Source organism: Armatimonadia bacterium, assembly GCA_039679385.1.
GTDB lineage: Bacteria > Armatimonadota > Zipacnadia > Zipacnadales > JABUFB01 > JAJFTQ01.
In genome coordinates this window covers 1-57,671 of record JBDKVB010000031.1, presented here as the reverse complement: position 1 = coordinate 57,671, position 57,671 = coordinate 1, and the positions used below count along the sequence as shown (strand labels likewise).

At 65.4% G+C, this 57,671-nt stretch carries 49 protein-coding genes (1 of these 49 running past the window's edge); 12 read left to right on the top strand and 37 right to left on the bottom strand.

All coding sequences use genetic code 11. The features are described 5' to 3' along the window. Positions 1-491, bottom strand: the 5' portion of a protein-coding gene (locus ABFE16_03105; protein ID MEN6344262.1) for an RsmG family class I SAM-dependent methyltransferase. Its footprint begins 112 nt before the window's first position; only the first 491 of its 603 coding nucleotides appear in the window; it begins with the start codon at positions 489-491; the stop codon falls past the left edge of the window. Then, a complete protein-coding gene (gene mnmG, locus ABFE16_03100; protein ID MEN6344261.1) occupies positions 488-2,248 on the bottom strand; it encodes a tRNA uridine-5-carboxymethylaminomethyl(34) synthesis enzyme MnmG in 1,761 nt (586 codons plus the stop codon). The genes ABFE16_03105 and mnmG overlap by 4 nt, the downstream gene beginning before the upstream one ends. Before the next feature lie 123 nt (positions 2,249-2,371). Between mnmG and ABFE16_03095 the strand changes: the two genes are divergently transcribed. Next, the gene (locus ABFE16_03095) at positions 2,372-2,728 is read left to right on the top strand and encodes a cupin domain-containing protein (GenBank protein MEN6344260.1); all 357 of its coding nucleotides are present in this window, start codon (positions 2,372-2,374) and stop codon (positions 2,726-2,728) included. A gap of 92 nt (positions 2,729-2,820) precedes the next feature. Next, entirely contained in the window at positions 2,821-3,867 is a 1,047-nt protein-coding gene (locus tag ABFE16_03090; GenBank protein ID MEN6344259.1) for a Gfo/Idh/MocA family oxidoreductase, read from the top strand. A 135-nt stretch (positions 3,868-4,002) separates the two neighbouring features. Here the strand turns inward: ABFE16_03090 and ABFE16_03085 are convergent, their stop codons facing one another. From ABFE16_03085 to ABFE16_03075, 3 genes are all read right to left on the bottom strand, one after another. Continuing rightward, a complete protein-coding gene (locus ABFE16_03085) occupies positions 4,003-4,314 on the bottom strand; it encodes a hypothetical protein (protein MEN6344258.1) in 312 nt (103 codons plus the stop codon). Between the two features lie 145 nt (positions 4,315-4,459). Further along, entirely contained in the window at positions 4,460-5,476 is a 1,017-nt protein-coding gene (gene thiL, locus ABFE16_03080) for a thiamine-phosphate kinase (GenBank protein MEN6344257.1), read from the bottom strand. Between the two features lie 180 nt (positions 5,477-5,656). Then, positions 5,657-6,424: a hypothetical protein gene (locus tag ABFE16_03075; GenBank protein ID MEN6344256.1), complete on the bottom strand. Its 768-nt coding sequence runs from the start codon at positions 6,422-6,424 to the stop codon at positions 5,657-5,659. A 300-nt stretch (positions 6,425-6,724) separates the two neighbouring features. Here ABFE16_03075 and ABFE16_03070 point away from each other — a divergent pair, with 300 nt between their 5' ends. Continuing rightward, on the top strand, positions 6,725-7,657 hold the full coding sequence (locus tag ABFE16_03070; protein MEN6344255.1) for an NAD-dependent epimerase/dehydratase family protein: 933 nt from the start codon (positions 6,725-6,727) through the stop codon (positions 7,655-7,657). Between the two features lie 133 nt (positions 7,658-7,790). On the opposite strand, the gene ABFE16_03065 is transcribed toward ABFE16_03070, so the two are convergent. The 3 genes from ABFE16_03065 to cdaA form a co-directional block, all read right to left on the bottom strand. Further along, positions 7,791-8,915: a hypothetical protein gene (locus ABFE16_03065; protein MEN6344254.1), complete on the bottom strand. Its 1,125-nt coding sequence runs from the start codon at positions 8,913-8,915 to the stop codon at positions 7,791-7,793. Between the two features lie 139 nt (positions 8,916-9,054). Then, positions 9,055-10,257: a CdaR family protein gene (locus ABFE16_03060; protein ID MEN6344253.1), complete on the bottom strand. Its 1,203-nt coding sequence runs from the start codon at positions 10,255-10,257 to the stop codon at positions 9,055-9,057. 48 nt (positions 10,258-10,305) lie between these two features. Further along, complete coding sequence (gene cdaA / locus ABFE16_03055) at positions 10,306-11,124, bottom strand: diadenylate cyclase CdaA (GenBank protein MEN6344252.1); 819 nt, start codon at positions 11,122-11,124, stop codon at positions 10,306-10,308. Positions 11,125-11,362: 238 nt separating this feature from the next. On the opposite strand from cdaA, the gene ABFE16_03050 reads away from it, so the two are divergent. The 4 genes from ABFE16_03050 to ABFE16_03035 all read left to right on the top strand — a co-directional run bounded on the left by ABFE16_03050 (position 11,363) and on the right by ABFE16_03035 (position 16,553). After that, on the top strand, positions 11,363-12,313 hold the full coding sequence (locus ABFE16_03050) for a MoxR family ATPase (protein ID MEN6344251.1): 951 nt from the start codon (positions 11,363-11,365) through the stop codon (positions 12,311-12,313). Between the two features lie 49 nt (positions 12,314-12,362). After that, positions 12,363-13,646 (top strand): DUF58 domain-containing protein, encoded by a 1,284-nt coding sequence (locus ABFE16_03045; GenBank protein ID MEN6344250.1) that lies wholly within the window; start codon positions 12,363-12,365, stop codon positions 13,644-13,646. A gap of 31 nt (positions 13,647-13,677) precedes the next feature. Continuing rightward, positions 13,678-15,621, top strand: a complete 1,944-nt coding sequence (locus ABFE16_03040; protein ID MEN6344249.1) for a DUF4129 domain-containing protein — start codon at positions 13,678-13,680, stop codon at positions 15,619-15,621. A 62-nt stretch (positions 15,622-15,683) separates the two neighbouring features. After that, positions 15,684-16,553 (top strand): hypothetical protein, encoded by an 870-nt coding sequence (locus ABFE16_03035; GenBank protein MEN6344248.1) that lies wholly within the window; start codon positions 15,684-15,686, stop codon positions 16,551-16,553. Positions 16,554-16,667: 114 nt separating this feature from the next. Here ABFE16_03035 and ABFE16_03030 read toward each other — a convergent pair whose 3' ends face one another. Then, positions 16,668-16,868 (bottom strand): hypothetical protein, encoded by a 201-nt coding sequence (locus ABFE16_03030; protein MEN6344247.1) that lies wholly within the window; start codon positions 16,866-16,868, stop codon positions 16,668-16,670. 274 nt (positions 16,869-17,142) lie between these two features. Here ABFE16_03030 and ABFE16_03025 point away from each other — a divergent pair, with 274 nt between their 5' ends. Both ABFE16_03025 and ABFE16_03020 read left to right on the top strand, forming a co-directional pair. Continuing rightward, positions 17,143-17,967 (top strand): ABC transporter permease, encoded by an 825-nt coding sequence (locus ABFE16_03025; protein ID MEN6344246.1) that lies wholly within the window; start codon positions 17,143-17,145, stop codon positions 17,965-17,967. After that, complete coding sequence (locus tag ABFE16_03020; protein ID MEN6344245.1) at positions 17,967-18,704, top strand: ABC transporter ATP-binding protein; 738 nt, start codon at positions 17,967-17,969, stop codon at positions 18,702-18,704. The genes ABFE16_03025 and ABFE16_03020 overlap by 1 nt, the downstream gene beginning before the upstream one ends. Before the next feature lie 3 nt (positions 18,705-18,707). On the opposite strand, the gene ABFE16_03015 is transcribed toward ABFE16_03020, so the two are convergent. The 17 genes from ABFE16_03015 to ABFE16_02935 all read right to left on the bottom strand — a co-directional run bounded on the left by ABFE16_03015 (position 18,708) and on the right by ABFE16_02935 (position 40,282). Further along, complete coding sequence (locus ABFE16_03015) at positions 18,708-19,553, bottom strand: sugar nucleotide-binding protein (GenBank protein ID MEN6344244.1); 846 nt, start codon at positions 19,551-19,553, stop codon at positions 18,708-18,710. Positions 19,554-19,640: 87 nt separating this feature from the next. Beyond that, on the bottom strand, positions 19,641-20,600 hold the full coding sequence (locus ABFE16_03010; protein ID MEN6344243.1) for an FkbM family methyltransferase: 960 nt from the start codon (positions 20,598-20,600) through the stop codon (positions 19,641-19,643). After that, positions 20,593-21,282: a class I SAM-dependent methyltransferase gene (locus ABFE16_03005; protein MEN6344242.1), complete on the bottom strand. Its 690-nt coding sequence runs from the start codon at positions 21,280-21,282 to the stop codon at positions 20,593-20,595. Before ABFE16_03005 ends, ABFE16_03010 begins: the two co-directional genes overlap by 8 nt. 11 nt (positions 21,283-21,293) lie before the next feature. Beyond that, positions 21,294-21,956, bottom strand: a complete 663-nt coding sequence (locus ABFE16_03000; GenBank protein MEN6344241.1) for a class I SAM-dependent methyltransferase — start codon at positions 21,954-21,956, stop codon at positions 21,294-21,296. 44 nt (positions 21,957-22,000) lie between these two features. After that, positions 22,001-23,002: a GDP-mannose 4,6-dehydratase gene (locus tag ABFE16_02995; GenBank protein MEN6344240.1), complete on the bottom strand. Its 1,002-nt coding sequence runs from the start codon at positions 23,000-23,002 to the stop codon at positions 22,001-22,003. 37 nt (positions 23,003-23,039) lie between these two features. Further along, a complete protein-coding gene (locus ABFE16_02990; protein ID MEN6344239.1) occupies positions 23,040-24,086 on the bottom strand; it encodes an aminoglycoside phosphotransferase family protein in 1,047 nt (348 codons plus the stop codon). Then, the gene (locus ABFE16_02985) at positions 24,083-24,688 is read right to left on the bottom strand and encodes a haloacid dehalogenase-like hydrolase (GenBank protein MEN6344238.1); all 606 of its coding nucleotides are present in this window, start codon (positions 24,686-24,688) and stop codon (positions 24,083-24,085) included. The genes ABFE16_02990 and ABFE16_02985 overlap by 4 nt, the downstream gene beginning before the upstream one ends. Before the next feature lie 13 nt (positions 24,689-24,701). Then, the gene (locus tag ABFE16_02980; protein ID MEN6344237.1) at positions 24,702-25,754 is read right to left on the bottom strand and encodes a zinc-binding dehydrogenase; all 1,053 of its coding nucleotides are present in this window, start codon (positions 25,752-25,754) and stop codon (positions 24,702-24,704) included. A gap of 64 nt (positions 25,755-25,818) precedes the next feature. Further along, positions 25,819-26,742 carry a transketolase C-terminal domain-containing protein gene (locus tag ABFE16_02975; GenBank protein ID MEN6344236.1) on the bottom strand — a complete coding sequence of 308 codons (924 nt, stop codon included), beginning with the start codon at positions 26,740-26,742 and terminating at the stop codon, positions 25,819-25,821. Beyond that, positions 26,739-27,557 (bottom strand): transketolase, encoded by an 819-nt coding sequence (locus ABFE16_02970; GenBank protein MEN6344235.1) that lies wholly within the window; start codon positions 27,555-27,557, stop codon positions 26,739-26,741. The genes ABFE16_02975 and ABFE16_02970 overlap by 4 nt, the downstream gene beginning before the upstream one ends. A 54-nt stretch (positions 27,558-27,611) precedes the next feature. Beyond that, on the bottom strand, positions 27,612-28,634 hold the full coding sequence (locus ABFE16_02965; protein MEN6344234.1) for an NAD-dependent epimerase/dehydratase family protein: 1,023 nt from the start codon (positions 28,632-28,634) through the stop codon (positions 27,612-27,614). Further along, positions 28,631-30,148 (bottom strand): PfkB family carbohydrate kinase, encoded by a 1,518-nt coding sequence (locus ABFE16_02960; GenBank protein ID MEN6344233.1) that lies wholly within the window; start codon positions 30,146-30,148, stop codon positions 28,631-28,633. Before ABFE16_02960 ends, ABFE16_02965 begins: the two co-directional genes overlap by 4 nt. A gap of 110 nt (positions 30,149-30,258) precedes the next feature. Then, positions 30,259-31,398, bottom strand: a complete 1,140-nt coding sequence (locus tag ABFE16_02955) for a glycosyltransferase family 4 protein (GenBank protein MEN6344232.1) — start codon at positions 31,396-31,398, stop codon at positions 30,259-30,261. An 81-nt stretch (positions 31,399-31,479) separates the two neighbouring features. Beyond that, on the bottom strand, positions 31,480-32,661 hold the full coding sequence (locus ABFE16_02950) for a carboxypeptidase regulatory-like domain-containing protein (protein MEN6344231.1): 1,182 nt from the start codon (positions 32,659-32,661) through the stop codon (positions 31,480-31,482). A gap of 59 nt (positions 32,662-32,720) precedes the next feature. After that, on the bottom strand, positions 32,721-35,711 hold the full coding sequence (locus ABFE16_02945) for a hypothetical protein (protein ID MEN6344230.1): 2,991 nt from the start codon (positions 35,709-35,711) through the stop codon (positions 32,721-32,723). Between the two features lie 95 nt (positions 35,712-35,806). Continuing rightward, complete coding sequence (locus ABFE16_02940; protein ID MEN6344229.1) at positions 35,807-39,307, bottom strand: hypothetical protein; 3,501 nt, start codon at positions 39,305-39,307, stop codon at positions 35,807-35,809. Positions 39,308-39,436: 129 nt separating this feature from the next. Then, positions 39,437-40,282 (bottom strand): MBL fold metallo-hydrolase, encoded by an 846-nt coding sequence (locus ABFE16_02935; GenBank protein ID MEN6344228.1) that lies wholly within the window; start codon positions 40,280-40,282, stop codon positions 39,437-39,439. An 80-nt stretch (positions 40,283-40,362) separates the two neighbouring features. Between ABFE16_02935 and ABFE16_02930 the strand changes: the two genes are divergently transcribed. Continuing rightward, positions 40,363-40,971: a methyltransferase gene (locus tag ABFE16_02930; protein MEN6344227.1), complete on the top strand. Its 609-nt coding sequence runs from the start codon at positions 40,363-40,365 to the stop codon at positions 40,969-40,971. 8 nt (positions 40,972-40,979) lie between these two features. Here ABFE16_02930 and ABFE16_02925 read toward each other — a convergent pair whose 3' ends face one another. From ABFE16_02925 to folP, 10 genes are all read right to left on the bottom strand, one after another. Continuing rightward, complete coding sequence (locus ABFE16_02925; protein ID MEN6344226.1) at positions 40,980-42,026, bottom strand: substrate-binding domain-containing protein; 1,047 nt, start codon at positions 42,024-42,026, stop codon at positions 40,980-40,982. A gap of 110 nt (positions 42,027-42,136) precedes the next feature. After that, positions 42,137-43,192 (bottom strand): ABC transporter permease, encoded by a 1,056-nt coding sequence (locus ABFE16_02920; protein ID MEN6344225.1) that lies wholly within the window; start codon positions 43,190-43,192, stop codon positions 42,137-42,139. After that, a complete protein-coding gene (locus ABFE16_02915; protein ID MEN6344224.1) occupies positions 43,185-44,729 on the bottom strand; it encodes a sugar ABC transporter ATP-binding protein in 1,545 nt (514 codons plus the stop codon). The genes ABFE16_02920 and ABFE16_02915 overlap by 8 nt, the downstream gene beginning before the upstream one ends. A gap of 78 nt (positions 44,730-44,807) precedes the next feature. Then, the gene (locus tag ABFE16_02910) at positions 44,808-45,758 is read right to left on the bottom strand and encodes a 2-dehydropantoate 2-reductase (protein MEN6344223.1); all 951 of its coding nucleotides are present in this window, start codon (positions 45,756-45,758) and stop codon (positions 44,808-44,810) included. A gap of 207 nt (positions 45,759-45,965) precedes the next feature. Further along, positions 45,966-47,264, bottom strand: a complete 1,299-nt coding sequence (gene hxlA / locus ABFE16_02905) for a 3-hexulose-6-phosphate synthase (GenBank protein ID MEN6344222.1) — start codon at positions 47,262-47,264, stop codon at positions 45,966-45,968. 120 nt (positions 47,265-47,384) lie between these two features. Next, positions 47,385-48,026, bottom strand: a complete 642-nt coding sequence (locus ABFE16_02900) for a cyclodeaminase/cyclohydrolase family protein (protein MEN6344221.1) — start codon at positions 48,024-48,026, stop codon at positions 47,385-47,387. A 23-nt stretch (positions 48,027-48,049) separates the two neighbouring features. Beyond that, positions 48,050-49,189: an oligogalacturonate lyase family protein gene (locus tag ABFE16_02895; protein ID MEN6344220.1), complete on the bottom strand. Its 1,140-nt coding sequence runs from the start codon at positions 49,187-49,189 to the stop codon at positions 48,050-48,052. Positions 49,190-49,298: 109 nt separating this feature from the next. Beyond that, positions 49,299-49,670, bottom strand: coding sequence for a dihydroneopterin aldolase (folB, locus tag ABFE16_02890; GenBank protein ID MEN6344219.1), 372 nt, complete (start codon positions 49,668-49,670; stop codon positions 49,299-49,301). Positions 49,671-49,707: 37 nt separating this feature from the next. Next, positions 49,708-50,304 carry a 5-formyltetrahydrofolate cyclo-ligase gene (locus ABFE16_02885; protein ID MEN6344218.1) on the bottom strand — a complete coding sequence of 199 codons (597 nt, stop codon included), beginning with the start codon at positions 50,302-50,304 and terminating at the stop codon, positions 49,708-49,710. Next, positions 50,301-51,221 carry a dihydropteroate synthase gene (folP, locus tag ABFE16_02880; GenBank protein ID MEN6344217.1) on the bottom strand — a complete coding sequence of 307 codons (921 nt, stop codon included), beginning with the start codon at positions 51,219-51,221 and terminating at the stop codon, positions 50,301-50,303. The genes ABFE16_02885 and folP overlap by 4 nt, the downstream gene beginning before the upstream one ends. A 181-nt stretch (positions 51,222-51,402) precedes the next feature. Between folP and ABFE16_02875 the strand changes: the two genes are divergently transcribed. Then, positions 51,403-54,825 (top strand): hypothetical protein, encoded by a 3,423-nt coding sequence (locus ABFE16_02875; protein ID MEN6344216.1) that lies wholly within the window; start codon positions 51,403-51,405, stop codon positions 54,823-54,825. A 113-nt stretch (positions 54,826-54,938) separates the two neighbouring features. On the opposite strand, the gene ABFE16_02870 is transcribed toward ABFE16_02875, so the two are convergent. After that, positions 54,939-56,486 (bottom strand): AAC(3) family N-acetyltransferase, encoded by a 1,548-nt coding sequence (locus ABFE16_02870; protein MEN6344215.1) that lies wholly within the window; start codon positions 56,484-56,486, stop codon positions 54,939-54,941. Between the two features lie 188 nt (positions 56,487-56,674). On the opposite strand from ABFE16_02870, the gene ABFE16_02865 reads away from it, so the two are divergent. Further along, on the top strand, positions 56,675-57,556 hold the full coding sequence (locus ABFE16_02865) for a phosphatase PAP2 family protein (protein ID MEN6344214.1): 882 nt from the start codon (positions 56,675-56,677) through the stop codon (positions 57,554-57,556). The last annotated feature ends 115 nt before the right edge of the window (positions 57,557-57,671 follow it).

The following is a 57,671-nucleotide window of genomic DNA, read 5'->3' as shown; positions in this document are numbered from 1 at the left end:
CAGGCAGACACCCACGAGCGGGACAATGACGCCGCCAACGCAAGGGTCGTGGCGGGCGGTCCGAAGGCGCGGAAGGCGACTCCGTCCCAAGTGCCGGGCACGGGCTTGCGCACGGAGAGGTCGGTCTGGCGTGCGCGGGCATTGGAGATGCCCAGATGCGCCAGGGACAGGTCCAGGTAGGCGATGACCCGCTCGCGACGATCGAGCAGATCGACCGTGATCCCCGGCTCGAGCAGTGCGAGAGTGAGGCCGATGGCACCCGAACCTGGGCCGAGGTCGGCCCAGGAACCCGTGAGTGGGGTCGGAAGCAGCGGAAGGAGGGCCACAGTCGGGAGAATGGCCTCCTGAAGGACCGTTTCGGCGTCCCCATAGTTGGTCAGGCCCAGCGGATAGGCCATCCGGGCAATCCAGGCCGCCAGGTCGCGGAGGCGCGACATCGCTGCGGGGTCGAGGGGAAGGCCGGCGTCGATTGTTTCACGTGAAACACTCATGAAGCGTCCCTCAGGTCCGGGTCGGCGGGTACGGAAGGAACTGGTCTGGCGGCCGCGGCGAAGACGGTGGCAACATCGGCGGGCGTTAGGCCGGGAATCAGGGCCAACTGGGCGATGTTGTCGGGCTTGGCCGCAAAGAGCCGGTCGATCGCCTCTCCGCGGAGAGGTAAGGAAGCATAATCGAAGTTCTCCGGAATGGGAAGGCCCCGCATTGCATCCAAACGCCGGGCGCGAGAGGATTCCCGGGCAAGATACGGCTCACAGGTCTCGCGGGAATGGGAATAGGCGAGTAGATGCGGCTCAACAGGCAGGCGGGACGGCCCAGGAACGGCGGTCTCGGGGTGGTTGCCGCGCCATTGGCGAAGGCGGTCCTGCGGCACGAGGCCGATGCGCTCGGAAAGAGGGGCCAGGCGGTACCAGGCGGTGTCCTGGCCAAAGAGTAGACGGTGCTCGGCGCGTGAAGTGAGCATACGGTAGGGCTCATCACACCCCTGGGATGTCAGGTCCTCAACGAGCACGCCGATATAGCCGTCTGCGCGGGTGAGGCAAAGGGGTTCGCGAGCGAGAACGAAGGCCGCTGCATTGATTCCTGCCACAAGCCCTTGCGCTGCCGCTTCCTCGTAGCCGGAGGAGCCGTTGATCTGACCGGCGAGATAGAGCCCCGGCAGTCCGGGAAAGCCAAGGGTCCGGTCCAACACACGGGCGTCGATGCAGTCGTACTCGATCGCGTACCCGGGGCGGGTCATGCGGCACCGACGAAGCCCGGGAATCGTATGGAGCATGGCGAGCTGCACGTCGGCGGGCATGCTGTTCGACAGCCCCTGGACGTACACCTCCTGCGTATCCCAGCCCTCCTGCTCGAGGAACACCAGATGAGAGCGCCGGTCGGGGAAACGAAGCAGTTTCGCTTCGATCGAGGGGCAGTAGCGGGGCCCGGTGCCGACGATTCGGCCGCTCCAGAGCGCTGAGCGGTGGGCGTTGTCACGGAGAACCGCATGGGTCTGCTCATTTGTGGAGGTAATGTGGCAGGCGAGCAGCGGTCGCGTCGGACGGGCTACGCGCTCCCACGCAAAGCGTAGAGGGCGTACGTCGCTCGGGTGAAGGCGCGTCTCAGAGAGATCCAGACTGGAGAGAAGCACCCGGGGCACAGTGCCGGTCTTGAACCGGCGCAAGGCAAAGCCCAAGCGGGCGAGACTGTCCGCCAGGTGGGTGGTTGCCGCCTCACCTGCACGGCCCGAGGCGTAACGGACCTCTCCGAGGTGTATCTCGCCATGAAGGAAGGTCCCCGTGGCGATGACGACCGCCTGAGCGGCATAGGTCATGCCGGAACGTCCGAGAACGCCCGTGATGCGACCGCCCTCGGTGAGGAGATCGACCGCCGTGTCCTGAACAACGCCCAGATGCGCTTGATTTTCCAAGACCGACTTCATGCTCGTACGGTAGAGAGCTTTGTCGGCCTGAACGCGGAGCGCCTGGACAGCAGGGCCCTTCGTGGTGTTCAGAACGCGCAGGTGGGTGAAGGTCCGATCCGCATTTCGGGCCATCTCGCCGCCGAGGGCGTCGATCTCGCGCACCAGGTGGGCCTTTGCCGGTCCGCCAAGGCTGCAGTTGCAGGGCATGGCGGCGATGGCATCGAGGGTGGGAGTCACGAGTACAGTCGCAGCCCCCAGCCGTGCCGCCGCGAGCGCAGCCTCGCAGCCGGCGTGACCGGCGCCGATCACAACGACCTGACCGTCGAGTTCCGAGGGGGTGGGCATTGTCGGGGTCAACCGTAGGGATTGTACTACAGTATCGGGGGACCGGCAAGACCGCGGCTCCAACAGAAGGTCCTCCGCGGCAGGAAGTCGAAGGACCAGCAAAGCAAGCAGGGAGGCGCCGAAATGGAGAAACGGATTTCGATTGTGCGTCACGTGAGCGAGGTAGCGCCGGTCCCGTGTCCTTGTGGGGAGAGCCGAAGGATCATTACGGCGGCAGATGAGGCGATCCTCGGCCTGCACGTGACCGATCTTGGCGGAGCCAGGAAGCACTACCACCAGGTCACGACCGAGGTGTACCATATACTAGAGGGCGAGGGGCAGATCGAGCTCGATGGCGCACTGCACGAGGTGCGCCCGGGCACGACGATCTATATCCCGGCCGGCGTGGCGCACCGCGCGATCGGAAGCCTAAAGGCCGTCATCGCAACCGTGCCGCCCTTCGATGCGTCTGACGAGTATCTGTGCGACGAAGAACCTTAGGAGACAAGAAGGAGTTCCTGCGTGCGGTGGGGAAGTGGGGCCCAACCAGCCTGAGAAGGTTGGATGAGGTCGTGAATAGGGAGGAAACGGTTATGGCAAAGAAGTTCCGGGTCGGTTTCGTGGGCTCAGGCGGCATCGCGCAGAACGCCCATTTCCCCGGCTGGATGGCCCTGCCGGACGCCGAGATCGTCGCGGTAGCCGACATCAATGAGGCAACCGCGAAGGCCGCAGCGGCGAAGGCCGGCATCTCCGACGATATGGTCTTCACCGACTACAACGAGATGCTCAAGAAGGTCGAGCTGGACATCGTCGACGTCTGCACGCCGAACTGCTACCACCGGGATCCCGTGATCGCCGGGTTCAAGGCGGGCTGCAACGTCATCGTCGAGAAGCCGATCGCGATCTCCGCCAAGCAGGCCGAGGAAATGACCGACGCCGGGAACAAGGCCGGCAAGATGTTCATGGTCGCGCAGAGCATGCGGTTCTCGGAGCCCGCCCTGCTGATGAAAAACTGGGTAGACGCCGGGTACCTGGGCGAGATCTACTGGGCTCGGGCGAGCATGCTTCGACCGCGTGGCGTGCCTGCGTGGGGCGCCTTCATCGTCAAGGACATGTCGGCCGGTGGCCCGTGCTATGACATCGGCGTGCACGTTCTCGACCTGTGCCTGCACCTGATGGGGCACCCGAAGCCGGTCTCCGTCTCGGCGGGCACCTGGCTAGAGATCTCGGACAAGCCGTCAGTCATGAAGCACGACCCGAAGCGCTACACGGTGCCCGAGGACTTCGCAGCCGGGTTCATCCGGTTCGAGAACGGCGCGGCGATTTCGCTCGAGGCCAGTTGGGCCCTGAACATCGCTGAGGGCACGAACAACGTATGCCTCGCGGGGACCAAGGGGGGCATGCAGAGCAATCCGCTAACACTCGTGCGCGAAGACGCCGGTGCACTGATGAACGCCACGCCGCAGGTCAACCCTTACCGCGGGATTGCGCAGCACGCCGAGGAGATCCGACAGTTCGTCGAGGCACTCAAGAAGGGCGAGCCCTCACCGGTCCCCGGCGAGCAGGCCGTCGACACCCAGAAGATCCTCGACGCGATCTACAAGTCGGGCGAGAAGGGCAAAGAGATCACCCTCAAGTAGGGAGAAACCGATCGGGCTGTTCTGGGTCGACCAGACCAGAGCCAGGACCAGCTATGAAACGCCGGAGCCCCGATGTCCCAGGGGTTCCGGCGTTTTCGTGTCAGGGCAAGAAGGGGGAGAGAAGGGAAGGGAGGCCTACCTGCGGCGTGCTCCGCGGATTGACTGCACGAGCCCAAGGAGCACGCCGGCGGTGAGGGGGAGATTGATGGTCAGCAGCCGCCAGGTGTGCGTGGCCGGTGCGTGGACGGACTTGGCGGCTGCAGCCGCATGCTCGCGGAGGGACTGCCAGTAGAGGCCGGAAAAGTGGTATCCGATGAGCTCCAGCGCCAAGATCAGAAGCACGACGAAGACGACCATGCGGAACGCACGCATCGAGAGCTTACCGAGGATTCCACCCGCCAGGTAGCCGAGGATGGCCATTCCGATTGTCGGACCGAGTGATGACATGATTGCGAATCCGCAAGAGAAGGCAATCCAACAACTACCGGGTAGGAGCTCCCATAGGAGTTATTGAGTAACGCAAGACAACCCCGGCTGAGGCGGGGGAGAGGACGGCAGGTCCGGGCCCCGATGCGGCCCCTGAATAGCTGCCTCAGGTCGTCGGAGGCCGGAAATGGTCCCAGCCGCCGCGCTCCATCTCCACCTCGCTGCCATCTTCCCGCACGATAGACACGCCCTCGCCCTGGCGGACGGTCCCTATCTCCGTAAGGGGAGCCAGCCCACCCTCTTGCAGCAGGGAGGTCAGAAGCGCCACACAATCGGGGTCGACGGCCAGCAGCAGCTCGTACTCCTCGCCGCTCGTGGCCGGCCACCAGGGGGCACGAGGAGGAAGCAACTCACCCGCGACCAGCGCAGCCTCGGGGACCGGGAGTCTCGCCGCCTCAAGGGACAGGTGGACGTCACTTTCGCGAGCGATGTGTCCCGCGTCCTGGTACAGCCCGTCGCTGATGTCGATGGCAGCATGGACGAAGCCGGTGCGGGCGAGGACCGCTGCCTCGGCCAGGCGGGGAGTGGGGTCAACCAAGCGGCGCCGGAGCTCGGAAAAGCGGGCTTCCTTGAGCCTGGCAGGCTCGTTCAGGGCCAGACTTACCGCAGTCGCGGCCCCGCCGAGAGACCCGGTGACGAGAAGCCGGTCACCGGGATGGGCTCCCGAACGCAGCCAGGGCCGTTCCGCCCAACCAAGAACGACGAGATCGATCAGGTAGTGGTTGATGCCCGAGATCGTGTCACCGCCGACGAGCGGAGCACCGTAACGTCTGGTCGTCTCGGCAACGCCACGCAGGAACTCCAGGGCCTCCCGCGCCTCGCCGGACTGTGGAAGCATAGCAGTGCACAGCGAGATGAAGGGCCGGCCGCCCATCGCCGCGATGTCACTGAGGGCCCCCGCGACGGATCGTTGGGCCGCCTCAAAGGGCGTCATCCACGCCAGGTCAAAGTGGCGGGTCTCCAGAGCGGCGTCCGTGGTTGCCAGCAGCTTCTCCGGACCGCCGAGGTCAAGGACGACGCAGTCGTCGCCGATTCCCTGGGAGACGGCTTCCGGAGGAGCGCCTGCCATCTGCGCGACGCGCGCGATGACTCCGAATTCACCAAGATCACGTAGTGTTTCCATTATCGCGAGTTTCCTGCAGTTATCGCTGCGCGAAGCTGCCGTCGGCGGCTCTGCGCATGGCGAACGCGCCGACACTCACGGGGAATGTCGGCGCGGGACAAAGCACCAGAGAGGCCCAGAAGGGGCCGTTGGCAGCAGACGGTCGGGGCCACAGCAGAGAAGCAGCGGCCGCGGCTGATCCTAGTTGGTTGCCGGAGTGGCGGCCAGAGCCCGAAGGTTGGCGACCCACTGATTCGCCAGCGCCTGAAGGGTAGTCCCAGCAGCCTTGGCGTCGGCCGGTGTCACGGTGACGACCGCATAGCCCATGTAGGTGATAACCAGGCTGTCAACGTTGGGCGTGATCGCTACCTGGGCCGGGTCCAGGTTCGTGCGGATCTCAGCCAACTTCGCGTAGACGGCTCCTGCACGGGCGCTGACAGTCGGATAATCGGCAGGGCCGGCGAGGTTGAAGAGGGTCTTGCCGCCAAGCTTCACTGGGCAAGGACCGTTCCCGACACACCAGGAAGGGGCAGTGACCTGGAGGCCCTTGCGGACCCCGTCAGCCCACTTGCCGGCGAGCGCGTAGGCAGAGGGCGCACCAGCAGCAGCGACATCGGCCGGGTAGACCGTAACCAGTCGGTAGCGGCCAACGTAGACGGTCGGACGGTTACGAAGGCTGTCGACGTAGACCGGCGCGATGGTGCCGCTGGCCATGGCCTCAACGATGCGGCGCAGGACAATGGCCTCGCGCTGGGCGATTGTGTAGCCGGCAGCCGGTGTGTGGATGCGGAAGAAGAGACTGGCGTCGAGCTGGATCGGCGCGACGCCGGGGGCGAAACCCTCAACGTCGGCGGGCGGCTTCTCGCGGTCGTCGCCCCAGAACACGATCTCGTTGGGGACGGCGCAAGAGGCGGCAACGCAGGACAGCATGGCAACGAGGACGGCAATCAAGGTCACGGCATGTTTCATGTGAACGCCTCCAAAGCGTTGGCTCAGGGGCTTCCGACCACGAGTCCGGACCCACCGCATCGTCTATCCTAACGCCTAGGGCGCGGTTTCGTCAACCCGAAAAGGTCACCGCCACGCAATGCCCTTTGTCGTATGCCCCGTAATGTGCTACCCTAAACTGGCTGAGAGCCTGGGCGATGACCTTGCCGAAGGTTGGGAAGGCATCGCCTGCGAAGGCCGCAGGAGGTCGGAGGACCACGGGCTCAGACAGGCTTGAGGCAGCAGCCGGGCGCACTGGGCGCCCCTGAAGGAGCTAGTGTCATGAAGATTCTGGTGACTGGCGGAGCCGGATTCATCGGCTCCAATATCGTGGATCGGTATCTGGCCGAGGGCCATGACGTCGCGATCCTGGACAACCTGTCGACGGGGCGCAGGGAGAACATCGATCCCCGGGCGCGGCTGTATGAAGTGGATATCCGCGACTGGGACCGCGTGCTCGACGTCTTTGCGACGGAGCGGCCACAGATCCTGAACCATCACGCGGCGCAGATGGATGTGCGCAGGGGCGTGGAAGACCCGGCCTTCGATGCGGCAACCAATATCGTGGGGAGCATCTACCTGCTTGAGGCCGCGTTGCGCAACGGTATCGAGAAGGTCATCTACGCCTCCAGCGGCGGCGCGTGCTACGGTGAGCCGGATATCATGCCTGCGCCGGAGACGGCGGGCATCCACCCGATCTCCCAGTATGGGATCTCCAAGCACACGGTCGAGCACTACCTGTGGCTGTACAACTACAATGACGGGCTGCGCTACACGGTGCTGCGCTACGCCAACGTCTATGGGCCCCGCCAGAACCCCCACGGTGAGGCCGGGGTAACGGCCATCTTCTCTGGGATGATGCTGCGCGGCGAGCAGCCGCGTATCTTCGGCAAGGGCGACAAGACGCGAGACTACGTATACGTGGGCGATGTAGTGCAGGCGAACGTGCTGGCCCTGACCCGTGGCGACAACGACATCTTCAACATCGGCACGGGCGTCGAGACCGCCGATCAGGAAGTCTACGATGCGATCGCGGCCGCGACGGGCTACGCGAAGCCCGCTGTGTACGCCGAGGAGCGCAAGGGTGAGATCCGCCGGACGGCGCTGGACGCCCGCAAGGCGAAGGAGGTCCTGGGCTGGGAGCCGAGCGTGAACTTCCGGCAGGGCTGCCAGCTTGCGGTCGACTACGTGCGGTCTGGGCAGGCGGCGAAGTAACACCGTCGTAGATCGTGGTGAAAGCTGAAGGGCAGGGGACCTGTGGTGCTGCAGAGGCTCTCAAGGGAGAGCGCAGCACCACGGGTCCCCTGTTTGGTCTAGGGTACGTGGCTGACGGCGCCCCGGGTTCCGCTCATCCAGCGGCGCCGGCGCACTGGGCCTCCGCGAAGAGACCGTCGAGCTCCAGGTTGAGCTCGGCCGAGATCGGCACAATTCCACGGCACTTGAGCCACTCATACACCCACTGCCGGTAGTCCTCGCGCAGGCAGTACTGACCGTTGAAGCTCTCGATCACGCTGTCCTTGTCGAGGATTTGCTCGCGCTTTGACAGGCCGCTGCGTGCACCGCCGATGGTCTTGGCGGAGAAGGCCTGCCGTGCATCGAGTCCCGGGATCGACGGCGCCAGAACCCTCATGCGACGCAGCAGTTCGGTCGCCGCCATCTGGTCCTGGGAAGTGGCCAGGGCCAGGAGCATGGCGAGCTGGTTTGGCTGACACTCGTCGAGGAACTCCCGCAACTCAGAGCGCCGCCAGTGGCGGGTCGGCTCGGCAGGGGCGTCCTCTTCGGGAGTGTGCCAGGAGACTCCGGCCACGCCCTGGATGATGTCGACGAGGCTGCCGACGTTGACGCTCTCCAGGGGCATCAGGAGGTCCTGGAGGACCTGGTAGATGCGCTCCATGGGCATCTGTCGGGCGAGAGTGTTGCGCAGGGAGTATAGACGGAGAAGATCGTGGAAGGAAATGACCTTGAGACGGTTTCGGTAGTCGCTGCCCTTGATCTGGTCGATGAGGCCGGAGAAGTCCCCGGTGCCGATGGCGTAGATGCCGAGCACCTGTGGATGCTGCGGAGGGCAACCGCGGCGGTACTCCTCCATGTAGCTGCCCAACTGGTTTGTGCAACCGAGCGGCCAGGGCGAGCTCTTGACCTCCACGACGATGTCCTCGCCGGTAATCGCGCGCCAGCGTCCGTCGTAAGGAATGGGCCACCCCGGATCGGTGCTTGTATATGCGCCAAACTCCACCTCGAATCCGAGGTGGATGCCGATGCTGACGATGAGGTCTTGGAGCGCGAAGTAGTACTCGGAATGCGCCCGGCAGGCGAGTTCCATGCACTCGTCGATCCATACACGCAAGTCCTCGGGAGACCACTTAGGCTGGCACAGAAACGTCCTGAAGCGCCCCCGCGCATCAGAAGTGACGTCTTCCAGGCCCGGCCCCCCGAGCAATGCCAGAACGTCGGCGATTGAGGTGTTTGCCACCAAACGACCCCCCTTTGTTGGCGGCGACCCTCTGCATTGCAGGGCCCGTGCTGTGAGTTGTAGTGCGAAGCTGCACCTTCAGCAGGTCGGGCGGAAAGACCGCCCCCTCCGAGAACCTGAGACGGTGCGTACTGCGAAGTCACAATGCCGCGGGGTGCGGGCGGCGACTCACCTCCTGGCGCTCAGCGGAAGCTCTATCGGCCGGCTTCTCGGAAGGCTTCGGCTGTGGCTTGGTACTCGGCGCCGGCTCGGGATGGGCAGGAGGCTTGGTCCCCTGCTCCTGCGGCTCCCCCGTGTTCGACGGGGGTTCAGTCGAGGGACGAGTGCCCCCCGGCTTTGAGGGCTCCGGGGTCGTCGGAGTTCCCGGCTCGGCCTCGGACGGGGCTTGCCCTCCAACGCCCTGCGGCTTCGGCCGAACCGTGATCTGCACCTTCACCTCGGCCACGTCGCCCTCGACTGTGACCCCTGATGGCAGTGTCAGCTTTGCCTGGGCTAAGCGGCTGCCGCGCAGGTCACTGATATCCTGGCGGGTGGTGCTCACGGAAGTGATGCCCTCGATCGCTGCCGCAGGGCCGTGCACCGTCACCTCCGCCGGATCGCAGTGTACTTCACCCACAACGTAGCCGTTGGGTGGCGCAGTGAGGCTCACATGCACGGGCACACGGCGGGACTGCGTGGCCATCTCGTGCAGGATGACCTCGACGAACTCCGGTCGCGCTGCCAGGGCGGGGAGAGGCTGGCGCTCGTCGTCCACCGCGACGACCTGAACGCGAACCCTCTCGCCGGGACGCGCCTTGCTGACGTCGACGCGGGCCACAGCTCCCCAGGCCTTGCTGAGGGTCTGCGCCGGACCGGTGAGCTCCACTTCCTCCGGCTCAACAGAAGGCGTTTCCGAGAACCGCATTCCGTCGCGCGGTCGCCCTGAGAGAATGGGCCGAACCGGGACCTTGCGGGTGTCCAGGTTGTCCAGCCAGATCTGAGCGGTGCGTCGGTCAATGCCGCCCAGAACGAGGCGCTCAGGCATACCCATGAGCGTCAACTGGACCTGGTTGCGGCCGAGTTTGCAGTTGGTCAGGTCGGCGGTTACGTGGATCGTCGCCGCCTGGCCCTTGTGCAACTCGGAGAGGCGGCCCTTGACGGTGAACCGCACCCTCTCCGGAAGTGTCTGGGTAACCACAAGGCCCGCCGGCACGTTGACGGCACTGATCTGGGTCTCGTAGCTCTCAGTGCGCACCGGGTCCTGGGTGTTCATGACATACAGCCACAGGGAGACGGCCGCAAGCACGGAGACCAGCTTGAGGCCGAACTCATGACGGATGGCTGAGTAGATTGCGCGTAGCATATTCAGGACCGTATGGTATCCCGGGCGTAAAAGGGCGGCCCGGAGGCGTTACTTTCTCCAGAAGAATAGCTTGGTGGAGCGCTTGTCGGACTCGAAGAGCTCAAGCAGGCGCTCGGTGAGCTGGATTCGTTCCAGGCTAGGCGTCAGCGTGCCCTCGAAGGCGAGAGTCATGCCGCCGGTCTCCTCGGAGACGACGACGCAGACGGCATCGGTGCGTTCAGACAGCCCCAGGGCAGCGCGATGTCGCATGCCGGTGGTTACGGACAGCCCGGGGTTCTCAGAGTGCGGCAGCACACAGCCCGCGGCGATCAGTTGGTCGTCCCGAATGACGATGGCGCCGTCGTGCAGAGGGCTGTGGTGCGAGAAGATCGTGGCAATCAGCTCGGAGGAAACCGTGCCGTTGATGGTCTTGCCGGTGCGGGTGATGTCGATGAGGCTGGCCTCGCGCTCGAAGACGATCAGTGCGCCGATGCGACGAGCCGAGAACTCCTCGCAGGCGTCCATGACCTCACTGACGACGCGTTCGACGAGCTCGCCGTGCATCTCAAAGATGCCGAAGCCCAGATGCAGGAAGCGACCGCGTCCCAGGCGCTCGAGGGCCATGCGCAGTTCGGGCTGGAAGATGATGATGAGAGCGATGACGCCGGTGGGGAGGACGCGACGAAGGATCCAGTTGAAGGTGGGAAGGCCGGTACTGAGCCACAGTAGGGCGGCCACGACGAGAATCCCGCGAATCAGGGAGACGACGCGTGTCCCGCGGAGGGCGAGGGCGAGACGGTAGGTGATGTAGGCAATGAGGCTTACATCAACCACGTCAACCCAGGTGACGTGTCGAAGGGTGTCGAGAATTGTCTGCCAGAGTACCATCTAGGGTCCCACAAAGGGCCGCCGTGTCGCAGACGCGAACTGCGTCTCGCACTATAGCACAGGGCCTCCGGGAGCGTCAAACCACGGACCTGTGAGGCCCGGGACGCTTGAAGGCGCCTTATGCCGTCGACGCAGGTGGAGAGGGAGCGGCGGGTGAAATAGGCAGAATCTGCTGGATTGTGGTCGGGCCGCAGGATTGCTTCCCTCAGATCGGCGGCCGTCCGGGAGGTCTTGGTCCATGGATGTAGCTGCTTTTGCGCGCAAGGTGATCGAGAACGTAGAGCAGGTGGTGGTGGGCAAGCGCGACCAGATTCGCCTGGCGCTGGTGGCCCTGCTGTGCGAAGGTCATGTCCTGATGGAGGACGTGCCCGGCGTCGCCAAGACCATGCTGGCTCGCGCCCTGGCTCGTTCTCTCGGCTGCAGCTTCGCCCGGGTGCAGTGCACGCCGGACCTGCTGCCCTCAGACGTGACCGGCGTATCGGTGTTCAACCAAAAGCTCACGGAGTTCGAGTTCCGCGCCGGCCCGGTGTTCCACCAGATCCTGCTCGCCGACGAGATCAACCGCGCTACTCCTCGGGCGCAGTCGGCACTGCTGGAGGCCATGGGAGAGCGCCAGGTCTCCGCCGACGGTGAGACCTACCCGCTGCCACGACCCTTCATGGTCCTCGCGACCCAGAACCCCATTGAGCATGAGGGAACCTTCCCCTTGCCCGAAGCGCAGCTCGACCGCTTCCTGATCCGCATGAGCATTGGCTACCCCTCCTTCTCCGATGAGAACGTCATGCTGGAGCGCCTGCGGCTGGCCCATCCCATTGACCAGCTCCGGCAGGTCGTGACGGTGGAGGAGCTGACGGTGGCGCAGGCAGAAGTGCGCAACGTGTTCTTGCATGACAAGGTGCGTGAGTACGTGGTGCGGCTGGTCCATGCGACGCGGCACAGCCCCGACCTTGTGATGGGCGCCAGCCCGCGTGCCTCGATGGCCCTGTACCGGACGGCGCAGGCCCTGGCGGCCGTGGAGGGACGGAACTTCGCCACTCCCGATGATGTGAAGTACATGGTGCAGGCCGTGCTGTGCCATCGCGTGATCGTCGCGCCCGAATCCAGACTGCGCGGGCAGGGCGCCGAGCACATTGTCGAGGCCCTCATCGAGACGGTGCCGGCCCCGATCGAGAAGACGCGGCAGGGCTAACCGCTCCTCGGGCACACCTGACGGGTGAGTTGCTGCCGATGGTGGTTCCATGAAACGTCGCCGCACCTATTTCGCCGTCGCCGTGATCGGCTTCCTGGCCTGTGCGTGGGTCTTCCGCATCGGGTTCTTCGGGTACGTGTTCTACGCCGGCTGCCTGGTGGCGCTGTTTTCGTACCTGATGACCTACCTGAGCCTGGATGGCCTCACGACCGAGCGCCACTGCAGCTTGCGGCAGGCGCAGATCGGCGACGAGTGCGTGGTCACCGTCGGCGTGCGCAACACCAGGCCGACCTTCCTGCCCTGGGTGGTGATGGAGGACCTGCTGGGGGATGGTCTGCGGGTCACGGAAGGAGCTGCCTCGCGAGCAACGGTCATGCGTCCCCACGGGGCGATCACCCTGCGCTATCGGGTGCGGTGTGAGCGCCGGGGCTACTACCGGGTCGGTCCGGTGCTGTTTGAGTCGGGTGATCTCTTCGGTCTGACCCGCCGCTACCTGGCCGAGGCGAAGGCGGAGTTCATCACCGTCTACCCGCGCATTGCGCCGATCGACAAGTACTCGGTGCCGACGCATCGTCCCATGGGCGAGACGACGGTGCAGATGAGACTCTTCGAGGACCCGACCCGGATTGCCGGAGTGCGCGAGTACCAGCATGGCGACCCGCTCCGTCGCGTGCACTGGAAGGCCAGCGCGAAGACCGGCGTCCTGCACTCGAAGGTCTACGATCCCTCCTGCCTGCTCGGTGCGAATCTGGTGCTGGACTTCAACACCCTCGCCTGGAGTGGCGAGCGCAGCCTTGAGCGGTCGGAGTTCGGGGCGACGGTGGCCGCTTCCCTGGCGACGTATCTGGCAACCCGCGGGGTCGAGGTCGGGCTGGTGAGCAACGGTGTCGACGCCGCCGATGTGATGGAGGTGCAGCCCTTCTCCGTCGAGGCCGTGAACCGCGACGAGGCCCGGGAGATGCTGGAGCGCCGGCATGACAGCGAGCGGCTGCGGCCTGTGGAGGTGGAAGTCCGACGTGGGGGAGAGAGCATTCTGTCGATCATGGAGTCCCTCGCCCGGCTCAGCCTCAGCGATGGTCTACCCCTGGCCGAGATGGTGTCCCGCGAGTACAACGGCTGGCCACGCGAGGACACGGTGATTCTCATTGTGCCGTCGGTGCCGCAGGAACTAGGGCGAGAGATCGTCCGTCTCAAGACTACGGGGTTCAGTGTTCTCGTGCTGCTGATCGACAACGAGGTCCATGCGCCACGAACCCAGGCGATGCTGGCGAACCTGGGTGTGCCCATGTTGCATCTGCGCCAGGACAGCGATCTGCACAACATCGTCCTGTAGGGCCCGGGGCATCCGACGGCCCACGAGGAATATGGAAATACCCGACCAGAACGCCGAATACGTAGATTCAGCAGAGGCTGCGGAGGAGCCCGTCGCCGCCTCGGAGCCTGCGTCCCAAGTCGTGCCGCCGCCAGCTCCAGCGGCACCGGTGCGCGGCCCCGAGGCGATGCCTGTTGTCCTGCAGGAAGCGCTGGAAGTCGAGACGCCGGCCTTCGACTGGCTGACTGAAGTGGCCATTCCCCTGGGCATCTTCGGGATGCTCGGGTGTCTGGTGTGCTTCCTGATTGAGTGGCGCGACCCGCAGGGCAGCGTTCTCGGCAACGGCCTGCGGATGTTCGCGACGGCCTTCCTGGCCGCCACCGTGGGGATCGCTCGTCTGCGGCTGTGGTTCCGCGCGTATGCGCACTCTCGCTATGCCTCGGAGCTGCGCGTGTACCCGTATCTGCTGGGCGTCGCTGTGGCCCTGGTTGCGGGGTATGCCACCTGGGACTTCACCCTGATGCATGGTGACGGCGCCTTCATCCACGCCGTCTCGGACTGGGGGCCGACGGCGTCCTTCCTACTGAATCTGCTGCTGTTGGCGCTCGTCTGGTGGGTGGCCGACCGGGTGACGCGCGAGTGTACGCTGGAGGAGAACTTCCAGTATGCGCTGAGCCAGGGCATCTACACGGATCTCGCCGACGGCGTGGCTGTCCGGCGCAATGGACGGCGGAGCAAGGCGCATCATCCGGGCCGCGCAGTGCTGTGGGTGTCGGTGTTCGCGGTGATCTGCTTTGGGCTGGCGGCTCACAGCCTGGGCGATGAGCGCCGCTTCGACCGCGCTTCGTGGTATGTGGCGGGCTACACCTTCTTTGCGCTCTTCCTGCTGGCGCTGACGAATCTGTCGGCGATTCGCATGGACGTGCGCCGGCGTCGTCTGGCCGCCAGTCGTGGCCTCACGCCGACCTGGATCGCCACGAGTCTGGCGCTGGTGATGGTCATTGCCTTCGTGGCGCTTCCGCTGCCGCGTGGGCCAGGATTCGGACCTGCCCGGGGCGAGTTGTACCAGCCGCCAGACTGGGTGAAGACACCGTCGGCGGGGCTGCAGACGGGTCCCAGTTGGGGCTTTGCGCAGTCGCACCCGGAGAGCAGCAGTGCGCCGGGCCTGGAGCCCGAGACCAGTGGACGCGGTGCCGCCGCCGACGCGGGTACCACTGGGCAGAGCGGGTCCTCCGGTGGCGGTCAGGGCACCGGTGCCTCCGGTGGCGGTGGTAGTGGCGGCCAGGGAGCCAGCGCAGGTGGTGGTGGCGGAGGAGGCGGTGGAGGTGGCCAGGACAACACGCAGACGCAGAGCTCCGGCGCCTCCGGTGGTGGTGCCGACAGTGCCCAGGGCCGCATGGCCGCCAAGTCGCAGGGCTCAGGTGTCCGGCAGAACTGGTGGTGGCTGCTGCTTCTGCTGCTGCTGGCGATCCTGATCTACCTGCTGATCCGGTACCGCGAACAGGTGATGGCTGCGCTAAGGGCCATGGCTGCGCCCTTCTACTCCTTGTGGCTGGCCTTGCTGGCCCTGCTGGAGCGGCTGCGGCGTTGGCTTGGTTTCGGTCGGCGCAGGGAGGACGAGTTCAGCGACCTGCCGGAAGACCCCTTCGCCGACATCTGGGACCAGCGCGACCTCGCCGCGAATCTCACCGCCGCCCAGATCGTGCGGCACGTGTACCGGGCCTTCATGGCCTTCTGCGGCCTTCGGGGCTACCCGCGCCTTGACTACCAGACCGAGAAGGAGTTCCTGCACTCGGTGCCCTCGGACGTCGGGGTAGCGGAGGAGGATTCGCAGGGCATCACCAGTGCCTACGTCTTCGCCACCTACAGCCCCAACGAAGTCGGCCGCGACCTCGTCGACCAGGCGCGGGACATCTGGTCGCGACTGCGCCCGGCCATTGATGCAACCCTGGGTCGGCGGCCGACGGCGTCCTCGGCAGCGTCCTCCGGCGAGTAGACTCGCGAAGCCTGGGTATAACCTGAGTATCCGTTCGGACTTACGCAGGAGGTGGACTCGGCATGTACCGACGCGTTGGTTTGCTGTGCATCCTGACGCTGACTCTGGGCGCGCTCCCGGGCTTCTCGGCGGACGTGTCCTTGCGCTACAAGATGGCCAAAGGCGAGATGCTTCGCTACCAGTGCACGACCACGGGCACCGGCTCGGTGACGATGCTGGACAAGATCGAGCCCCTGAACATGACCGCCGAGTTCACCTACGTCATGACCTGCACCGCGCTGGACACCAGCGGGAACATGACCATCGTGAATCGGATCGAGGACCTCAAGACCACGGCGACGCTCTCCGGCCAGGCCCTCCCGGTGTCCTTGCAGATTCCCGTCATCACCACGGTGATGTCACCCACGGGCACGATCGTCAGCACGAAGGTCGAGCGCGTCCAGCAGGCCGGCACTCCAGCGACCGGCGCTCCTGACGTGCTGCAGCAGATGCAGTTCGACGTCGGCCAGTTCTTCGGCGACCTGAGAGGTCCCGGGTTCCCGGCAGAGCCGCTGCATCCGGGCAGTCGCTGGCAGGAGGTACTGAACCTGACCACGCAGGCCGGGGAGAAGATCCCGCTGCAGTACACGACGACACTGCTGGACTACGTGCAGCTCGAGGGTCGCGAGTGCGTGCGGCTGCAGACCGACTACCAGCTTCCGCTGAACCTGAGCCTGGTGGCCGGGAATCTGTTCAACCTCTCGGGGAAGCAAACCGGGAGTCAGATCGGGTACTTCGACTACCAGCGGGGCCGCATGATGCGCTTTGACGGCACCTCGGATTCGGAGATGACCATGGCGCTGCCGCAGCTCTTCGGCGCAGGCTCGGGTGGGCAGCAGGCCGTCAAGATGACCCTGCGCTCCGTGACGTCTGTGGTGCTTCAGGGCAGCTAACGTCTCCAGAATCAGCAGCCGGTCCGCGCGGCATGGGCACAAGGCAGACACGCGAAAAGGCCGCCGACCTGAGAAGATCGGCGGCCTTCGGATTCGGGGTAAGTCTGGGGCAAGCTAGCCCGGCGGGTTCACTACCACGTCGCGGCCGACCTCACTGTACTGCGATCCCATATGGTGCAGGGCGTCACCGGCGCGCTCGGCAAAGCCCACAAGGGCGCCCAGGGTTCCGACTGCCAGCACGGCGATCATCAGCGCAGCCTCCGCGCTAATGAGTCCACTGTCGTCGAGCCAGAGCCGACGCAACCCTGAGACCATCGTCCGTCTCCCTCCAGGTGCCGCGCAGGGGCGTTTCCGACTGTACTTGTTACAGTCTACGTATCGGCGCGGCGCCATCAACTGCCTTCGGCAAAACATGACCGTGGCTGGAGGAAGGATTGAGCTTCGAGGCGTTAAGGGGGTGTTACAGGTCTGGAGGAGCGTGACGGGACGGGCCACAGGCCAGGCCCCCAAGGCTTGAGCGGAGGCCTGCCTTACGCTATCATAGGACCCGGCGTGCGAGTTGGCAGAGAGCCCGAAGCGGGAGTGTTCCATGACTGCAGCGACAAGGGGCCGGGGAGCCGTAGCACCGTGGGTATGGGTGCAGGCGGTGACGCTTCTGGTCCGCCGTGACCTCAAACTGCGCTACAAGAACTCCGCTCTCGGGTTCCTGTGGTCCTTCATCAACCCCCTGATGCAGATCGTCGTCATGACGATCGTGTTCAAGTACATCATGGGCTCCACCATCAAGAACTTCTCGGTGGAGCTGCTGACCTGCCTGTTGCCCTGGACCTTCTTTCTGCAGTCCCTCGGCGACGGAACCGTGTGCCTCATCAAGGACGCGGTGCTCATCAAGAAGTACCCTTTTCCCCGCATCCTGCTTCCGGCCGCCGCGCTGGGCTCGAACTTCGTCCACATGAGTCTGAGCTTCATCGTGCTCCTCGTGGTGTTCCTGGCGGTCCCGGTCACCATGCACTGGTGCTTCCTGTGGGTCCTGCCCTTGCTGTTTATCCAGGCCTGCCTGACCCTCGGTGTGCTGATGATCCTGTCGGCCCTGCAGATGTACTACGAAGACGTGAAGTTCATCATCACCTGGGTGCTGCAGGTGTTGTTCTTCCTGAGCCCGATCCTGTATCCCGTCGAGCAGGTGCTGAACAGCACTCGCCTGACCCCGCTGATGAAGGAGCTCTACATCGTCGGCAATCCGCTGGCGCCGCTATTCATCGGCTACCGGACGGCGCTGCTGCATGGTGCACAGTGGCCGGTGCCGGGCTACTTCGGCTACCTGGGCATCTCCATCGCCTGGGCGGCGCTGCTGCTGGTCGTGGGCACCCTGGTGTGGCGCCGCTATGAGTGGCAGTTCCCGGAGATGGTGTGATGAGCGAGCCCGCGATTGTGGTGCACGATCTGAAGAAGCGTTTCATGATTCGGCGGGAGAGCCAGCCGAGCCTCAAGCGGGTCTTCACCCGCATGCTGCGGCCTTTCCCGACGGATATCCTGTGGGCGCTCAATGGCATCAGCTTGACCGTGAACCCGGGAGAGGCTGTTGGCGTGATCGGCAGCAACGGCTCGGGGAAGAGCACCTTGCTGCGGATTCTGGCGGGGATCTACGTGCCCACTGCCGGGGAGGTCAGCTTGCGCTACGCGGCCGGCGGTCTCTTTGAGCTGGGTGCCGGGTTCGCCACGGAGCTGAGCGGTCGCGACAACATCCTCCTCAGCGGCGCCTTGATGGGCATCGCGCCTCGCGTGGTTCGCGCCAGCATGGAGGAGATCATCGAACTCTCGGAACTGGGCGACTTTGTCGACGTGCCCTTCAAGTCCTACTCTTCGGGGATGGGCCTGCGGCTGGGGTTTGCCATCGCGATCACCTTCGCGCCGGAGATCCTTCTGCTGGACGAGATCCTCACCGCCGGTGACGCCCACTTCCAGCATCGCGCCTACACGCTTCTGCGCCAGATGCTGGCGAGCAACAGCAGCCTGGTCATGGTGTCGCACGAGATGACGGCCATCCGCAACCTGTGCACGAGGGTGATCTGGCTGGAGGGCGGCCTGGTGCAGCGTGACGGTCCGACGGACGAAGTCGTCGAGGAGTATCTTGCGCAGGCCGACGCCTAAGCCTCAGCGGCAAGGCGTCGCGAAGACGCTGCGAACAACCGCCTGCGCTTCGGGGGCAGCGAAGCCGAGTTCCTGCTCGGCCCGCGAAGTGTCCAGGGACGTGAAGCGGGGGACATGCTCGAGGTCCAGACCGGCGTCCTTCGAGCAGATCGGCTGCACGAGCCCCGGTTCGACTCCCAGGCCCTTTGCAAGCAGTTGCGCCATCTCCGCGTAGGCAAAGTCGTCCCGCGCCGATAGCTGGAAGATACCCTCAGGACGTCGCAGGCCGAGGGTGGACAGGGCCTCGACTACCTGTGGCAGGCTGACCGGCGCCAGCGGAAGGTCGGAGAGCGGCTGGATGCTCCGGCCCTCGCGCAGTTCGCTCAGCCACCCCTGTACCAACCCCATGTGCGACGTGAGGACCTTCGTCAGGCGCAGCACCGTAGCCCCCGGTTGCTCCAGTAGCTTCGCCTCCACCTCAGCCTTCTGGCGGCCATATTCCGTCTGCGGGCAGGTTGGGCTGTATGCTCGCTGATGGGGAACTGAGCCATCGAAGACGAGGTTGGTGGAGAGGAACACCAGGTGCGCACCGGCCTCTCGCAGAGTACGAGCGACGGCCAGCGTGCCGATCACATTCGTCCTGCGCGTTCCCTCGGGGTCACTGCGGCACTGGTTCGTGGAGGTCACGGCGGCGCACAGATAGGCGACGGCAACACCTTCCGGGGGCCGCCAGTCGGCGGGGATCCCGGCAAGGTCCAGCGGGAGGCGATCCGGTGTTGAGCCATCTCGACGCGTCGTACCCAGGCAGGGCAGACCGAGCTCCTGAAGGCGAAGCAGGAGCGCCCGACCAAGGGTGCTGTCAGCGCCGATGACCAGGTGTGCAGACAGTAGGTGAGCCCCCCGTTGCGCGGCTTTGGGTGTGAGTGCAGGTACGGTGACGACGGTCCGCTGCCGGCGCTACGCAGTGAACCGGTTGGCAGCTTCAAGACCCTCGGGGATACGCTCCCGGGGGACAGCCATGATCAGGACCTCGGCGCCCGGATAGGCCTGGTAAGGGCAGATCAGATAGTCGGTCGTCAACTCGGCAAGCAGCGCCGGGAGATCGTGCAGGTCGCCGGCCTTGTGGTAGGCGGCCGTGATGACCACCGGGCGATGAACACGCAGGACCTCGGCAGACCCTCGCAGCGCTTCGGCCTCACAGCCTTCGATGTCCAGCTTGATCAGATCAACGCGGTCGAGGCCCAACTCGGCGGCGATATGATCGATGCTCCTGGCCTTGACCTTGAGGGTGCCGATGACCTCTTGCCGCCTGTCCTGACTGACGGCCTGCCGACCCAGATTCGTGTCCGCGAGTTGCAGCTCAAGGTCGGTGTCCTCCTGCCACAGGGCGCCTTGCAGAACCGTCACCTGCGCGCCGTCGGACCCATCAAGGTTCGGCCGCAGCGCAGCGAGGTTCTCCTCGCAGGGCTCAACGGCGATGACCCTCCCCGTGGGGCCGACTAGCTCCCCGGCCAGTCGCGAGAACCCGCCGGCGTGAGCGCCGCCGTCGATCACCGTCATCCCGGGCTTCAGGAACCGCTCCATCTCGTAGGCATCCAGAAGGTACACGGGAAGCCACAGGAATATGAACACATCGGCGAAGGCCTTCGGCGCGGGGAGGTGCCTGCGGACCGGAAGCAGCCACTCGCGGGCACTCCCGACCTTCATCCCCACCAGACCGTCTCCGGCCTCCCGAAGCCGGAATCGCAGAATCCACCTCACCACTCGCGACCGCAGGACCGAATCAAGATCGAGCGCGAGGCCAAGCGTCGACCAGGACAGGTGGTGAGTTGCCCGCAGGCGGAGGAACACCCAGTAGCGCCACCAGAGCGCGTACCGCAGCTTCTGAAATACCCCGGAGGGGCGGCCCTCAGCCATTCGGCCTCTCCTTCACCTGGCAGCCCAGGGCAAGGTAATAATGCGCCATGGGGTAGAAGCCGGTGTGCACGACCTCGTCATTCATCGAGAAGAGGAACACGTGCTTGAGGTAGCGCTCCATCAAGTCGCGTAGCGCCGGTGCGTCCTTGAGGTTCACGTGCCCCTCGCGACTCGGTGGCGAGGCATAGGCTTCGGAGGCCCGTGAGGGAGTGCCCAGGATCACCACGCTATCCGGTACGAGCGACGCGAGGAGGTTGCGCAAGAACAGGTCCTCCTGCGCGGGCGCGATGTGCTCGATCACGTCCAGCGCATAGGCCGCGTCGAAGGAACCCGACACCGGTCCGGAGAGCATGTCATGCACGAAGCAGTCGAAGGCCCACTCCTCGTCCATGCGCTCCTGAACGTCCGCGATGAAGACCGGGTCGAAGTCGGTGGCCGTGACGTGCTGCACCTCCTGGACTACGACGCGCGTCCCGAAGGCATCAGCGCATCCGACCTCCAGCACGTTCTTGCGTCCCGAGAGCATCTTGGCGACGAACTTGTAGCGAGCCAGGGTGAACAGCAACCGCTTCGGATCGTCATGCCATCCCTGGTTGGACATGAGGCCGAGGCGGTCTACCCGACCGGCCTCCCGCAACTGTACACACCGCTGGTACTGCGGCTCACGAGTCCTGTCGCCCATTGACGCCTCCCTTACTCGAAGACGATGTAGGAGTAGTCCCCCCTGTAGCCGGCCTGCTCGAAGATCCACTCCCACTCCTCCGGGGTGTGGAAGGCCCGGCACGTGAGTTGCCAGTAGAGCAGGTTCACCTTCTCGCGCTCGTTACGGTAGGTCTCGATGCAAACGTGTTTTGCCCCGCGGCCTACGCGCTCAATCTCCTGGAGCGCTGCCCACAGCTCGTTGATATACAGGTTATGGATCGTATTGAGAGAGACGACGAAGTCGAAGGAGTTGTTCTCATAGGGCAGATCAGCCGCCGTGCCGACCTGCAGGAAAGGGCGTACCTCCTCCTTGGCGTTGGCGATGGCGTACTCCGAGAGGTCGATTCCGGCCACGGTCGCGCCGGGCAGCACCTGGGTGAACTCATACAGCAGGAAGGCCTTGCCGCAGCCGACATCCAGAATCCGCGCATCGGCCGGAAGGTTGTAGTGGCGCACCATGTCCTCGGCCACTGCTCGCCAGCGACCGTCGTAGCGGTAGCCGCCATACCCGTACTTGCGCTCGCCGTCCCAGTAGTCCCTGCCGAACTGGGTCGCCACCTCGGCGCACTCGGCCTTGTCGGCCTCCAGCACTCGCGCCACGTAGTCGCGGGCTGTGGACTTGTGCAGCTTCATCAGGAAATCTACATACGCCATCGCTAACCGCCTGCCTGGATTCCGGATTCTGTAGAGACAAGGCGCTAGGCCCTGTGTTGGTACTCCAACGACTGCAAACTGATCTCGCGCCAGTAGTCCTCGACCCACTGCACGACCTCGGCGAGGCCGTCCTCGATGCTGATCTGCGGAGCCCAGCCGAGTTCCTTGCGGGCACGCTCCGACTCGATCACGTAAGCAGCATCCTGGCCTGGTCGCTCCTCAACGGTTGTGGTGGCCTGCTCGAAGGGAACGCCCATCCGCTCGCAGATGAGCCGCACCACGTCGCGCACCGCAATGCCCTGATCGGGGGAGAGGTGGTACAGGCTGCCGGGTTCCCCGTGCTGCAGGATCGCCAACTCGCCGCGAGAGATGTCGCGCACATGAATGTACGATTTCACGGCCACGCCGCCGCCGTGGAGCTGGATCCTGTTGCCCAGCTTGAGGTAGATCACTGAGCGCGGGATGATCTTGAAGAGTTGCTGCCGGGCTCCGTAGACGTTGGTCGAGCGCACGGTCAGCAGCGGGAAGTCGAACTGCTTGCGGTAGGTGCCCAGCAGCAGGTCGGCGGCCGCCTTCGAGGCTGCATAGGGAGTGCTCGGGTTGAGTGGCGCCTCCTCGTAGACGCTACCCACGCAGGTCCCGTAGACCTCCGGCGAGGACACGTGCAGGTAGCGCTCCAGGTAGTCCTGCCTCCGCAGATGGTTCACCAGGTGCGCCAGCGACACGGTGTTGGTCTCGAACCAGTGCTCGGGGTGCTCCCAGCTCGGGGCCACCTCGCTCTGGGCGGCGAAGTTGATGATCCAGTTGGGGCGCTCCGCATCCAGAAGCTGCAGCAGCGCGGGCATGTCCCAGTTCATATCGAACTGGTAGTAGCGGTAGCGGCCCAGATCGCCGCGGAGCTTGTAGCGCAGGAAGAGGGCTGTGCGCTCCGGCGAGCGGCTGACGCCGATCACCTCGTTGTCGGGGTCCTCCAGCAGCAGGTCGACGAGATCCTGCCCGGAGAAGGAGTTGGCGCCCAGGACGACGATCCTGCGGGTCGATGGCATGAGGTGAAGCCCCTTCCTTGCGACGGTGGAACGGCGATCAGAGCGAGCGCGGCAGCATCTCCCGAGCCTTGGCGAGTTGCCGGGCCTTGCGCTGAGCCAGGGTCTGCGGATCCTCCGCCGATACCCGGGCGAAGTGCCTTCGTGCGCCACCCGCCAGGAGGAAATCGTTCAGCAGGATGCAGCACCACTTGAGGCGATACACCGGCATGAGCAGCGAGAAGCGCGCTCGGTGGTAGGCAGGATCGCCCAGGCTCTCGGCGATTTGCTGCGCAAAGCTCTCACAATGCTCGGCCGGGACAGGCACCGCGGGCTGATGGAAGAAGTCGCACACCAGCTTCGTCGGGTCATCCCAGCCGGCGTACTCGAAGTCCAGGAACCGCAGACGCCCGCCCGATTCCTGGAGTGCGTTGTGGAAGCCGAAGTCCGAGGGCGACAGGCAACGATCGGCATCGCTCAGGGGCTCTGCAAGTGCAAGGCCCCGTGTTGCGGCCTGGGTCTGGACCTCCGAAGCAACTTCCTTCCACGCAGGCAGAAGGTCGTCTCGGAGGAAGTCCGCCGCCTCTGCGCCGACGGGATCAGCTGCCGAGATTCCAGCCAACCTATCCACGCGCCGCTGAACCGTGGCGAGATGGTCTGCGAGAGAGAAGCAGGCCTCAGAGGCCGCCGGCAGGTCGTGAGCGTCTTCGCGGCATCGGTTCAGATCGCGGTAGAAGGCCAGGGCCTGCGCGACGTGGTCGGCAGTCACTTCGCCCGGATTGAGCCTGCGCCCATGCACGAACTCATACACCGCGAGATGGTGCACCGGGTCGGCGGCCAGTGGTTGAGGAAGAGCGCGAACCCCGTGTGACCAGGCAAAGGCGCAGAAGCCATACTCCGTCGCCAGGCGGTCGCGCGGGTCTTCCGGATGATGGAAGTAGGCCTTCAGCAGTGCCTCGCCCTGCCCTGAGGTGACTCGGAAGACGCGGTTGTTCATCCCGCCGGGGATTGCCTCGACGCGTGCGTCCTCCCGCATGCCTGCCTGAGCGAGCAGGCACGCAAGAGCCTCCTGCGGGACTTCAGCCGGCGGCGAACTTAGGGTCGTCACGGCCTCACGAGCTCCCAGACCTGCTCCCAGCAGGTCGCCCGGAGGAAGCGTGTCTCGCCCGGGTGGTGGTTCTGCGGGTCAAATAGGATCCGCTGCACAGCCGCTGGGAAGTCCTCCTCGGCGAGGAACTCGGGCAGGTCGTCGATAAAATGAGTGCAGTTCACCTGCTCCACCCGTTGCAGCTTGGCCGACTTGGTGAGCTCGAAGAAGACGTGGTCGGCGGGCAGGCCCACGCGGTCGGCGTCAAGGAGCCCGTGATCGGCGATCCACTGCCGCGCCGATTCGTGGAGGTCATACTGCGGCCCCTGGAAGGGGTAGCGTGTCTTGTGGCTGATGATCCAGACCGGAACTTGGGCCTCCGAGCACCGGGCGAAGAAGTCCAGCACTCCCGCAAAGGGCAGGGCGTCGCGCATCCGTGGCCCGTACACGTAGCCCTGCAGCTTCGTCCAGTCCTCCTCGCGGTCGATGCTGCGCAGGTAGTTGCGGACGGCCTCCTTGGAGACGGGCACCTCGGCGGGAATCAGCTCGCGCTCCCGAGCCGCCGCATGGAAGACCTGGTCATAGCACACGATTGTGTTGTCGAAGTCGATGCCGATCCGCATTCACGGGCACCCTTCACAGGGACATGTCGATCAGAGGACGTGGCACTCGCGCGGCTTCGAGATCCTCCAGCGCACGGTTGAGGTCGGCCAGCGCATAGGGCTCGGACTGGATCGGGTCGAGGCTGAACTTGCCCGCCGATAGCAGCCGACAGTAGCGCGGGTAGTCGCGGTCCGGCCAGTTGTCGCCGCCCCAGGTGCCGAGAAGACGCTTGCCCTGATTGAGCTGCCTCGGGTCGAGCGTCAACTGCTCGCCGAAGTGCGCATTGCCGACGATGACCGCTGCTCCGCCCTGGCTGCGCACACAGGACAGCGCCTGGAGCATGACCGCGGGTCGCCCAGTCGCCTCGACGGCGAAGTCCAGTCCGCCGGGGCAGACCCGTGTTAGCTCCGCGGCAAGGTCCTGCTGCGCGGAGTTGATGCAATGGGTCGCGCCGAGCTTGCGGGCTAGATCGAGCTTGTGCTCGTGCACATCGACCGCGATCAGGGGCACGCAACCGGCGAGACTGGCAGCCATCACCGTACAGACGCCGACGCCACCGATGCCAAAGACCGCGAGGCTCTCACCCGGACGCGGACGAGCCGTGTTGAGCACTGCGCCCATGCCGGTGGGGATCGCGCAACCAATCAGCGCGGCATCACGCAGCGACACGGAGTCCGTCCCGGCCTCGGCGCTGAGCGGAGTGAGACGGTTCTCGCTGAGGACGGCGAAGCGCTGGAAGGTCGTGATCCCGCCTGCGTTCACCCTCTTCCCGTCCCAGTCGTAGACCGAGCCGGGCACGTCCATGCCCGAGCCCTTGATCCAGGAGAGGATGGCCCTGTCACCGGGCTTGACCTTTGTGACGCCGGCGCCGACTTCACGCACCGTCCCGCTTCCTTCATGACCGAGGCAGTGGGGCAGGTAGCGGTCCTCGCCCCGGTGACCACGAGCCTCCAGGACCTGCGTGTGGCACACGCCACTGAAGGCGACCTCCACCAACACCTGCCCCGGCTTAAGGTCAGGAATCGTCAGCTCCACCAGTTCGAGGGGCTTGCCCGTTTCGACCAGTACGGCAGCAAGAGTCTTCATCTCGGCACGCTCGTGAAGTAGTCAGTGGGAAGAGGGAGCCAGGCCCCGGAGCAAGGCGATGGAATCACTGCGAAGCAAAGCCACGCAGGCGGTCGGCGATAGCCTGAGGCGTCAGCCCGAAGCACTGGCGGACGTAGCTTTGGCCACCGGCTTCGTGCTGGAATCGATCCGGCGTGCCGATGCGTACCAGACGACCGGGCAGCCCGGGATGATCCGCGAGCCATTCCGCGACGGCTCCGCCCAGTCCGCCAATCACCGAGTGCTCCTCGACCGTGGCGACCAGCGGGAAGCGCGAGAAGGCGTCTCTGAGCGCCTTCTCGTCCAGCGGCTTGACGGTGTGAAAGTCGACGACCCGGGCCGAGAGCCCTTCCTGGCGCAGGACCAGCGCCGCCTCCAGGGCGACGGCGACCATATTCCCGGTCGCCAGCAGACACAGGTCGGTCCCACGACGAAGGGTCAGCGCTTTGCCAATCTGGAAGTTGGGCGTCGACTTGTGCAGCGGCGGCTCGCCCTTCTTGCCCAGGCGCAGGTAGACCGGTCCGTCGTGCTGCATCGCGGCTCGGAGGGCCAGTCGGACCTCCAGCGGGTCCGCCGGGCACACGACCGTCATGTTCGGCAGTGCCCGCAAGAGGGCGATGTCCTCGCAGGATTCGTGCGTCGGTCCGTTGGCGGCATAGGACAATCCGGCGCCGACTCCGGCGATGATCACCGGCAGGTCGTGATAGCACACATCCACGCGAATCTGCTCGAAGCAGCGTGTGGTCGTGAAGGGTGCGATGGTGTAGCTGATAGGGCGCAGGCCGCAGAAAGCCATCCCGGCGGCCACGCTCATCATGTTCGCCTCGGCCACTCCGCAGTTGTAGAAGCGCTCGGGGAAGGCGGCCTTGAACTTGTCGAAGAGGCGGTTGCCGATGTCCCCGGAGAGCAAGACCACAGGGAACCCGTCCTCGGCCAGGGCCTGCAGCTCAGCAGCGAAAGCGTTTCTCACGTGAGCCCCAGCTCCTTCCTGGCCATCTCGACTTCCTCGGCAGTGGGGATGCGGTAGTGCCAGTTGTTGTCGTCTTCCATGAAGGAAACGCCCTTGCCCTTCACGGTGTGGGCAAGGATGGTCCGGGGCTTGCCGCTCCCGTCGGGAGTCTTGCCCAGCGCCTCGCTGAGGGCGTCGAGGTCGTGCCCATCGACTTCGGTGACGCTCCAGCCGAAGGCCTCCCATTTGTCCCGCAGGGGCGCCAAGGCCAGCACCTCGTTGCTGCGCCCGGTGGCCTGCCACTTGTTGTAGTCGATGATCGCCACGAGGTTTTCCAGCTTCTGCGCCGGAGCCATCAGCGCGGCTTCCCAGACAGACCCCTCGTTGCACTCACCGTCGCTCATCACTACGAAGACGCGGTAGTCCTGCTGCTGGATGCGTCCGGCGATAGCCATCCCGACACCGAGCGACAACCCATGCCCGAGCGAGCCGCTGGCGATCTCCACTCCCGGCGCACAGGAGGCGCTGGGATGCTCGGGCAGACAGGAGCCGGGCTCGGCGAAATGGTCGAGCATCTCCACCGGGAAGAACCCGCGGTAAGCCAGAGCGCAGTACAGGGAGGTCGCGGCATGGCCCTTGCTCAGCAGGAGGCGGTCACGCAGTGGGTCCTGGGGCGCCTGCGGGTCGAGGTGCAGGACGCGCCAGTAGGCCGCCACGAGGATATCCACGCAGGACAGCGAGGACCCCAGATGCGGGGCCCCGGAAGCGTGTGACAGGGCGACTAACCGGGCGCGAATCTCCCGTGCCGTCTTCTCCAGCTCACAGGTCTTGGTCATGTTCCTCCGATGCCGAAAGCCCGAGGTCTCCTCCGCCGCCGCCTCGCGACCCACTCACTTCATGTGCAGGGCCTGCATGGTTTTGATGTTGTAGTAGCGGATGTCCTCCAGGGGGTTGGGGATCAGCCCGGCCCCGAAGGCGTCCACAAGATTGCGCACAGCGTCCTCGATGGTGTGCTGCGGCACGAAACCGAGGTCACGCCGGATCAGCTCCGAGGAGATGTGATAGGAGCGCAGGTCGTCGGTGGGCTCGGTGACGATCTCGACCGCTTTGCCCACGACACCCTTCACGATCTGCGCGATCTCACTCACCTTGTGGTTCTCATAGCCCGCGTTCCAGACCTTCCCGGCCACTTGCGCGGCGGGCCGTGCGAGCAGGTCCACGTACAGGTCGGTGATGTCGCCGATGTGGATGTTAGGCCGCCGCTGAGAGCCGCCAAAGACGGTGATGCGCCCGCGATTGACCGCGTGGTTGGTCAGGATATTGACGGTGAGGTCCAGGCGCAGTCGGGGCGAGTAGCCGCAAACCGTCGCCGGGCGAACCGTCACCGTCGTGAAGTCCTGCGACTGGTAGCGCTGGAGAACCTCTTCGCAGAGCGCCTTGTACTTGGAGTAGTCGGTGAGGGGCTCCAGCGGCAGGTTCTCGGTGACGTTGTCCTCGTCCTTGATCCCATAGACGCTGGAGGAGGAAGCGTAGATGAAACGCTTGACCCCGCCGTCGGCCGAGATCTTCACCAGTGGCTCGAAGGCGTCGTAGTTGATCGAGCGCCCCAGCTCCGGGTCAAGCTCGAAGCTCGGGTCGTTGGAGATGCACGCCAGATGGATGACGGCGTCGGAGCCGGGTAGAACCTCTCGCAGTAGGGCCTGGTCGCGCAGGTCTCCTCGCACGAGCTTGAGACCCGGATGGTCCTTCACGGCCTCCAGCACGTGGTCGCCATAGAGGAACAGATCGAGCACCGTCACCTCATGGCCCGCCTCCAGGAGTTTCGGCACCAGGACCGCACCGACGTAGCCCGCGCCACCCGTCACAAACACTCGCTTCAGTTCAGGCACAGCATGCACCTCTTCGGGGCTCATTTGAGCAAGGACTCAATATGTCTGCGCAGGGGGAGCTTCTCCAGCGACGCCCGGGCACCCATGGAGGCGATCACCTCGGCAGCCGCGACGTTCCCCACGAAGGCCATGATCTCCAGCGGCGCCTCCTGATAGGCGCAGAGCGAGGACAGCGCAAAGAAAGCATCGCCGCCACCCATGCGGTCCGTCACGCGCACCGCAAGGGAAGGAGCTTCGTGGACTCCGGCCTCAGGGCTCCAGGCCAGCGCACCATGCTTGCCCCGCGTAACGACCACGCGCTTCGCCTGGAGTCTCCGCCCCAGGTCTGCGAGAAGCGGCGTCAGGTCACCCGACCGCGTGCGGTACTCCAGCCGCATCTCCTGCTCGGCGAGACAGGCATAGTCGGCCCGCGGGTACTTTGTGAAGGCCTGGTAGCCGAAGTTACCTGCATTCACTTGCGGGCTTACGGCAAGGAATCGCGCTTGGTCGGCCAAGACCTCGACGGCCCTGTCGGTGAGCATACCCAGACCGTAGTCGGCCACCACCACCAGATCGTAGGCGGGCGCGAACTCGCGCACCTGCTCGCACAGGACGCCCTCGGCCTCCTCGTCCAGCGGCTCGTCGTTCATGTTGAAGAGCTCGAAGAGTGGCTGGCCGAAGTAGGCCTCGAGGTAGCGGCGCTTGGTGATGGTCGGCGCGCTCGGCTTGTGAAGGAACACCGGCTCGACCCCGGGGCTCAACTGGCTGCGCACCCACTCTTCCTGCGGATTGTCGGCCCCGAGCATGCCGAGCAGACGCACCTCGCCGCAGAACTCCGCCAGGTAGTTCGCGACGGCCGGTGCGCCCATCGCAAAGCGTTCCTCGGACAGGTACCGCATCGCCACCAGCGGAGCCTTGGCCGAACGCTGCAGCGACTCACAGTAGCAGTACTCCTCAATCCGCACCTCGCCAAGGACCAGCACCCGGGTCTGCGAGCAGCGCTCCAGGCAGTCGAGGATCGGCCCCGGTCCGTACTGCTCGGCCATGTGAGCCAGGTACTGCGTCGTGGTGTCGGGGAAGGGCGACAGGTGCCGGTTGATCAGCTCCGTCGAGCTGGAGGTGACCTCCTCGATGTAGGCCATCTCGCCGCCCGTGGCCGCAAGAGCCGCCTCTTCGCGCTGAATCTCCGGTGTGCGGTTCTCCCGGTACTCCGCACCCTTGGCGTAGATATCGGGCTTGAGCAGCTCCAGCAGCTCTACGGCGGTCGGGGTCTCGTTGATCGCCACGTAGTCCACGCAGGTCAGCGAGGCCAGGGCCTCAGCACGGTACTCCTCGGGGAAGGCAGGGCGATGCGGGCCCTTGTTAACGAAGCGGTCCGGGGTCACCGTGACGACGAGGACGTCGCCCAGTCGGGCCGCCTTCTGCAGGTAGCGCAGGTGGCCGATGTGCAGCAGGTCGAAGCAGCCGTGGCAGAGGACCACGCGCTTGCCCTCTCGATGGAGACCCTCGACCAGCTTCGCCAGCTCCGGCAGAGGCCGGATCTTGTCCGTCGCAGCCAAAGGAACCGACCTCCTGCGTTGGGTTCTGTGTGAGGGGATTGTACACGCGCGGAGACGCCCTTACAATCCTGTCCTTCGTGCCGGAGAGCGCCTGTGGGGAAGTTGCGAGATCAGCGTCTGGGGCGGGAGATCGTCTCTTCGAACAGGGCCAGCAGACGGTCGGAGACGACCTGCCAGGTGAACTGCTCCCGGGCACGCCGCAGACCCTTGCCTGCCAGGTCGGCGCCTAGTTGCGGGTCTTGCTGGAGAGACTGGAGAGCGGCGGCGAGGGCCGGCACATCCTCTTCCGGGAACACCATCCCTGCCTCGCCAATCACCTCGGGAATCGCGCCACTGGAGGACCCGACTACCGGCGTCCCGCACAGCATCGCCTCCACCATCACCATCCCGTACTGTTCCTGCCAGACCGGAATCGCTCGCGAGGGCAGGACGAGCGCGTCGAAGGCGGAGAGGTACTCGGGCATCTGCTCCTTACTGACTCTTCCCGGCCAGCAGACGCGGTTGCCGAGGCCCAGACCCAGCGCGAGGCTGCGCAGGTCGTTCTCCAGGGCGCCCTGTCCGACAAGCGCAAGATGGAAGGTCTCGGGCAGGGAGGCCACCGCTCGGAGCAGCACGTCGACAGCCTTCTCATGCACCAGCCGGCCAACGTAGCCAACCAGGAAGGCGTCGTCGGGAGCCAGCTCGCGACGGACCTCGGCTGACTCTCGGCGGCGGAAATGCTCCGGGTCGGCGCCGTTGTACACCACGCGAGTCCGCTCAGGAGGGAACCCCAGGCCGGCCCAGTAATCGGCGCAGGTCTGGGTGCAGGCCGCGACCGCATCCACGAGCGGAACCGTCTGCTCCAGGGCTCGTCCGCGCAGGCAGCGGGGGAAGCCCTGCCAGGGGCGAGACAGGTTCTCGAAGCTGTATAGCACCACTCGCGCTTGGGGGAGAAGCTTGCGGGTCTGGCGGACGACCTGTGCGACACCCAGCTCCGAGGGCTCACCGAGGCAGTAGACGAGGTCCGGCTTCGCCTGCTTCAGAACCCGTGGCAGGCCGCCGCGGTAGAGACTGTAAGGATAGGGACGCTGTGGGAAGACCGGCAGCGTATACAGGGGATAGGGGAGACCCTCGCCGGAGACCTGCTGCGGACCGCCGAAGTCGCCCAGGTCGATGGTCGCGGGTCGCAGGGCAGACACGTCCAGGCCCCGTGAGATCAGCGCCTCACAGGTGCCCTGAGAGTTGCCTACGGACACGACCAGGACATGCATGGTCTCTCCCCTGACAGCGGTCGGCTGCAGTGGCTCCCGGCCGAAGCGTCGCCGTTAGGAGGGACGCCCCGGTCCCTGGCGTCACAGGGTCAGCGCGAAGTCGATCCCGTCGATCACCCGGCCGCCGCCCAGGTAGGTGACGTTCCTCGCGATGCTGTGCGCGCCGACCGTGACCCGGACCTCGTAGCGCCCCGCCGGGACAAACAGGTAGTAGCGCCCATCGGATCCCGTCGTGTAGCTGGCCATCTGCATCCCGCGGTCGAGGTCGTAGGCGGTGACCACTGCACCGGAGTTGTCCGTCGCCCCGAGCAAGGTGACTGTCCCGCCGATGGTGTACGGAAGCGTTGGCGGCAGGCTGGAGATCTTGGAGACCGTCACCACCACGTCGCCCATGCCCGGCAGCACGTTGATCTCCGCATCGTAGTCGTCATAGCCGCTGAGGCGCACCGAGATGGTCTGAGTGCCCACAAGCACGTCTGGCACAGAGAACCGCCCGTCGGAGCCGGTGGTGACTGAAGGCTGCGAGCCCAGGGTGACCGTAGCGCCCGGCAGGACCTCCTCGGTGCGCAGTTCCTTGACGACGCCACGCACGGTCACTTTGGTGGCGCCGCTGAGCAGGGAGTAGCTCAAGGCGGCATTGGTGCCGGTCGCATCAGGCTGCACGGTAAGGGTCTGGGTCGAGGACAGGTAGCCTGCAGCCTCCGCCGTGGCCTCCGCGGAGCCGAGGGCAATCCCGCCGACGACAAACTTACCGTCCTTGTCTGTGAAACCCTGGAGGTCCGTTGCGGTGCTGTCGGCGGTGGAGTGGAAGGTGACCACAGCCCCGGAGATGGGTGTCCCCGTGGTGGAGGTCACGATACCGGAGACCGTGCCCGTCGCGGTCAGGTCCACGGTCTCCATGCTCAGGTCCACATAGGTCGCCGTGGTCTTGGACAGCTCCACTTGCTGCGAGACAGTCTTGTACCCGCGGGCAGTGACCGTCATCGGCACCTTCGGCGGGTCCTCCGTGCCGAAGGGGATGTTGCGCACGATGAGGTCCTGGCCGGAAGGACCATTGAAGGCATAGCGGCCGCCGTTGAGGATCACCGTCGCCGTCGTCTTGATGCGCGGGGCGGTGCTGGAGGTTCCCTCGAAGGCGGCGAAGACCACAATCCCGCCCGTGATCTGACTGTCGGCCGGCAGGCCGCCGCAGCCGCTCAGGAGCAGCCCGAGGGGCGAGAGTAGGATCAGCAGACACAGGATGCGGAGACTGGCGATTCTCACGTTGGGCCTTTTCCCGCCGCACTGAGTGCGCGGAGTGAAGTCGAAGTTGGACGTTGTCTCTACCGGTTGACTGCGACGGCTCGCAGGACTCGGACGCTCTGTCCATCCTCCGCCTGCGCCACGATCTCCATCAGGTAGAGGCCGGACGGCACTCGCGTGCCGCGATCGTTGCACAGGTTCCAGACGAGAGAGTTGGCCCCGGCGGTCTGCACCTGGCTCGTTGTTAGTCGGCGCACCTGACGCCCTGCGATATTCAGCGCACGGGCCGAGACGGAGGCATCGCGCGACAGGGTGTAGGCGAGGCCGACGGTGCTCTTGGTCGCCCTCGCCGATACTGCCGTCACGACCAGGCCGCCGGTGGTGGTGCTGGACATCTCGATCTGCAGCCGCCGCTTAACGCCTGTGCTCGTAGCAGGCAACACGTAGCCGGGAGTCGTGCGCAGGTACACTCGTGTGCCGGTGGTCGGGTCCACGAGGACCGGTCGCAGTCCGGCGGGCAAGGAGGACAGGTCGGGCCACGAGATTCGCAGCGGCTGATCCACGAGCGTGCTGGTCACCTCAAGGCTCCAGGTCTGCCCGGCCGCATCGGCCTGACGCACGTCGGTAAGGTACGCCCGCTCAACGCCCTGTTCACTGCGAAGGAACCGGGCTGTGACGACCGGCCCGAAGGCCGGAGGCGCCTGCATGTCGTAGAGCGCATCGGTGCCTACGCTTGCGCCCTTCACGCCGCCCAGATAGGCCTGATCGGAGCGCACCCAGCCGGACTGCACCACAATCGGCACCTTCCAGGCCAAGCCCGGAATGCTGCTGGAAGCCTGCGACTGCGCCCGAACAGCTCTGGACTGCACCGCCGTCGTGGTGACCGGCTCGAAGACCAGCCGGCAGCCCGCGGATACCAGCGTGCGAATCCAGTACGCCGAGAAGGGCGTTACCTCCGTCGCCAACTGGTAGCCGGCGCCTTCCGTGTAGCCGAAGATGCCCACTTGCACGTAACGCTTCGTGACGGCCTCCGCCAGGGTCACAGGGGTATCCGTCCCCACCTGTATCTTCAGCGCGTCCACCTGGACCGTATCCTGCCGCGGGCTCCCAAACATGTTCCACCCCAGCTTCAGCGGGATGCTGACGCGGTCGGTCGTGGAGGCGGGAACACCGCTTACCGTCACCGTCACGTCGTTGAGCAGCCGCAGCCAGAAACCCGTCCCAAGGGAGAAGGGCTCGCAGTCCGGCCAGACCCGATACTTGCCGTCGGAGCCCAGCGACGGGTCCCAGCTCGCGAGGAGCAGGTCGGCCGAAGGGATGCCAAGAAGCGTCGCCGCCGAACTGGAGAGAGGAGTCAGCGGCAGGCTCATCATCTGCAGCCCCGTCACACCCTTCGTGAAGGTGTGGACCAGGGTGTTCTGGGCGCCGCCGTCGTGCACGACCATGTAGCTATCCCAGCCAACGTTGACCTGGCGCGTCACGGTCTGCGCGTTGCCGTTGGTGAAGGTCGCCGTCAGCTTCAGCGGCGACAGGTCGGAGACCGTGATACGTCCTCCCCAGACCCCGCGGGAGACACTCGTTCCGCTCAGGCCTGCGCCACCGGTGACGTCCATCGTGCCCGAGGTGGTGTTGAGCACCGCGCCGTAAAGGTTGTTGGTGCTGGAATCGAACCCCCGCACGCCATAGGGGAAGGGGTAGTAGCTGCGCAGGCCGTTGAGGTCAAGCTGCACCGTCACCCGCTGCGCGCCGCCGATGTTGAAGAAGGTGGGGATCAGGAACCCTTCGCCGGGTGTCTCGCCGGTCGCGGAGATGTCGATCAGGTTGCCCTCTTCCGCGTAGAGGTTCACGCTGAAGTCGTAGCTCCAGTAGACCGTCCGCGCCTGGCCGCTACGGGGTGACTCGTCGCCGTCGGCGTCGGTGAGGTAGTGCTCGCAGATCAGGGCCACCGCTGTCTCCAGCGGGATGTTCCAGGTGAACTCCTTAAGACCAGCCCGGACGCTCGTGTCGAGGACATACTGGCGCACAAACCAGTCCTGAAAGTCCATCCCCTCGACAGTGGGCAGGACACCGGCCGCGATCTCCCGCAGCCGCAGCGTGTCACCGGCGAGGGACGACGTGTACTCGTTGTAGTACGCCTGGTTGAAGCGGGAGAAGAAGGTGCTGTCCTCGATCCAGCACTTCAGCCAGGCCGCGCGGGCCATGGCGATGCGCCAGACCAGCATCCCCGTGAATCCGCTGGAGGGGTAGAAGGTCGAGTTGCCCAGGTTCGGGTGATTCTGCGGCTCGTAGACGGACAGCCCATAGAGCGGCCCCGGGTCCTTGGGATCGAAACCGGGTGATACGCCGGGCTGCACCTGAATCGCTGTGGCGGCAGCCCCGGCCATTCCGTCTTCCCAGGCATCGTAGAACAGGGCGGCGTCATCGTGGAAGGCCTTCAGCACGAGCAGAAGCAGCACAAAGGTATCTTCCGGCACGTTGTCGCTGAGCGAGGGGATGTGGATCTCATTGGTCGAGACGTCGTAGGTGCCGCCCTGGATGTCCTTGATCGTATCATCGCGAACGATCGTGACCGTGATGTTGAAGGCCGGCGGACCGTAGTAGAGCCGTGCCTTCGGGTAGGCCGTTGACAGATAGGACTGGAGGGTGAGACGGTCGGCGTCGCTCCAGTTGCTGTAGGCGAAGGTGATCTGGTTCGTGGGGTCGCCGATGGTCTTCCCGGCCTGCTGCGTCTTCACGAGGTCGGGAAGGACGAGACTGCTGCCTCGGGTATGTACGATGGTGCGAGGGAAGCGCGGATCGAAGCGACCCGTGCTCAGGCCGGCACGCTGGAGCCGTCGGAAGCCGGCCTTCACCGGCGCCAGACTCGCCGCGCTGTGTTGAGCCTGCACCGCCGAGGTCCGGGCCGCCGCGGTCTGAAGGCGGCTGTCATCGATCACGATGGCGCCCTGCGGGCCGTTGCAGCGCGAGGCAAAGGGCACATTGCTCACGTTACGGAAGGGCCCTGCCACAGCGATGCCGCTGAGCAGTGTCAGGTAGACGACCCACAGAATCCCTTGCGTCTTCAGTCTCATGGTTGTGTGACCTGGCTCCCCTGCGTCCGGGTGGTATGTCTCTGTTGACTGGCCGGAGGCGTCCCCGGTTCCGCCGGGGTGCTGTCGCGATGCCTCTACCAGGCGGACAGGTTGTCGTCCAGCGTCATCCAGTCCTCGACCTCTGCAGCCTTGGCGCCGGGCTGCGGACGCTTGCGGAATCCGCCGACGCCGCCACTGGTGCCGCCGCCGCCGAAGGGTGAGCTGAAGAGGCTGCTCTCCTGCTTCTGGGTCTGGCTGCTGAGCTTGTCGAATCGGCTCATCCCGTAGCCGCCACTGCTGGAGAAGCCGCTCCTGCCGCTGGTGGTCTGCTGCAGGCTCGACTGGTAGCCGCCGAAGGTCCCCGGGCTGCTGGAGACGCTGGAGCCCATGCCTGCGCCCCTCGCGCCGATGCCACCGCGGAAGTTCGTGCTCAGCGTCAGCGAGAAGGTGTTGGCTATGTAGTTCTGGCCGCTGCTGGAGGTGCCGAAGATCAGGCTGTCAGGCCCGAGCCGCGACACGTTGCGAATGAACCGGTAGCCTAAGTCGACCCCCGTCGTGTCGCTGAGCTGGTAGCGCATCTTGACCTCGCCATTCGCCTTGCGAAAATCGGCGTAGCCGCCGGAGTAGTCCGAGATGCCCGCGCTGCCGGTGATCGTGATCCCCTTCTTGAGGTCGTAGGACAGTTGCCCGCTGACATCAAACAGGTTGGTGGCCACGATTCGCGACTTCTGCAGCCGTCCTGTGCCCACGTAGGTCGGACTACTGCCGTCCTGTACGTTCAGAGTCAGCCCCGCGCCCCAGCGTTCACCCGGCTTGCGGTAGTTGGTCGAGAACACGTAGGAGCGGTTGTCGACCGTGCCCTCACCCGCGTCGAGGTACTCGGTGCGGTCGGAGCTCACCGACAGGTTGAGATTCATGGCCTCCGAGAGGGTCCAGGACGCTCCCAGGCTCCAGGAGGTCTGGTTGCTGTCGGCCAGGTAGCCCTGACTGCCCGTGCTGACGTACTTGCGGCGACCGAGGCTCATATCCCAGCTCATCTTGCTGTTGGGCCGCCAGCTCAGAGTGAGCCGATCGTTGATGTCCTGGCTGCTGGGCGTCTCCGTTTCGTCGTCGCCACCGGTGCCGCCACCACCCGGAGTGATCGCTGTGTCCACAGTCCCATCGCGGACGGCGCTTGCGGCCGTCGTGTAGCTGCTGTAGTAGCTGCTGGTCACGCGCCCGTCGGTTTTCGAAATGCTGCGACTCAGGTCCATCGAGAGGCTGTCGCTCGGCGCCCAGTGCGCCGAGAGTTGGGTGCTGTGTGAGGAGGACTGGTTCACCGTCTCCAGGGCACTGGACTGGTTGCGGTTGAAGCTCGCTGAGAAGGAGAGCTTGCTGGTGGGGTTGTAGGTAAAAGAGGTCTGAAGCTGGTCGGTGTCGCTACCCTGACGGGTCGCGCTCGTGCCGCTGAGGCTGTACTGGGCTGTCTGGTTCAGACTGGCGCGAGCGGTGTACTTGGCCCCCGTCGGCGCCCAGTTCATCGTGTACGAGTCCGTGGTGTAGTGGCTCTCGCTGGTGGACGCCTTGGTGTTGTCCATGGTGTTGCGCTGGAAGCTGAAGCGCGGCAGGTTCGGGTAGTTCAGCTCGAAGCCGAAGTCAGCCCGCTGGGCGTTCACGTCCAGCGCTGTGGAGGTCGCTGCGGTATCGGCCTCGGAGGTCGCGATCGCGCTTGCGGTGGAGGACCCTCCGTAGCCGCTGTAGCCGAAGGAGTAGCCGCTGTCGCTGTCCAGGTTGGAGAGGCGGCCGGTCAGAGTGATGAAACGTGAGGGCCGCCACTCGCCGCTGAAGTTGGTGCCCTTCTCGTGGCGCTGGAAGCCCACCGTGTCCACATAGCCGAAGGTCGGGTCAACGTTTCGGTACTCGCCAACCAACCGCACGGGGCCATGGCTGAAGTCCACTGAGGTCGAAAGGGCGCTGCCGTCCGAACTGGACTTCTCCCCGGAGCTGTTGGCCCAGTTCAGAAGCACGTTCGTTCCCTTCGCGAGCTGGTAGGACATGTCGACGCCCCACAGCTTCTTGTCGCCCGTGCTGGCGCTCTCGTCATCGATGCTGTAGTAGTAGCGGAGGATCACCATCGAGGTGGGCGGCACTGCGCGCCGGAAGATGACGCGGCCGATGCTCCGGTATGCATCGTAGTCAACCGTCTCCACCTGCTCGGCACCGTCTACCAGGACAACCAGCGGCTTGTCGATGACCTTGCGCACGCCCTGATAGACAACACTCGTGCCGTCGGCGATGATCGGCCGGAAGTTGGTGTCGAAGGGCCCGGTGCTACCCGTCCCGGTGTACATATCCTCCTGATAGCTCACCGTGTCCGAGGCGTGGCCGCTGGCGGTACTGGTCTGCTGCAGGGTCGTCACACCCACCAGCAGCCGTTCGTTCATCAGGGGCATCTCGGCCCGCATCCCGTAGATAGCGCCCGGCCCCTCGTTGAGGTAGCCCAGGGACTGGTAGCTGACGGAGATGGTGTCCGAGGCGCTGATGATTCGCGACTGGCCGTTGACGGGCTCGAAGGTGAGCTGGCCCGAGTCGTAGTCGAGGGTGTAGTCCGTGCCCAGCCGCACGATGCTCTCGTTGACCTTCACGACCTCGCTACCCTCGATGATCGGGGTGTAGGTCAAAAAGTAAGGCCCGGGAGTGTCGTTCCCCACGAAGGTCTGGTTCCGCACGACGCCCTTCTCGCGAATGTAGAACCCCCGCATGAAGCCGTCGGAGGGCAGTCGCTGGTCGAGTTGCCAGCCCTTGGTGGACTTGCGGAACTCGACGAACTCGTTCCCCGACAGGCTCAGGTCCAGGTCGCCGTACAGGAGCGCGCTGTCATGGCCGACGTACCCCGCCACCCAGCGTGAGTAGCTCGTGCCCCAGCCGCTGTTGGAGACGTCGGCGGTGAAGGCCAGCTCCTTCCAGACCGGTCCCTCCAGGTGCAGACTGCTTTGCCGCACCAGGGTCCCTGTGTCCCACCGTTGCGTCTCGTAGGCGGTCTGTGAGCCCTCGAGGCTGTTGCCCTGGAGGGTCAGGGTGTTCTGCCCGCTGATCGACACGCCCTGGAACAGGCCCAGCTTGCTGAACACGCCCTCGATGCCGCCGGCTTCGCCGGCAGGGGCCTTGGCGGGTTTGCCCTGCGCGCTCTGCTCGCCGGGCGTGCCGCCCTTGGGCGGCTGACCGGAGGCAGTCGCAGGCTGTGCCGTGCCCGCTGCAGGAGGAGCGGGTGGCTGCTCGGTGGTCGGTGCGGGTGTGGCGGTGGTGGTTGCAGTGGAGTCCGCGGGCTTGGTGGCCTCGGGCTCGGTCTTGTCCTTGTCGCCCTCGGCGTCCTTCGGCTCCTCGGTTCCGCTGCCTTCGTCTGTCGTGGGCTTGGCTTCGCCCTGCGCAGTGGCCGTTGTGTCGGGTTTCGTGGCCTCGGGCGCAGTGGGCGTCTCCGGGGTCGTCGAGTCCTGTGCCCAGGTCGGCAGCGACGCACCGCCAAAGGGCAGCAGGACAAGCACGAACAGCGCAGCAAGCGCTGTTCGCGAAGGTCCGCCGCTGAGCGGCCACGGTAGTCGGCAGGCAGGACGTGTCACGTGATGAGGTACCAGAGTAGTTCCCCAGTGGTGTCGCGCGAGGGTTCGACGACTTCTCGCGTCAGGATGTTCCGGAGCTGTCGGCACAGGCGGCAGAGGTGGTGGCATCAGCCGACAGTAAGGTCCGCCCTAGATGCACAGTTCCAGGCCCTCACGGGCTGCCTCACACTGCAGCGGGTAGCCCTGCCGGGCGATATGCTCCCGAGCCAGCCGCTCGATCTCCTCAATCTGGTCATCGGTACGATCCGGGTCATGGTGGAAGAGCACCAGCCGCTTGGCACCGGCTTCAGCGGCCAGCTCCACCGCCTCCAGATACGTCGAGTGGCCCCAACCGGCGTGACGAGCAAGCTCCTCCGGCAGGAACTGCGCGTCGTGAATCAGCACGTCAGCGTCGCGACACAGGGCCACGAGCTCCGCCCGATGGGCCTTGGCCTTGCTTGCCGGTGCGGAGAGCTCGTTGTCCGTCATGTGTACCAGCGTTCCGCCACCCTCGACGATGCGGAAAGAAGTGCAGCCGCCGGGATGGGCGCAGGTCCCCAGTTCCAGCCGCGCCGTCCGGATGGAGGCGGCGGTGTCACCGAGGGCCATGAAATCGATCTCGGCCTTCAGTTCGCCGAACTCCACCGGGAAGTTCAGCCCGTTCATCTGCGTGTACAGCAGGTCCTTGATCGCCTTGAGGGAGCGCGAGGAGCCTGCGACATGAAGCGTCCAGCCCGGTTCGTAGGCGGGCTTGAAGAACGGGAACCCGTGCACGTGGTCCCAGTGGGCGTGGCTCATCAGCACGAAAAGCGGCCGCGGCCCGGCCTCTGCAACCAACTTCTTCCCAAGCCGGCGGATCCCTGTCCCGGCATCCAGGATCAGCTCGGTGCCGTCTGCCAACTTGATCTCCACGCAGGACGTGTTGCCGCCATAGCGCACAGTCCCGACACCGGGCGCAGGCACCGACCCGCGTGTGCCCCACAGGGTCACCAGCATGGGTTCACCTCCTCCGATCCCTCACTACCCTCCACCCAAAACCTTGGCCGCCACCGCGGACTTGGTATTATAATGCGCCTATGCCCGCTACCGATCACTACTTTTCCAGCGCTCCCCAGTCCGAGCCCGATCCCGTCGAAATCAGCGTCGAAGTCCGGGGCAAGACCTTCCTGCTCCAGAGCGATCGGGGCGTGTTCTCCCGCGAGCGCATCGACACCGGCAGCATGGTGCTTGCCCGCACCTTTGACGTCTCGGCCGCCCAGACCGTTCTCGACCTGGGCTGCGGCTATGGCTTTCTCGGTATCCTGGCGGCCGTGCTGGCTCCGCAGAGTCAGGTTACCCTGGTCGACGTGAACCCCCGTGCCGCCGATCTGGCCCGCACCAATTGCCAACGCTACCAACTAGCCAATACCGAGGTCCTCACCGGCGATGCCCTCGAGGTCCTCGGCGACCGTCGCTTCGACACAATCCTGTGCAACCCGCCCTACCGTGTGGGCAAGGTCCAGGTCATGGCGCTGCTGGAGGACGCCGGCAAGCGGCTCACTCCCGGCGGGACCCTGTGGATAGTAGGGCGAACCAAGCAAGGAATCAAGACCCTCGCCCGTGATATGTCACCCTGCTTCGCCGACACCCGGACCGCGGAGGTCAAGAGCGGCTACCGCGTTATCCGCTTTTCCGCAGCCTCCTGAGGCGGGGGCTAGGACCCCACCTTGATCTCCTGACCGCCCTGCTTCACGTTTTCCGGTGTGAACAGGCGTGTGCCCAGGACGATGCTCTTCGGCACCTTCTCGCCCTGGAGGATCCTGGCGGCCATCTCGATGGCTTCCTTGCCGCCGGTCTTGTACTCGAAGGTCGCGGCCAGAATCCCCTCTTCCACGTACTTGACGCCCTCGTGTGGCAGCGCGTCGATCCCGATGAACTTGATGGTCTTCTCCCGGCCCTTGCCCTCTTGCTTGGCGGCCATCCAGGCTCCGTGAGCGCTCGGGTCGTTATGCCCATACACCGCGTCGATCTGGGCGAACTTGGTGAGGACCGAGTTCATCTCCTTCTGGGCATTGGGCTCCAGCCAGCGGCAGTCGGCGGTATGGATGATCTCGATCTGGGAGCCCTTGATGCCCTCCATGAAGCCCTTGTGCCGTTCCCCGGCGGGCGTTGAGGTCTCCAGACCCTTGAGCTCGACGATCTTGCCCTTGCCGCCGAGCAGCTTCACAAGGTACTTGCCCGCCTCGCGGCCGATGAGCACATTGTCGCCACCGATGAAGCACGTGTACTTGTCGCCCTCGATCTTGCGGTCCAGGACGATCACGGGAATCCCGGCGTCCATGGCCTCGGCAACAGGCTGGGTCAGCGGCTTGGCTTCCTTGGGGCTGATGATGATCAGGTTGACGCCCTGGGAGATGAACTCGCGTACCTGGGCCTGCTGGGCCTCTGCCTGGTTCTGCGCGTCCTTATACAGGACGGTGAGCTCCGGATGCGCCTTGGCGGCCTCCTCGATGTCCTTGTTCATCTGAACCCGCCAGGGCTCGTTGAGGCTGCACTGGGACATGCCGAGAGTGAACTTCTTGCCACCCTCCGCCGGGGCAGCAGCTTCGTTCCCCAGCGTGCTCGGTCTCCCGCCGGGCTCGTCGAAGTTGCCGAAGGGGATTGCGGTATCGCCCGAGGGCGGCTTGGCCTTGGAGCAACCCGTCAGCAGCAGGCACACGGCGAGTGCGACGATCAGCACCAACAACGCAGCATGTCTCATGCAAATACCCCCAGTCTAGTTGTGGGTGCGGCTGCCCTGCACGAACCTGCGGCGATCGGCCTGCCCGTCACATCCTTCTCCGACAAGCTGCCAGAATCCGATCTCGACTCCTACCGTCTCCTCGTCTCCTGGATCACCACGGCGAGCACGATGATGAGGCCCTTCGCCAGAAGCCGTTGCGCCTCCTGCCAGCCGAGCAGGCTGAGGATCTTGTTCACATAGCCGATGATGAGCGTCCCTACGAGGGTCAGCATCATCCCGCCTCGGCCGCCCATGAGACTCGTACCGCCCACGACCACGGCGGCGATGGCGTCCAGCTCGTAAGTGAACCCGGCCTCCGGGTCACCATACCCCAGGTGGCAGGCATTGCAGACCCCGGCCATCCCCGCCGTCAGTCCGCACAGCAGGTAAGCCATGACCTTCGAGCGGCGCACAGCAATCCCCGACAGCCGTGCCGCTTCCTCATTGCCGCCGATCGCGTACAGGTGTCGCCCGAAGCGCGAGTAGCGCACCACCACAGCCAGGACCAGCAGCGTCGCCAGGAAGGCGAGCGTCACCGGTCGCAGCCAACCCCCGGCAACCGGCGCCGTCATCCAGGTGAAGACCTCCGGCGGCGCGTCTTGCATCACGTACCAGGGCTGTGCGCCGTTGGCGATCTTGATCCCGCCCGACACCAGCTTCGCCGCTCCCCGAGCAGCGGCCATCATCGCCAGAGTCGCCACGAAGGGCTGCAATCGCAGCCGCGCAACCAGCATCCCACTGAGCGCTCCGCAGAGCGCTCCACCCACGACCGCCACCAGCGCAGACGGCACCACCGCCCAGCCCTTGGCGATCAGAAGGAAGGAGAAGATGGTCGCCGTGAAGCCCAGCACCGAACCCACGGACAGGTCAATCCCCGCCGTCAGGATCACGAGAGTCATCCCGGCGGCAAGCAGACCGATCTCGGCGTACTCGAAGAGAACGTTGGACTGATTCGTGGGGGTGAGGAACACGATCTGGGCGGTAGTGAGGTTCCGGGGACTGACACAGGCGCCGAGGAGGAACACGACGGCAAGCGCCGTCAGGCCACGGTAGCGGTCGAGGACCCCCAGCAACCGCACCGGCACGGACTTCGGCGGGCGTCCAGGCTCCTCCGGCTTGCCTTCAGGGGCTGCGAGGTCAGGCATCGGGGCCTGCCTCCATTGCAGCCGCCATCACGCGCTCCTGCGTCGCTTCCTCACGGCCCAGTTCGGCGGTCACTCGGCCACGATGCATCACCAGGAGGCGGTCGCTCATGGCCAGCAGCTCGGGCAGCTCCGAGGTGATCAGCAGGATCCCCTTACCCTCGGCCACGAGTCGGTTCATCAGCTCATAGACTTCGGCCTTGGCGCCCACGTCAACCCCACGCGTCGGCTCATCCAGCAGCAGCACCAGCGGCTCGGTCATCAGCCACTTCGCCAGCGCCACCTTCTGCTGGTTGCCGCCGCTCAGGGAGTTGACCTCGATGTCCGGCGAGGCCGCCTTGATCGCCAGATTCTGCACCAGCGGCTGCGCCATCTGCATCTCTCGACTGCGGCGCAAGATTCCGCCCGGAGCCGCCTTCGGCAGCGAGGCCAAAGTCAGGTTGTGCAGCACCGACATGGGCAGGACGAGCCCCGTCACCTTGCGGTCATTGGTCAGCATCGCCACGCCCTGCCGGATTGCGTCGGACGGGTTGCGGATGCCGGCTTCCTCGCCGCCCACCAGCACCTTCCCGCGAGCGCGACCGCCATACTGGCCGAAGATGCAGCCCATCAACTCACTCGCACCCGACCCGCGCAGACCGGCCAGCCCCAGAATCTCGCCCGCGTGTAGCGAGAAGGAGACGTCGTCGACCAGCTTGCGACCGGTGCCGTCTCCGGCTTCGAGCGTCATGCCCTCGACCCGCAACACTTCCTCGCCCCGCTGGGCCTGGCTCTTGGGGAAGAGTTGCTCGATCTTCCGTCCGACCATCCACTGAATGAGTTGCTCGCGGGGAAGCTCCCGGGTGTCTGCGGTGCCGATGTACTCGCCGTCGCGCAGCACCGTCACGCGGTCACAGACCTGGTAGATCTCCTCCATCTTGTGGGAGATGTACACGATGGCGACGCCCCGGTCACGCAGGGCGCGGATGATCCCGAAGAGCTTCTCCACCTCGGCCTCGGCCAGGGCGCTCGTGGGCTCATCCATCACAATCAGCCGGGCATCCTGGGAGAGGACCTTGGCAACCTCGATCATCTGCTGGGTGGCGATGTTGAACTCCTCGACCCGCCGGGTAACCTCCACCGGCGTGTCCAGCTCAACCATCAGCTCCGCAGCGCGGCGGTTCATCTCCCGCAGGTCCAGCAGGCCGAGGCGTCCCCGAGGCTCGTGACCCAACAGAACGTTCGCCGCCACCGAGGTGCTGGGCACGAGGCTCAGCTCCTGGTGGATCATCGCCACTCCGGCTGCCTGTGCTGACTGCGGTGTCGGGAAGCGTACCGAGATACCGTCGAGGAGGGTCTCGCCGCCGTCAGGCTGGACGGCGCCGCTGAGGATACGCATGAGAGTAGACTTGCCGGCACCGTTCTCGCCGACAAGCCCGTGAACTTCGCCGGCCCGCACCTCGAAGTCCACCCCAAGCAGAGCCTGCACACCGGCGAAGGACTTGCGGATCTGCCGCATCACCAGCAAGGGTTGCGGCTCGGCAACGGAAGCGCTGACCATGGATCACGCCCCTGAAGCACTTCGGGCTGCGCTCTGCAAGGAACCTGGGGCCAGTCTCGCCCTGAAGGCAGCAGTTCGCTAGGGTTTCTGCTGTGACCTTCCTTCGCGAGCCTTCACCTGTGCCACCAGCGCCTCACTCAGGGGCGTGGGAATGCCGGCCGCCGCTCCACGGCGCACGATCTCCCCGTTGATCTGGTCGATCTCCGTGCGTCGGCCCTGCGAGAGGTCCTGGAACATAGAGGAGTGGTTCGCGGCGGTCAGCCGACAGACTCCTTCGACCGCCTCGATCGGGTCTGCCTCAAAGGGCTCGATGCCCGAGGCCCGGGCGACTGCCACAGCTTCCTCCACGAGCTTCCGCAGGTCGGCTCGCAGATCGGGTTCCTCAAGCAGGCGACCGTTCGGCACCTCGTGCAGCGCCGTCAGCGGGTTGATGGCAGCGTTCGCGATTGCCTTCCGCCACAGGGCCGCCTCCACGTCCTCGACTGCTTGCACCCGTGGCCAGAACCGTGCCAGCTCTTCCGCCACTCGCCGTGCCCGGTCGTGATCGCCGGTCGGTGACCCCAGCACAATCGGCCCCACACCGGAGATGCGGACCTTGCCGACCGCCTCCGTCGCAGCACCCATGACGATCGTCCCGGCCAGGATACTGCTGTCGCGCTTGCTGCCGGGCTCCAGCACCCGCTGCAGCGTCTCCCAGTTCCCGAGCCCGTTCTGCAGCGTCAGCACGGAGGTGTTCGGCCCCACGCAAGGCCTCAAGGTCTCAGCGGCAGAAGCGGTCGCGTAGGCCTTGACCAGCACGATCACGAGGTCGGGCGTCCCGAGGTCCGTCGGCTGCGCCGAGCAGCGAAGGCGAACCTTCCACCACTGCCCTTCCTGATGCACGTCGATGCCGCTTGCCTTGAGGTATTCCGCACGTTCCGGCCGGTGATCCAGCAGGGCCACGGAGGCGCCGCGCTCCTGCAGCAGCGCAGACACCCCGCAGCCCATTGCTCCTGGTCCGACGATGACGATCCTGGGGTTACCGCACATGCGAACCAACCCGGGTCACAGTTGGACCCACCCACCTAGAGGATGGCGGCCCAGAGCGTGCGGATTCCGGCAGCGGAAGCGGAGCTTCTGCCCGGAATCCGCACGGCAAGAGGGGTCTGGGGCCTGGGCCCCAGCGGGGTTGTAGGGGCGGAGCCCCTGCGCCCTAGGGATGTGGACCAGGCCGTGTGGGTCGTGTTTCATGCCGCCTCAGTGCTTCTGCTCCCACTTCTCCAGTTCGGCGACGCGTCCCAGGGTCGAGCCCTTGTCGATCTCGGTCTTCTCGCGCGACTCGCGCTCAACGACGCCGGAGGCACGGTTGGCGGTCTCCACGGCCTTCTCCTGGGCGATGATGATCACGCCATCGGTGTCGGCAATCACCCAGTCGCCCGGCCGAATCACGGTGTCGGAGATCTTAAGGGTCACACCATGCATGCCCATGCCCTTGGGGTCGCCTGCTGCCGGGCAGACCAGCGACGAGAACACCGGGAAGCCCAGTTCTCGGATCTCACGGGAGTCCCGCGCGGCCCCGTGGATCACGACTCCGGCGAGACCCTTGCTGATGCAGGACTTCGTGGCTTCTTCGCCCCAGACTGCCGGGCCTTCGCCGCGCACATCGATCACCAGCACGTCGCCGGGGTTCGCCGCGTCAATGGCCTGCACGGGCTTGTTCCAGTCGCCCGGGTAGGTCCAGACGGTGAAGACCGGGCCGACGCACTTCATGTCCGGGTCGAGGGGCATGATCCCCGGCAGCCAGCCCTTGCGGTGCTGTGCATCCGAGACATTGGCCGCCGTGGCCTTGCTCAGGAGTTCGCGGATCTTCTCGGGGCCGCCACGCTTGTACAGGTCGGTGGCTACGCCGACTCCGGTGCTCACTGCCGCCAGAATCTGCCTCGTGGCTGCCGCGGCGTCGGGGGCCTTGTTGATAGCGCCGCCGACGATGACGATGCTCGCGCCGGCCTTCACGGCGGTCGCAGCGGTCTCCGAGTTGATCCCGCCGGCTACAGCGACCGGAAGGGTGACCGCCTGCACCACGGCGGCCAGGGTCTCGAAGGGGTCGCCGCCGCGCATCTGCACGTCAATGGGGCAGTGGACGCCGATGATATGCGCGCCGAGCTCCTGGGCCCGGACGGCTCGTGCCACCGGGTCGGCCACTTCGGCCAGGTCGACCATGATCTGCACGCTGTAGCGCTGCGCGGCCTCGACGCACTCCTCAATCGTCGAGTCCGAGGCAGCGCCGAGAACCGCCACCACGTTCGCGCCGGCGTTGGCCGCCATCTCCACCTCGGTGCGGCCCGCGTCCATGATCTTCATGTCCGCGATGATCGTATGGTGGGGGAACTGCTCGCGCAGCGTCCGCACGGTATTGAGCCCTTCGCTCTTGATGAGCGGAGTCCCCGCCTCCAGCCAGATTGATCCAGCCTCCACGGCCTCCTTCGCCGCTCGCAGAGCTTGCGAGAGGTTGATGAAGTCGAGGGCCAGTTGCACAACCGGGAAGCTACTCTCCATGGCTACCACTCCCAGAATCCCAGATAGCCGGCGCCAGTGATCACGGCCGGTCTCAGGGAACGTATCAACGGCCTGCCAGGGTCCGCAGGTCGGTCTTCACGGCTTCCTCAGGACACGACCTCAGCCGCGAATCTGCGCAAGGATCCGGTCGAAGAGCGCACGTGATACGCTCTCCAGACACTCCCTGCGCTCATCGAGCGCGGCGCGAGTTTCGGCGACGTAGGCCTCGTCCTTGAGGTACGCCAGGTTCACGTCAACATTCAGACAGGCGCAGCGCATGGCCGCGCAGCAGAACTCGGCGGCGACCGCCACGTCACTGAGCAGGTTCGGATTCCCCCTGGCGCGCAGGTCCTCCAGGGTCCCCATCACTGACAGGCAGCCGTCGCAGACCGCCAGGGGCACCTGGGCGGCAGCTCGCAGCGCCTCCTGAATCGCCGCTGTCCGGGCGACCTTCTCCTCCTCGGTGCCCTTGGGCAGCGCATAGGCAGCGCCGACTCCGGCATAGGCTGCGGCATCCTCGTCCGTGAGGTCCAGTAGCTTCTCCCGCTGGACCGTCAGCACCGCCAGAATCGCCCGCACCTCCTCCTCCACCGCTGCGAACTTCTCCTTGCCGACGGTGAAGTTGCCGACCATCTCGCCAAGCGCCGCCGCCAGGGCTCCCACCAGCGCCGCAGCACTTCCACCACCGGGCGTCGGCTCACCGGAAGCCAGCCGGGCCGTGTACTCGCGAACCGTACTCTCTGTCAGCCTTGCCTGCACCACCGAGGCGTCGCCTCCCTCTCGGGTTACTCTCGCACCTGCGCCTCGTACACGTTGCAGGTTCCGCCCGTGTCCGAGGTAAAGAGCACGCACCGGTCATCCGGCGAGTAGATCGGGTGCGGATGGCTGATCTGCGTCTTCCACGAGGTGTCGTGTCGGCACAGGCGACTTACCTTGCACCGCCCCTCCTCGTGGGTGATGAGGCCCATCCAGTTACGCCCATCGGCGTCGTCAGGCCCCAGGAAGGCGGAGTCGCCGACCACCTGCGAGTTGTCCGAGTTACTCTGGATGTGCGAGGCGCGCTGGCCGCTGGGCCACAGGTACTGGCGGATCCAGGTGCCGTCGCGGCGAACGAAGCAGTCGAAGGCCAGGGTCTCGCCCTCGGACCGCACCGAGCACTGGAAGCCGACCTCGCCGTTGCGGGTCCAGTACTCGTGACCGACGCTTTCGTTGTTCTGTTGCGCGTAGAGTTTGTGGGCCTGGGCCGGAGTCTCGCCGACCTTAACCGTCCACATGCGCTGCTTGACGTGGCCCCAGCTCCCCTCGTGGCAGAAGAGGATGAAGTCGGGATCCGTCGGATGGATGCACACGTGGCTGATCCAGGCGTGCTCACCCCAGCAGGCAAGAGCCTTGCCCGTCTCCGTCTCGATGCGCATGATCACGCTCGCCGGGCGGCGGAAGAAATGCTCGTGCATGGTGCTGTAGATGATGCCGGTCTCGGTGCTCAGCGTCAGCTTCTCTGAGTAGGCGAAGGCCAGATGGCTGCCGTCGGCCGTGATCGTCGGGAGGGCGATGCCGAAGCCCTCCGGGCAGTCATACAGCACTTCCTCCTCCAGCGTGTCCAGGTTCACCGACCGCAGCTGCTGGCCGCAGATGAAGTAGGCCAGGTTCTTCTCGCCATGCACCACCGACGACTGCGAGCGCACCTTGTCGTCGTCGGTGAGCTGTACAATCTTGCCGGTCTCCAGGTCCAGCAGGTGTAGTTGGGACTTCCCGCTGCGCTCGGAGCCGAACACGATGTGCTTGCCGTCGGCGGTGTAGCTGCTGGCGGTGAAGTACAGGTGATGATCGTCGGCACTGCTGCCCGTGAGGCGACGGACGCGGACGCCGGTCTCCGGCTCCGTATACTCCTGGATCTCAGACGGCCAGGTGTCTCCCTTCGGCATGACTCACCCTCCCAGAATCCTCGGTACTGGTGTGTCTCCCGGGCCTTGGCCCTGTGACTGCTCCGGCAAGCCGCGCACGGTCGGTGTGTTGCGTCTGCCCGCCCAGAGCTCACACTTCCCTGCGGCTGCGAGTGATCTCCACCTCGGTGTAGTCAATCATCCCGGCCAGGGGCACGCTGTGCTTGCGAGCCCTGACGGTGACCTCCTCGACGGCAAACTCCGCCAGAATCGCCTGAGCGATGTTGTGTGCTACCGCTTCCAGCAGCAGGAACTGGCGCCCGCGCTGCAAGCCCTCAATTAGCCGGTACACGGCGGCGTAGTCCACGGTCTTGGTCAGGTCGTCGGTCTCTCCCGCGGACTGCAGGTCGAGCACAAGCTCCACATCAAAGGAGAATCGGCCACCCAGGGCGCGCTCCTTGGGGTCGACGCCGTGGTGGCTGAAGAACTGCATGTTCACGATCCGAATCCGGTCTCGTCCCATGAATACCTCCGGCGGCGGCCTTTGCCGACGCCGACACTCAGCGGTTATCGATCAGGTTCACTTCGGTGCAGACAATCGACACCGAGGCATCGAAGAACCCGCGCGGCACCTCGCGGACGATCTGCGCCTCAAAGCACAGTCCCACCGCTACCCTCGCCTGCTCCGGTGTCAGCGCGTTGAGCAGCCGGTCGTAGTAGCCGCCACCGTAGCCCAAGCGACCGCCGTGAATGTCGAAGCCCACGCCGGGGGCGATGATGCAGTCAACATCCGCAAGCCCGGCCGGCTCACACAGCTCCGGCACGGGTTCCGGGATGTTCCAGGTCCCGGGCGCGAGTTGCCGGTCCGGCTCCTCGACGAAGTACAGGTCCAGCCCTCGCTCCTTGCGGTTGACACGTGGCAGGATCAGCCGCTTGCTGTGCCGCATGGTGGCCTGCATGATGGCCGGGGTCCGCACCTCGGAATCGAAGCTCGCATACAGAAGCACCGATGCGGCCTGTTGGTACTCCCACGACTGTACGACGCGGAACAGGATCATCTCGCTCTTGGCCGCGATCTCCTCTTCCGACATCGCAGCGCGCCGTGCCAAGAGCTCCCGGCGCAGCCTCTTCTTCAGTTGGGCAGAGTCAAACTTCATGCCTCGGGCCAGCCTCTCACGACGGCATCTGTCATCCGAGCCACCTGAACCATCTGCGCCACGTCGTGCACTCGGAGGATATCGGCTCCCTGGGCGATTCCCAGGGCACAGGTTGCGGCCGTGCCGAAGATCCGCTCTCCCGGCGGCAGGTCCACGGTCACGGTCTCTCCCTGCGGACCGACTTCCTTCCGTGCCAGGACCTTCCCCAGCGTCGACTTGCGCGAGGTACCCAGCAGGATCGGCCGCTGCAGACTTCGGAACTCAGCCAGCCGCCGGATAAGCTCCAGGTTGTGTCCCACTGTCTTGCCGAAGCCGAAGCCGGGGTCAAGGATGATCTGCTCTCGCGCGATTCCGCCGGCGACGCAGGCCTCAATCCGCTCGGCCAGGAACTGCTTCACCTCGGCCACCACGTCCTCATACTTCGGCGCGACCTGCATGTCCCGGGGCATGCCCTTCATGTGCATTGCAATCACCGGGCAGCCGAACTCCGCACAGACCTCGATCATGCCCTCGCCGCGCAGGCCATACACATCATTGAGGAGGTCGGCACCGGCCTCCAACGCTGCATGGGCGACCGGGGCCTTCATGGTGTCGATCGAGATGGGGACCGTCGCAACTCGCGGGTCTTTGTCTCCGCGGATCGCCTCCACAGCCGCCACAATCCGCTCGACCTCTTGCTCAACCGGCACCGGGTCACTGCCGGGCCGTGTCGACTCCGCCCCCAGGTCGAGAATCTCGGCACCCTCAGCGACGAAACGCCGGGCTTCCTCGAGGGCAGCAGCGGCGTCACCGTGCAGTCCGTTGCCCGAGAAGGAGTCGTCGGTAAGGTTGGAAATCCCCATCACATAGGTGTGGGCTCCGAAGATCAGGTCACGATCTCGCAACCGCACCGGGGGGATCAGTGCTGCTTTCGGCATGCTCATAGTGCCCCTATGATAGCACAAAGCGACGTCCTGCTCTCCCTTGCTGAGCCCTGGGGCCTGTCCGCCGCCGTGGGGAAGCTGACGGTCCACTGCTCACGCCGTCTCGCCGTCGCCGTCTCCCCTCTCCACCGCGTGGAGAGGGGCTGGGGGTGAGGTGCCGCCCCAAGAGGTCAACATGCCTCTCCTTGCGAAGAACCCTATCAGCACTCAAAGCATCACCCTCGGAGGTGGCCTCGTCATGGCGCACACTCATCCCCAGGGCCTGCCGATCCTGTGCGGTATCCTGGTCCTGCTCGCTCCCGCGCTGGTCCTTCAGGCAGCTCCTGTCAGCTTCCAGGTTGGACCTTCGGGCGTCGTATCCTTCTCCGACTCGGCTCCGCTAACTACTGCCACGATCAGCATGCACGGCCCCGGTTGGAGCCAGGCGAGCATCGCCTCCGGAGGCAAGGCCTCCCGCGCCGGCGACGTGACCACCGGCGAGCTGCCCTTGCCCGCGAACTGCCAGGGCAGCCTGCATTACACGGTGACCACCAGCGCAGCGCCACAGGGCGCGAAGCTCGACTATGCCCTGGACTTCTCCGCCGCCACCGACATTCAGGGCGCCTACGTCAGCTTCAGCCTTCCCTGTGCGCGCTTCGAGGGCAGACGAGCGACGCTGCCGCCGGAGAAGACCGAGTACGCCCTCCCGAAGGTCGGCGAACCAGGCCTGTCGGGCAACGCTTCGGCCTTCACCGCGGATCTGGGCGACGGCACCAGCCTGGTCATCGCCTCCGACGTGCTCGGGTCTGTGATGGTTCAGGACAACCGCCAGTTTGGCGCGAAGGAGTACGAAGTGCGCTTCCACCTGTTCCAGCAAGGCCGAGTGATGCCCGGCCTGCAGGGACGACGCAGCTTCCACGTGGCGGTCCTTCCGGCCGCCGAGGTTGAGAAGGTGGTGACACAGATGACGCCGCCGTTCTCGCTCGACCTGACCAAGCCCTTTGTGCTGATGCAGAGCAAGGGTGAGCTCCGCCTTGGCACCCGTGACGAGACCCTCCTGTCGGCCAAGCTCGCCATCCACGGTCTTAACTGGACCTACGCCGAGCAGACCGCCGCCGACGCCCAGGCTTCCGGCACCTCCAAGGCTCGCTTCGTGGTCGGCTCTCTCGCAGTCCCCGGTGGCGGTACCGCCGTCATGAACTTCACCGAAGCCGCGACGGCGGAGCCAGACGGTTCCCTGGGCCTGCGCTACCGGCTGAGCTTCCCCGAGGCCGTGCCCCTCAACGGCTACCAGACCTCCTTCAGCCTCTCGCTGAGCAAGTACGCCGGTGAGCCCCTCCTGCTGCAGACTCCCGACGGACCCAAGGAGAGCGTCATCCCCACGACCCTCAAGGAGAACTTCCTGTACAATGGCAAGGTGTCTCGAATCGAAGTCGCGCCGGGCAAGCCTTACGGTTTCGTCTTGGCGGTCGATCAGCCCAGCAGCCTGCTGATCCAGGATGGACGGGGCTGGGGCGGCACCGATGTCGAGTTGCGCTTCAACTTCCGCCGTCAAGAGGAGGGCGGGCAGGTTCCAGCCGGTGAGACCATCGACCGCACCTTCACCTTCACCCTCAACTCACCCCTGCAGATCGTCCTCAACGAGGCCGCTGCCACCAACAAGTCCGACACGACCGACTGGTTCGCCTACACCCTTCCCTGGGATTCCGCGCCGGTCTCCGTCGCCTTCCTCAACGACAAGCCCGCGGGCAAGCATGGCTTCGTGACGGTCCGCGACGGCAAGTTCGTCCTCTCCGACACCGGCGAGCCAATCCGCTTCTGGGGCACCTGCTTCTCTGCAGGCGCGAACTTCCCGTCTCATGACCAGGCCGAGAAGATCGCCCGTCGCCTCGCAGACTTCGGCGTCAACATCGTCCGCACCCATCATGCCGACGCTCCCTGGGCCGAGCGCCACTTCTTCAAGAAGACCGCCGACAACACCCGCGAGTTTGACCCCGAGAATCTCGACCGCTTCGACTACCTGGTCTACTGTCTGGAGCGCGAGGGCATCTACATCTACCTCGACCAGCTTGTGAACCGCTACTTCAAGACGGGCGACGGGGTCGACAAGCCCGGCGAACTCGGGGCCTGCGGCAAGCCCTACTCCAACTTCGATCCGCGTCTCATCGAGCTGCAGAAGGAGTTCTCGCACAACCTGTGGACGCACGTGAACCCCTACACGAAGCTGGCCTACAAGGACGACCCGGGCATCGCCATGATGGAGTTTGCCAACGAGAACGACCTGTTCACTCAGCAGGTCACCCTCGAGCCCTATCGGACGCGCTTCGAGGCCATGTACCGCGACTGGGCCCGACGCAACGGCGTGACCTTGCCGCCCGAGCAGATCGACTTCCGCAGGATGACCGACAGCCTGATGCGCTTCCTCGTCGAGGTGCAGCGCAACTACTACCTGGAGATGCGCCGGTACCTGCGCGAGGAAGTCGGGGTGCGCGTACCGATGACGGGGAGCAACTGGAGCCGCAACGCCGGGCTGCTGGCGGCGCTGCGCGACATGGCCTACACCGATTCCCACACCTACTGGAACCACCCGTCTGACGGTGCCGTCGCGAACCGGGCGATGGTCGGTGGACAGTCCACCTTCTTCGGAGGCCTGGCCTTCAATCGACTGGCCGGCAAGCCCTTCTTCGTGAGTGAATGGGACGAGCCCTGGCCGAACGAGTGGCGAGCCGAGCTCCCCTGCTGGATGGGCGCGATGTCGGCGCTACAGGACTGGAACGGCCTCACGGTCTACACCTACCGGCACAGCTCCTCGACGCCCATCGAGCACCTCAGCGGCGCCTTCGAGACCTTCAACGATCCGGCACGCTTCGGGCTCTTCCCCCATGCTGCGCTGATGTTCCGGCGTGGCGATGTCTCTGTGGCCAAGGAGGCCGTGCAGGTGCAGATCCCGCTCGACCTTGCCCAGAGTGCAGCCTCGCCCGCTCCCTGGGGCGTCTCGCCCTACAATGCCCTGGTGGAGCAAGACCGCATCGAAGGGGCGCTTGTCGACACCGCGGGTGCTGCCTCCCCGGCAGCTCCGGGCACGAAGGTCCTGCAGGTCAGTGACAAGCCCGCCACAACCGACGACCTGCGGCAGTCGGACACCGGCCAGATCTGGCGCAGCGTCAAGCAACGTATCGGCAAGATCAACTCGCCCCGCAGCCAGGCGGTCTTCGGCTACCTCGGCGATGTCGGTGCGGTGTCGACCGACGACCTTACCGTCACCTGCCGGACGCCCTTCGCGACCCTGGCCCTGAGTTCGCTCTCGGACTCGCCGATTCGCACCAGCGAGCGACTTCTGCTGACGACCGTCGGTCGCGCCGAGAACACCGGCCTCACCTACAACCTGATGCGCACCAAGGCCGTGAGCTCCGGCAAGGGGCCGATCCTCTGCGAGCCCATCCGGGCGCAGGTGTCGATCCGCACCACCCAGCGCGACATGGAGGTCTGGACCATCGGCGCTGACGGCAAGCGTCTCAAGCAGGTCCCGACGCGCTACGAGGCCGGACAGTTGATCTTTGAGGTCGGCACCGACACGAACACCCTCTACTACGAGTTGAGTGTTCCCGAACCGGCGTAGCACCGGCAGCCCATACGCAACCAAAAGCGCGGATCCCCGGACTCTTCAGAGCCCGCCGGATCCGCGCTTTGCTTTGGTCGGATGGTTAGCTGCGCGGTCTTCTGTCCGCCGTGCTACAGCGTGTCGAGCAGATGCCGGAAGGCCTTCGCGTGCTCCAGGAAGGCCTCTCTGCCCGTCCGGTTGCCCAGGGTGAGGCAGAAGGTGCCGTCGAAGCTGCGGCAGCGTAGGATCGACATCAGCTCCTTCACTTCGCCCTGTCCCTCACCGGGCAGCGTGTAGGGCGTGCCACCTGGCCGGCAGCCGTCGCTGAGGTACAACTGCCCGACAGAGCTCTTCAGCTTGCCCTTGTAGTAGGTCTGCAGGAAGGGCTTCTCGCCGGCATGGCAAAAGTGCGCCGGGTTGAAGGCCAGTCGCACGCCGGGCACTCGCGCCACGAGCTCTTCGCAGGTCGATCTGTTGTCGAAGAGCGAGCCGGCCCAGTTCTCCACCAGGAGTTCGAGACCCTCGGCAGCCAGTTCCGTCGCCAGGGCCGCGATGCCCTCCAGTGCTTCCTCCCTCTCATGCTCCTCGCGGCCGATTCGCGGCAGCTTCACTCTCCGCGCTCCGAGCACCTGGGCAAGGTCGGCGGCATGGCGCATTGCCTCGGTGAGGTTGTGCCCACCCGGATAGCTCACCGTCGACACACTCGCGCCGGCGCTGTGGATGGACCGCGCGACCGCCGGAAGCTGATCGGAAGCGAGGGTCCCCAACTGCTCAGTGATCTGCTCGCCCAGCTCGATGCAGTCGATGCCCTGGCTCTGGATCAGCGCAATCGCCTGGGCCAGATCGGCAACCGGATAGCCGAGATCATCCACCACGGCTGCGAGGGTGAAGTCTTCGGCCGCGAATCGGTGACGGAAGATGTCGGACCGCTGGCGCACACAGTCCTGGCAGTTGGGGTTCGTGCACAGGACCGCTGCCGGGTCGCGTCGCAGGGCGGCGGTGGCGAGTTCCAGGATCCTCCCCGCCGACATCAGGCGGCACATCGCCCGCCCAACCTTGCCGACTCTCATCGCCCCAGCCTCACGGAACAGCCCGTCGAGGCCAAGGAAGTCGCGATGCGGGCCAGGGAACCGCGCCAGGCTCTTGGTCTTCCGCAGGCCGTTCTCGTCGAGGTAATCCCGCGTGATCGTGTGCAGGTAGGGCCCGTCAACAGCCTCCTCGGCCGAGTGCAGCAGCGTGTTGCGGTCCTGGTCGCAGCCCAGCAGCAGGATGTGGCCCTCGGGCAACTGCGCTACTCGTCCCCAGGGCGACTCGGGTCCCAGGGCAGTCGGCTGGTCGATGTGGCCGCGAACCAGTTCCTCCGCCTTCGGGCCGAGGCAGGACGCCGAATGTGTCGGGTGCAGCCCGCGCACAACACCAGGCCAGGAGCGGAAGCGCTCCGTCACCACGCCGGTATTGGAGGGCGAGGTCGTCACGTTGAAGGGCTGTTCGCCCGACATCGCGGGCATGCACAGCGTGCCATGCGGGCCTACTGCATCAAGCAGGGCCTGGATGAGCGTGTCGGCGCCACCCTCAATCTCGCCGAAGGCCGACAGGGACACATGGGCCATCACCACCATGCCGGGCTGAACGCCCAGCTCCTGCAAGCCACGAACAATAGCCTCTCGAGTCAGGGGCATAGCATGAACTCCTTGCTTGACAGTTCAGTCTACACGAGACTGCAACGACAACCGCAAACCACGCAATTCCGCGACTCCACGGTCCTTCCCTGCTTCCGGAAAAGGACTGGTGGCCCGCGGCGACGAAGAACCAGCCCCACGATCTGTGCCCAACCGAAGCGAGGTGGATACGCACGTCCAGTCTTGGTTTGCTGCAGTGGCTAGAGCATCTGCGGTCGCCCTTCACCGACGCCTTCTTCACCGGGGCGACCTTCCTCGGCTCAGAGGTGGCCTACATGGTCCTTCTGACCGTCATCTATCTGTGCGTCGGCCACCGCTACGGCTTCCACCTGTTTGTCGTCTTCCTTACGAGCGCCTTCCTCAACGGTGCCGTCAAGCTCGTGGCACACACTCCGCGACCCTTCGTCGCCTTCCCGGATCAGTTGCACCCGATGTGCCTGGGTACCGCGACCGGAGACTCCTTCCCCAGCGGCCATGCTCAGAACGCGACCGTGGTCTGGGGCCTCATGGCAATCCGTGCTTCGCGCTGGTCCACACGCCTCGCATGTCTCTTGCTGATCCTGCTGATCGGTTTCTCGCGCCTCTATCTACAGGTGCACTGGCCGGCCGACGTGGTCGGTGGAATGGCCATCGGCGGCCTGGTGTTGCTGGGTTACTTGATCATCGCCGGCGGCTGGGGACTGGCCGGTGCGAAGTGGACGCCACGGGTGTGGATCTTCGTCATCTGCGTCGGCTCACTTGTCGCCGGGTTCCTGGGGCGAGAGGTCGATGTATGTGTCCTGGCCGCCGGGTCCTTCCTCGGCTCGGCGGTCGGCTATGTCCTCCTGGAGGCCCGGGGCGGCTATGATCCTCGGGCCTCCTTGCCCGTGCAGGTGTTGAAGTTCGTCCTGGCCTTCTCCGCGCTCATGGTCATCCGCTTCGGCGTCAAGATGCTCCTGGGCGACAGCGCTCCAGCCGACTTCCTCCGCTATGCTCTGATCGGTTTCACCTGCGCCTTCCTGCTCCCGACCCTCTTCACAGCCCTCCGCAAACGAAAGGAGGCCGCCTCCAGCACGGAAGCGACCTCCTGAAGCGTCTGCCTATGTTTGCTCGGGTGCTACCGTCGGGCGCCGGCCTTGGTGGTTGCCTGGGGCCGGTCGGGCATCCACTGCAGTTGCGGACCGGAGCGTGCGGATTCCGGCGGCG

Coding starts and splice junctions, on each gene's coding strand:
- mnmG (MEN6344261.1), bottom strand. CDS start 2,248: ATGCCCACCCCCTCGGAACTCGACGGTCAGGTCGTTGTGATCGGCGCC.
- ABFE16_03095 (MEN6344260.1), top strand. CDS start 2,372: ATGGAGAAACGGATTTCGATTGTGCGTCACGTGAGCGAGGTAGCGCCG.
- ABFE16_03090 (MEN6344259.1), top strand. CDS start 2,821: ATGGCAAAGAAGTTCCGGGTCGGTTTCGTGGGCTCAGGCGGCATCGCG.
- ABFE16_03085 (MEN6344258.1), bottom strand. CDS start 4,314: ATGTCATCACTCGGTCCGACAATCGGAATGGCCATCCTCGGCTACCTG.
- thiL (MEN6344257.1), bottom strand. CDS start 5,476: ATGGAAACACTACGTGATCTTGGTGAATTCGGAGTCATCGCGCGCGTC.
- ABFE16_03075 (MEN6344256.1), bottom strand. CDS start 6,424: ATGAAACATGCCGTGACCTTGATTGCCGTCCTCGTTGCCATGCTGTCC.
- ABFE16_03070 (MEN6344255.1), top strand. CDS start 6,725: ATGAAGATTCTGGTGACTGGCGGAGCCGGATTCATCGGCTCCAATATC.
- ABFE16_03060 (MEN6344253.1), bottom strand. CDS start 10,257: ATGCTACGCGCAATCTACTCAGCCATCCGTCATGAGTTCGGCCTCAAG.
- cdaA (MEN6344252.1), bottom strand. CDS start 11,124: ATGGTACTCTGGCAGACAATTCTCGACACCCTTCGACACGTCACCTGG.
- ABFE16_03050 (MEN6344251.1), top strand. CDS start 11,363: ATGGATGTAGCTGCTTTTGCGCGCAAGGTGATCGAGAACGTAGAGCAG.
- ABFE16_03045 (MEN6344250.1), top strand. CDS start 12,363: ATGAAACGTCGCCGCACCTATTTCGCCGTCGCCGTGATCGGCTTCCTG.
- ABFE16_03040 (MEN6344249.1), top strand. CDS start 13,678: ATGGAAATACCCGACCAGAACGCCGAATACGTAGATTCAGCAGAGGCT.
- ABFE16_03035 (MEN6344248.1), top strand. CDS start 15,684: ATGTACCGACGCGTTGGTTTGCTGTGCATCCTGACGCTGACTCTGGGC.
- ABFE16_03030 (MEN6344247.1), bottom strand. CDS start 16,868: ATGGTCTCAGGGTTGCGTCGGCTCTGGCTCGACGACAGTGGACTCATT.
- ABFE16_03025 (MEN6344246.1), top strand. CDS start 17,143: ATGACTGCAGCGACAAGGGGCCGGGGAGCCGTAGCACCGTGGGTATGG.
- ABFE16_03020 (MEN6344245.1), top strand. CDS start 17,967: ATGAGCGAGCCCGCGATTGTGGTGCACGATCTGAAGAAGCGTTTCATG.
- ABFE16_03010 (MEN6344243.1), bottom strand. CDS start 20,600: ATGGCTGAGGGCCGCCCCTCCGGGGTATTTCAGAAGCTGCGGTACGCG.
- ABFE16_03005 (MEN6344242.1), bottom strand. CDS start 21,282: ATGGGCGACAGGACTCGTGAGCCGCAGTACCAGCGGTGTGTACAGTTG.
- ABFE16_03000 (MEN6344241.1), bottom strand. CDS start 21,956: ATGGCGTATGTAGATTTCCTGATGAAGCTGCACAAGTCCACAGCCCGC.
- ABFE16_02995 (MEN6344240.1), bottom strand. CDS start 23,002: ATGCCATCGACCCGCAGGATCGTCGTCCTGGGCGCCAACTCCTTCTCC.
- ABFE16_02985 (MEN6344238.1), bottom strand. CDS start 24,688: ATGCGGATCGGCATCGACTTCGACAACACAATCGTGTGCTATGACCAG.
- ABFE16_02980 (MEN6344237.1), bottom strand. CDS start 25,754: ATGAAGACTCTTGCTGCCGTACTGGTCGAAACGGGCAAGCCCCTCGAA.
- ABFE16_02970 (MEN6344235.1), bottom strand. CDS start 27,557: ATGACCAAGACCTGTGAGCTGGAGAAGACGGCACGGGAGATTCGCGCC.
- ABFE16_02965 (MEN6344234.1), bottom strand. CDS start 28,634: ATGAGCCCCGAAGAGGTGCATGCTGTGCCTGAACTGAAGCGAGTGTTT.
- ABFE16_02955 (MEN6344232.1), bottom strand. CDS start 31,398: ATGCATGTCCTGGTCGTGTCCGTAGGCAACTCTCAGGGCACCTGTGAG.
- ABFE16_02945 (MEN6344230.1), bottom strand. CDS start 35,711: ATGAGACTGAAGACGCAAGGGATTCTGTGGGTCGTCTACCTGACACTG.
- ABFE16_02935 (MEN6344228.1), bottom strand. CDS start 40,282: ATGCTGGTGACCCTGTGGGGCACACGCGGGTCGGTGCCTGCGCCCGGT.
- ABFE16_02930 (MEN6344227.1), top strand. CDS start 40,363: ATGCCCGCTACCGATCACTACTTTTCCAGCGCTCCCCAGTCCGAGCCC.
- ABFE16_02925 (MEN6344226.1), bottom strand. CDS start 42,026: ATGAGACATGCTGCGTTGTTGGTGCTGATCGTCGCACTCGCCGTGTGC.
- ABFE16_02920 (MEN6344225.1), bottom strand. CDS start 43,192: ATGCCTGACCTCGCAGCCCCTGAAGGCAAGCCGGAGGAGCCTGGACGC.
- ABFE16_02915 (MEN6344224.1), bottom strand. CDS start 44,729: ATGGTCAGCGCTTCCGTTGCCGAGCCGCAACCCTTGCTGGTGATGCGG.
- ABFE16_02910 (MEN6344223.1), bottom strand. CDS start 45,758: ATGTGCGGTAACCCCAGGATCGTCATCGTCGGACCAGGAGCAATGGGC.
- hxlA (MEN6344222.1), bottom strand. CDS start 47,264: ATGGAGAGTAGCTTCCCGGTTGTGCAACTGGCCCTCGACTTCATCAAC.
- ABFE16_02895 (MEN6344220.1), bottom strand. CDS start 49,189: ATGCCGAAGGGAGACACCTGGCCGTCTGAGATCCAGGAGTATACGGAG.
- folB (MEN6344219.1), bottom strand. CDS start 49,670: ATGGGACGAGACCGGATTCGGATCGTGAACATGCAGTTCTTCAGCCAC.
- ABFE16_02885 (MEN6344218.1), bottom strand. CDS start 50,304: ATGAAGTTTGACTCTGCCCAACTGAAGAAGAGGCTGCGCCGGGAGCTC.
- folP (MEN6344217.1), bottom strand. CDS start 51,221: ATGCCGAAAGCAGCACTGATCCCCCCGGTGCGGTTGCGAGATCGTGAC.
- ABFE16_02875 (MEN6344216.1), top strand. CDS start 51,403: ATGCCTCTCCTTGCGAAGAACCCTATCAGCACTCAAAGCATCACCCTC.
- ABFE16_02870 (MEN6344215.1), bottom strand. CDS start 56,486: ATGCCCCTGACTCGAGAGGCTATTGTTCGTGGCTTGCAGGAGCTGGGC.